The organism is Microbispora rosea (assembly GCF_900156315.1).
Classification (GTDB): Bacteria; Actinomycetota; Actinomycetes; order Streptosporangiales; family Streptosporangiaceae; genus Microbispora; species Microbispora rosea.
This window is the reverse complement of the sequence record NZ_FTNI01000027.1, coordinates 55281-111163: the sequence shown is the minus strand read 5'-3', so window position 1 is coordinate 111163 and position 55883 is coordinate 55281. Positions and strand designations below refer to the sequence as shown.

Annotated in this window: 51 protein-coding genes (1 of these 51 only partly in view); 26 read left to right on the top strand and 25 right to left on the bottom strand. The window is 70.6% G+C overall.

What is annotated here, in order from left to right; all coding sequences use genetic code 11:
• Nucleotides 1-98: 98 nt before the first annotated feature.
• On the top strand, nt 99-446 hold the full coding sequence (locus BXA11_RS31265) for a hypothetical protein (RefSeq protein ID WP_076440280.1): 348 nt from the start codon (nt 99-101) through the stop codon (nt 444-446).
• A gap of 2 nt (nt 447-448) precedes the next feature.
• Entirely contained in the window at nt 449-1219 is a 771-nt protein-coding gene (locus tag BXA11_RS31260) for an AAA family ATPase (protein WP_076440338.1), read from the top strand.
• A 66-nt stretch (nt 1220-1285) separates the two neighbouring features.
• Here BXA11_RS31260 and BXA11_RS31255 read toward each other — a convergent pair whose 3' ends face one another.
• The gene (locus tag BXA11_RS31255; protein ID WP_076440278.1) at nt 1286-1537 is read right to left on the bottom strand and encodes a hypothetical protein; all 252 of its coding nucleotides are present in this window, start codon (nt 1535-1537) and stop codon (nt 1286-1288) included.
• Between the two features lie 600 nt (nt 1538-2137).
• Nucleotides 2138-2650 (bottom strand): DUF6461 domain-containing protein, encoded by a 513-nt coding sequence (locus tag BXA11_RS31250; protein WP_076440276.1) that lies wholly within the window; start codon nt 2648-2650, stop codon nt 2138-2140.
• A gap of 447 nt (nt 2651-3097) precedes the next feature.
• Between BXA11_RS31250 and BXA11_RS31245 the strand changes: the two genes are divergently transcribed.
• Together BXA11_RS31245 and BXA11_RS31240 are read left to right on the top strand one after the other, a co-directional pair.
• Nucleotides 3098-5896, top strand: coding sequence for an AfsR/SARP family transcriptional regulator (locus tag BXA11_RS31245; protein ID WP_076440274.1), 2799 nt, complete (start codon nt 3098-3100; stop codon nt 5894-5896).
• A 229-nt stretch (nt 5897-6125) separates the two neighbouring features.
• The gene (locus BXA11_RS31240; RefSeq protein WP_030512551.1) at nt 6126-6539 is read left to right on the top strand and encodes a hypothetical protein; all 414 of its coding nucleotides are present in this window, start codon (nt 6126-6128) and stop codon (nt 6537-6539) included.
• A 128-nt stretch (nt 6540-6667) separates the two neighbouring features.
• Here the strand turns inward: BXA11_RS31240 and BXA11_RS31235 are convergent, their stop codons facing one another.
• On the bottom strand, nt 6668-10756 hold the full coding sequence (locus BXA11_RS31235) for a golvesin C-terminal-like domain-containing protein (RefSeq protein WP_076440270.1): 4089 nt from the start codon (nt 10754-10756) through the stop codon (nt 6668-6670).
• A 243-nt stretch (nt 10757-10999) separates the two neighbouring features.
• Nucleotides 11000-11176, bottom strand: a complete 177-nt coding sequence (locus tag BXA11_RS44940; RefSeq protein ID WP_244303598.1) for a tyrosine-type recombinase/integrase — start codon at nt 11174-11176, stop codon at nt 11000-11002.
• Between the two features lie 88 nt (nt 11177-11264).
• Here BXA11_RS44940 and BXA11_RS31225 point away from each other — a divergent pair, with 88 nt between their 5' ends.
• Complete coding sequence (locus BXA11_RS31225; protein ID WP_076440266.1) at nt 11265-11780, top strand: GNAT family N-acetyltransferase; 516 nt, start codon at nt 11265-11267, stop codon at nt 11778-11780.
• An 88-nt stretch (nt 11781-11868) separates the two neighbouring features.
• Here the strand turns inward: BXA11_RS31225 and BXA11_RS31220 are convergent, their stop codons facing one another.
• Entirely contained in the window at nt 11869-12381 is a 513-nt protein-coding gene (locus tag BXA11_RS31220; RefSeq protein WP_076440264.1) for a DUF6461 domain-containing protein, read from the bottom strand.
• A 171-nt stretch (nt 12382-12552) separates the two neighbouring features.
• Between BXA11_RS31220 and BXA11_RS31215 the strand changes: the two genes are divergently transcribed.
• Nucleotides 12553-13062: a VOC family protein gene (locus BXA11_RS31215; protein WP_239105040.1), complete on the top strand. Its 510-nt coding sequence runs from the start codon at nt 12553-12555 to the stop codon at nt 13060-13062.
• Between the two features lie 223 nt (nt 13063-13285).
• Here the strand turns inward: BXA11_RS31215 and BXA11_RS31210 are convergent, their stop codons facing one another.
• A complete protein-coding gene (locus BXA11_RS31210) occupies nt 13286-13717 on the bottom strand; it encodes a MerR family transcriptional regulator (protein ID WP_076440262.1) in 432 nt (143 codons plus the stop codon).
• A gap of 55 nt (nt 13718-13772) precedes the next feature.
• Here BXA11_RS31210 and BXA11_RS31205 point away from each other — a divergent pair, with 55 nt between their 5' ends.
• From BXA11_RS31205 to sigJ, 6 genes are all read left to right on the top strand, one after another.
• Complete coding sequence (locus BXA11_RS31205) at nt 13773-14702, top strand: oxidoreductase (protein ID WP_076440260.1); 930 nt, start codon at nt 13773-13775, stop codon at nt 14700-14702.
• An 83-nt stretch (nt 14703-14785) separates the two neighbouring features.
• Nucleotides 14786-16261, top strand: a complete 1476-nt coding sequence (locus tag BXA11_RS31200; RefSeq protein ID WP_076440258.1) for a glycoside hydrolase family 43 protein — start codon at nt 14786-14788, stop codon at nt 16259-16261.
• Between the two features lie 202 nt (nt 16262-16463).
• Complete coding sequence (locus tag BXA11_RS31195; RefSeq protein WP_076440256.1) at nt 16464-17348, top strand: NmrA family NAD(P)-binding protein; 885 nt, start codon at nt 16464-16466, stop codon at nt 17346-17348.
• Nucleotides 17349-17367: 19 nt separating this feature from the next.
• Nucleotides 17368-18243: an NAD(P)H-binding protein gene (locus BXA11_RS31190; protein WP_076440254.1), complete on the top strand. Its 876-nt coding sequence runs from the start codon at nt 17368-17370 to the stop codon at nt 18241-18243.
• A gap of 7 nt (nt 18244-18250) precedes the next feature.
• Nucleotides 18251-18637 carry a DoxX family protein gene (locus BXA11_RS31185; protein ID WP_076440252.1) on the top strand — a complete coding sequence of 129 codons (387 nt, stop codon included), beginning with the start codon at nt 18251-18253 and terminating at the stop codon, nt 18635-18637.
• A 32-nt stretch (nt 18638-18669) separates the two neighbouring features.
• On the top strand, nt 18670-19572 hold the full coding sequence (gene sigJ, locus BXA11_RS31180) for an RNA polymerase sigma factor SigJ (RefSeq protein ID WP_076440334.1): 903 nt from the start codon (nt 18670-18672) through the stop codon (nt 19570-19572).
• Between the two features lie 72 nt (nt 19573-19644).
• On the opposite strand, the gene BXA11_RS31175 is transcribed toward sigJ, so the two are convergent.
• From BXA11_RS31175 to BXA11_RS31150, 6 genes are all read right to left on the bottom strand, one after another.
• Complete coding sequence (locus BXA11_RS31175; RefSeq protein WP_083744703.1) at nt 19645-22704, bottom strand: LamG-like jellyroll fold domain-containing protein; 3060 nt, start codon at nt 22702-22704, stop codon at nt 19645-19647.
• A 163-nt stretch (nt 22705-22867) separates the two neighbouring features.
• On the bottom strand, nt 22868-23689 hold the full coding sequence (locus BXA11_RS31170; protein WP_076440247.1) for a carbohydrate ABC transporter permease: 822 nt from the start codon (nt 23687-23689) through the stop codon (nt 22868-22870).
• A complete protein-coding gene (locus tag BXA11_RS31165) occupies nt 23686-24702 on the bottom strand; it encodes a carbohydrate ABC transporter permease (RefSeq protein ID WP_076440245.1) in 1017 nt (338 codons plus the stop codon). The genes BXA11_RS31170 and BXA11_RS31165 overlap by 4 nt, the downstream gene beginning before the upstream one ends.
• 63 nt (nt 24703-24765) lie before the next feature.
• Nucleotides 24766-26049: a sugar ABC transporter substrate-binding protein gene (locus BXA11_RS31160; RefSeq protein WP_076440243.1), complete on the bottom strand. Its 1284-nt coding sequence runs from the start codon at nt 26047-26049 to the stop codon at nt 24766-24768.
• 104 nt (nt 26050-26153) lie between these two features.
• A complete protein-coding gene (locus BXA11_RS31155) occupies nt 26154-27863 on the bottom strand; it encodes a carbohydrate-binding protein (RefSeq protein ID WP_143734612.1) in 1710 nt (569 codons plus the stop codon).
• Nucleotides 27864-28002: 139 nt separating this feature from the next.
• Nucleotides 28003-30000, bottom strand: coding sequence for a glycoside hydrolase family 127 protein (locus tag BXA11_RS31150; protein WP_083744702.1), 1998 nt, complete (start codon nt 29998-30000; stop codon nt 28003-28005).
• A gap of 309 nt (nt 30001-30309) precedes the next feature.
• Between BXA11_RS31150 and BXA11_RS31145 the strand changes: the two genes are divergently transcribed.
• On the top strand, nt 30310-31326 hold the full coding sequence (locus BXA11_RS31145) for a LacI family DNA-binding transcriptional regulator (protein ID WP_197042749.1): 1017 nt from the start codon (nt 30310-30312) through the stop codon (nt 31324-31326).
• A gap of 104 nt (nt 31327-31430) precedes the next feature.
• Here BXA11_RS31145 and BXA11_RS31140 read toward each other — a convergent pair whose 3' ends face one another.
• On the bottom strand, nt 31431-33215 hold the full coding sequence (locus tag BXA11_RS31140; protein ID WP_244303597.1) for an ABC transporter ATP-binding protein: 1785 nt from the start codon (nt 33213-33215) through the stop codon (nt 31431-31433).
• Between the two features lie 305 nt (nt 33216-33520).
• Between BXA11_RS31140 and BXA11_RS31135 the strand changes: the two genes are divergently transcribed.
• The 3 genes from BXA11_RS31135 (at nt 33521) to BXA11_RS31125 (ending at nt 35927) form a co-directional block, all read left to right on the top strand.
• Nucleotides 33521-34399 carry a polysaccharide deacetylase family protein gene (locus BXA11_RS31135; RefSeq protein ID WP_076440239.1) on the top strand — a complete coding sequence of 293 codons (879 nt, stop codon included), beginning with the start codon at nt 33521-33523 and terminating at the stop codon, nt 34397-34399.
• A gap of 319 nt (nt 34400-34718) precedes the next feature.
• Nucleotides 34719-35405 (top strand): collagen-like domain-containing protein, encoded by a 687-nt coding sequence (locus BXA11_RS31130; RefSeq protein ID WP_076440237.1) that lies wholly within the window; start codon nt 34719-34721, stop codon nt 35403-35405.
• Complete coding sequence (locus BXA11_RS31125; protein ID WP_030509790.1) at nt 35406-35927, top strand: P-loop nucleotide/nucleoside kinase family protein; 522 nt, start codon at nt 35406-35408, stop codon at nt 35925-35927. It begins immediately after the preceding gene.
• Between the two features lie 80 nt (nt 35928-36007).
• Here the strand turns inward: BXA11_RS31125 and BXA11_RS31120 are convergent, their stop codons facing one another.
• Together BXA11_RS31120 and BXA11_RS31115 are read right to left on the bottom strand one after the other, a co-directional pair.
• Nucleotides 36008-36475, bottom strand: coding sequence for a pyridoxamine 5'-phosphate oxidase family protein (locus tag BXA11_RS31120; protein ID WP_030509789.1), 468 nt, complete (start codon nt 36473-36475; stop codon nt 36008-36010).
• 51 nt (nt 36476-36526) lie between these two features.
• Nucleotides 36527-37195, bottom strand: coding sequence for a DUF899 domain-containing protein (locus BXA11_RS31115; RefSeq protein WP_030509788.1), 669 nt, complete (start codon nt 37193-37195; stop codon nt 36527-36529).
• A 96-nt stretch (nt 37196-37291) separates the two neighbouring features.
• On the opposite strand from BXA11_RS31115, the gene BXA11_RS31110 reads away from it, so the two are divergent.
• A complete protein-coding gene (locus BXA11_RS31110) occupies nt 37292-37753 on the top strand; it encodes a winged helix-turn-helix transcriptional regulator (RefSeq protein WP_076440235.1) in 462 nt (153 codons plus the stop codon).
• Between the two features lie 45 nt (nt 37754-37798).
• Here BXA11_RS31110 and BXA11_RS31105 read toward each other — a convergent pair whose 3' ends face one another.
• Complete coding sequence (locus tag BXA11_RS31105) at nt 37799-38266, bottom strand: MarR family winged helix-turn-helix transcriptional regulator (protein WP_076440233.1); 468 nt, start codon at nt 38264-38266, stop codon at nt 37799-37801.
• A gap of 80 nt (nt 38267-38346) precedes the next feature.
• Between BXA11_RS31105 and BXA11_RS31100 the strand changes: the two genes are divergently transcribed.
• On the top strand, nt 38347-38526 hold the full coding sequence (locus tag BXA11_RS31100; protein WP_076440231.1) for a hypothetical protein: 180 nt from the start codon (nt 38347-38349) through the stop codon (nt 38524-38526).
• 129 nt (nt 38527-38655) lie between these two features.
• Here the strand turns inward: BXA11_RS31100 and BXA11_RS31095 are convergent, their stop codons facing one another.
• Both BXA11_RS31095 and BXA11_RS31090 read right to left on the bottom strand, forming a co-directional pair.
• Entirely contained in the window at nt 38656-40368 is a 1713-nt protein-coding gene (locus BXA11_RS31095; RefSeq protein ID WP_076440228.1) for a glucuronyl esterase domain-containing protein, read from the bottom strand.
• A 488-nt stretch (nt 40369-40856) separates the two neighbouring features.
• Complete coding sequence (locus BXA11_RS31090) at nt 40857-41789, bottom strand: DUF72 domain-containing protein (protein WP_204053842.1); 933 nt, start codon at nt 41787-41789, stop codon at nt 40857-40859.
• Nucleotides 41790-42021: 232 nt separating this feature from the next.
• Here BXA11_RS31090 and tatA point away from each other — a divergent pair, with 232 nt between their 5' ends.
• From tatA to BXA11_RS31070, 4 genes are all read left to right on the top strand, one after another.
• The gene (gene tatA / locus BXA11_RS31085) at nt 42022-42309 is read left to right on the top strand and encodes a Sec-independent protein translocase subunit TatA (protein WP_076440224.1); all 288 of its coding nucleotides are present in this window, start codon (nt 42022-42024) and stop codon (nt 42307-42309) included.
• A 202-nt stretch (nt 42310-42511) separates the two neighbouring features.
• Nucleotides 42512-43036: a hypothetical protein gene (locus BXA11_RS31080; RefSeq protein ID WP_076440222.1), complete on the top strand. Its 525-nt coding sequence runs from the start codon at nt 42512-42514 to the stop codon at nt 43034-43036.
• Between the two features lie 143 nt (nt 43037-43179).
• A complete protein-coding gene (locus BXA11_RS31075; RefSeq protein ID WP_143734611.1) occupies nt 43180-43860 on the top strand; it encodes a TetR/AcrR family transcriptional regulator in 681 nt (226 codons plus the stop codon).
• A gap of 16 nt (nt 43861-43876) precedes the next feature.
• Complete coding sequence (locus BXA11_RS31070; RefSeq protein ID WP_076440219.1) at nt 43877-44773, top strand: oxidoreductase; 897 nt, start codon at nt 43877-43879, stop codon at nt 44771-44773.
• Nucleotides 44774-45003: 230 nt separating this feature from the next.
• Here the strand turns inward: BXA11_RS31070 and BXA11_RS31065 are convergent, their stop codons facing one another.
• Nucleotides 45004-46377: an acyltransferase family protein gene (locus tag BXA11_RS31065; protein ID WP_083744700.1), complete on the bottom strand. Its 1374-nt coding sequence runs from the start codon at nt 46375-46377 to the stop codon at nt 45004-45006.
• 83 nt (nt 46378-46460) lie between these two features.
• Between BXA11_RS31065 and BXA11_RS31060 the strand changes: the two genes are divergently transcribed.
• Nucleotides 46461-47129: a class I SAM-dependent methyltransferase gene (locus tag BXA11_RS31060; protein WP_143734610.1), complete on the top strand. Its 669-nt coding sequence runs from the start codon at nt 46461-46463 to the stop codon at nt 47127-47129.
• Here BXA11_RS31060 and BXA11_RS31055 read toward each other — a convergent pair.
• Genes BXA11_RS31055 through BXA11_RS31045 form a run of 3 tightly spaced genes read right to left on the bottom strand, consistent with a single transcriptional unit; the run spans nt 47114 to nt 50183 of the window.
• Nucleotides 47114-48037 carry a DUF72 domain-containing protein gene (locus tag BXA11_RS31055; RefSeq protein ID WP_076440218.1) on the bottom strand — a complete coding sequence of 308 codons (924 nt, stop codon included), beginning with the start codon at nt 48035-48037 and terminating at the stop codon, nt 47114-47116. The two genes, BXA11_RS31060 and BXA11_RS31055, sit on opposite strands and share 16 nt — an antisense overlap.
• Before the next feature lie 50 nt (nt 48038-48087).
• Nucleotides 48088-49299 (bottom strand): S8 family peptidase, encoded by a 1212-nt coding sequence (locus BXA11_RS31050; RefSeq protein ID WP_076440216.1) that lies wholly within the window; start codon nt 49297-49299, stop codon nt 48088-48090.
• On the bottom strand, nt 49296-50183 hold the full coding sequence (locus BXA11_RS31045) for a hypothetical protein (RefSeq protein ID WP_083744699.1): 888 nt from the start codon (nt 50181-50183) through the stop codon (nt 49296-49298). The genes BXA11_RS31050 and BXA11_RS31045 overlap by 4 nt, the downstream gene beginning before the upstream one ends.
• Nucleotides 50184-50760: 577 nt before the next feature.
• On the opposite strand from BXA11_RS31045, the gene BXA11_RS31040 reads away from it, so the two are divergent.
• Both BXA11_RS31040 and BXA11_RS31035 read left to right on the top strand, forming a co-directional pair.
• Complete coding sequence (locus BXA11_RS31040; protein WP_143734609.1) at nt 50761-51552, top strand: hypothetical protein; 792 nt, start codon at nt 50761-50763, stop codon at nt 51550-51552.
• Nucleotides 51539-52729 (top strand): helix-turn-helix domain-containing protein, encoded by a 1191-nt coding sequence (locus tag BXA11_RS31035; protein WP_204053843.1) that lies wholly within the window; start codon nt 51539-51541, stop codon nt 52727-52729. The genes BXA11_RS31040 and BXA11_RS31035 overlap by 14 nt, the downstream gene beginning before the upstream one ends.
• A 100-nt stretch (nt 52730-52829) precedes the next feature.
• Here the strand turns inward: BXA11_RS31035 and BXA11_RS31030 are convergent, their stop codons facing one another.
• The 3 genes from BXA11_RS31030 to BXA11_RS31020 form a co-directional block, all read right to left on the bottom strand.
• Nucleotides 52830-53198 (bottom strand): group I truncated hemoglobin, encoded by a 369-nt coding sequence (locus BXA11_RS31030; RefSeq protein WP_030509771.1) that lies wholly within the window; start codon nt 53196-53198, stop codon nt 52830-52832.
• Nucleotides 53199-53381: 183 nt separating this feature from the next.
• Nucleotides 53382-53888, bottom strand: coding sequence for a hypothetical protein (locus BXA11_RS31025; protein ID WP_143734608.1), 507 nt, complete (start codon nt 53886-53888; stop codon nt 53382-53384).
• Nucleotides 53889-53975: 87 nt separating this feature from the next.
• Nucleotides 53976-54890, bottom strand: a complete 915-nt coding sequence (locus BXA11_RS31020) for a GerMN domain-containing protein (RefSeq protein ID WP_076440212.1) — start codon at nt 54888-54890, stop codon at nt 53976-53978.
• Between the two features lie 478 nt (nt 54891-55368).
• Here BXA11_RS31020 and BXA11_RS31015 point away from each other — a divergent pair, with 478 nt between their 5' ends.
• Nucleotides 55369-55883: the 5' end (the start) of a discoidin domain-containing protein gene (locus tag BXA11_RS31015; protein WP_275409730.1), read on the top strand. Its footprint extends 3742 nt past the window's final position; only the first 515 of its 4257 coding nucleotides appear in the window; it begins with the start codon at nt 55369-55371; the stop codon falls past the right edge of the window.

Genomic DNA, 55883 nt, shown 5'->3' with positions numbered 1-55883 from the left:
AGGTCACCAGCTACAAGTCCTGCGATCCGGACAAGCGGCTGTGCAACCCTGATGGCAACTGCCGGCCGAAGCCCACCTCATCGGAGGCCACACCTGTCATGACTAGCCCCGGGCAGCAGCGCGCGTTCCTGCGCCGCCTCCTGGAAAAGGGCGCGCAGCAGCTCGGCGTCGCCCGGTTCGGCAGGCATGACCGCACCGTCGGAACGGCCGCCACGACGGGTGGCGGCCGGTTCCGGGTTCGCACCGCCGAACACCACGACTGGGCCCACGGCGATGCGTGGACAGGCAACCGGGACGCAGCCGCGATCACCAAGGTGGCCACGCCCGTCCTGATCGCGTGCGTCGAGCGGGACGAACTCCCGGTCACGATCTGCGCCGAGCTCCTCAGCTACGCGCCCGACCGGCCGTGCCCGCCCGCGCTCGTGGCACGGGCCTCGCGGAGCTGACCGTGCTGATCACCCGCCTGACCGTGCCGCCGCCTCAGCCGAGGCGGTGGCCATTCACCATTCCCGCCGTCCAGCACCTCAGCGCAGGGCTCGACATCACCGCCCCCGTGACGTTCCTCGTCGGGGAGAACGGCTCAGGGAAGTCCACTCTCGTCGAGGCCGTCGCCGACGTGTGCGGCATCAACGCCGAAGGAGGCAAGGCCGGCACCCGGTACGCCTCAACCGGGGAGGCGACGCCGCTCGGCCAGGTGCTGCGCGCCGAGTTCACCACCTCGGGGCTGCGCCTGATCCGCGGCCCCCGTACCAAGCGGCGGGCGTTCTTCTTCCGCGCCGAGACGTTGTTCAACCTCGGACAGAACGTGTCCGGCCTGCACGGGTTCTGGGAGGAGGACCTGACCGAGCAGTCGCACGGCGAGGGGTTCTTCACCGTGCTGGACCGCATGGTCACCGGGCCCGGCCTGTACCTGATGGATGAGCCGGAGGCGGCCCTGTCGTTCACCTCCTGCCTGCGCCTGGTCGCGTTGATGGACCGCGTTGCCCGCGAGGGCGGGCAAATCATTTGCGCCACGCATTCGCCGGTCCTGGCCAGTCTCCCGGGGGCACAGATCCTCGAGTTGGACGACGATGGGATCCACCGTGTCGCGTGGAGGGAGCTCCACCTGGTCGACCATTGGCGGCGGTTCTTGGAGTCGCCCGACGCTTATCTGCGGCATGTGCTCGATCGCCGTGCGGCGCGCCGCCGTAGCGGGGACGAGCCGGAGCGGTTTCAGTGAAGAAGCTCCCCGGCTCTTCGGCGTGTGGCCCGGAAGACGAGGGGCGCTCAGGGCTTACGCGACGATTCAGAAACTGCTGATCCGTGTCGTCGCGTAGGGAGCGAAGCGGGCTGCCACCACGTGCTTGAAGTTGACCACGTAGGTGAATGTGCCCGGCTCGCCTTCATGGGAGATCTGGAGCGACACCACGGTGCCCTGCTCCATCCAGCTGACGAGTTTCTCGACGGCGGGCATCGTGCCGTGTACGCGGAGGATCAGTTCCTTTTCCTTGCCAACGCTCAGCACGTAGAGCAGCCCGGTGGGAGCGTCCATGGTCATACTCTGCTCCTCATCGTAAGGACGGAACCGGGTCCACGTGGGTATCCCCGCAAAGCCCGCCGCGTAGCATCCGCGGCGCCGTCGAGCATCAGGTGGGCGTGCTCGTGCGGGGTCATGGCCTGTGCGTACTCGGCGTCGGCCGGCATCCACTCCTTCTCCCATATATCCCGTGCGCTCTCGCCGTCGCGCTCGATGCCGCGTACGAATCGGCCGACCAGTCGTATCGCTCGTAGGCCGCTTCGCGCCCGTTCCGCAATGGCTCGATGACTTGACGCCGAATCCGGGGCCAGTCAAAAAATGCCGCGACCGTCCCGAACCAGGGGTGATCGGGTTGGCATTCAGGAGAGGAAGATGGCCGATAAAAGTCGTCGATGTGGACCAAGCCGACCTGAGGGAGGCGGGCGGCCATAGCACGGGGCTCTTTCCTGATCCTCCCCATCCACATCTATCAAGACAAGGCGCCTGTCGGCCTTCAGGTTGACGAGATCGTCCAGCAGGACATCGAGCGGAACGATCGCCGAACCAGTCACTTGGCCTCATCCAGGATGTACCGCGTATGAGCTGTGCAGTGATCAAGCCGTGGCAAAGGGCCGAAGCGACTCAGTAATCGAGAACGCCGTGAGCAGCCACGACGTCGCTTGAAGCGTTCGGCCGCACCTCGGTGATGCGCTCGGCCAGCAGCAGCGCAGCGGCAAGCCCGCCCTCCGACTTGTCGCCAACGAGTCCAAGCTCGACCCGGTCGGCCAGGTAGTCCTCCGGGATGCCGTCCTCGTCGCCGGGAAACAGCGGATCGAAGGACAGGACGCTGCGGCCGTCAACGTAATGCTCGAAGGACGCGACCCTGTTCACGTTGACGAAGACACTCGCCGTGACCGTCCCAGCCGACAAGGGCCGCAGCACCTCGTCCAGCGTGCCGGCGAAGCCGTTCCACTCGCTCAGAATGGTCCCGCCCTCGGCCAAGCAGGCAGAGATGAGGCCCTCGTCGATCTCGCCTTCCTCGTCATCGCCGTCGAATACCTCGATGCCAAGGCGGGCCAGCGCCTCGTGCGGGGTAAGACCGCGGACGAAGGTTGCGCAGAACGCATCGTCATCGAGCCAGTCATAACCACTCACGAGAATCCTGTTCTCTCCGGGAACAGATCATGGAGATCCTGGCATGCGAGTCCGACGAAAAGTCTGTACGCCCTTGATACGGAAATGATCTTTTATAGCCAGCTCGAGTGAGCAGGTTCGGAAGTCTCCGAACTGACGGCAACCGTTGACGGCAACGTCACCAGACGCAGGCGGACGCGGCCGGACTCACCTGGACACTCGGCCCCTGGTCACAGCACGTTTTCCCAGGACGTCGATCAGCTTCTAATCCGCGCCCGGGATGGTGGTCCGCATCGGGCCGTACGGGCCGCGTGAAGGCGCCCGGGGACAAGAGGTTCGCACGGCGCCGGGCACCGCCTTGATCATATGTCGGCGGGCACGAATAGACTGTGGGCCGCCACCGTCGCGGAACGCCGATGACCCGCCGCCGCCCCACGGGAGCGGCCGTCAGCGGGCGGGGAGGTCAGCATGGATTTCCGGCTCCTCGGCCCCGTCGAGGTATGGGACGTCGACGGACAGGTGGCACTCGGGCGGCGGGCGGAGCGGTGCCTGCTCGGGCTGCTGCTGCTCGACACCGGGCGGGTCATACCCGTCGGGCGGTTACTGGACCTTCTGTGGGAGGGCGAGCCGCCGGACAACGCGCGCGGCGTACTGCAGAGCCACGTCGCGCGACTGCGCGGCACACTGGACCCGGACCGCACCGGCGGACGCGGGTTCCGGCTGCTCCGCCGAGGCGACGGCTACCTGGCCGAGACCGACCCCGGCGCGGTGGACGTCCACCGGTTCCGGGAGGGCGTCGGACGGGGGCAACGGACGTCCGACCCGGGGGAGCGGGCCCGGCTGCTCCGGGAGGCTCTGTCCTGCTGGCGCGGTCCGCTGCTCGCCGACGTGGCGAACGAGCGGATGCGTGATCGGGTCGGCGTCGGGCTCGAGGAGCTGCGGCTGTCCGCGCTGGAATCCTGCCTGGAGGCCGAGCTGGACTGCGGCCGGCACCGGGAGCTGCTGCCCGAGCTCGCCGACCTGGTGCTGAGGCACCCTGACAGGGAGAGGCCGATCCGGGCCTACATGGTGGCGCTCTACCGCGACGGCCGTCCGCCCGAGGCGCTGGCGGTGTACCGCAGGGCGCGTGCCCACTTCAGCCGCGAGCTGGGCCTGGAACCCACCGCGGAGCTGCGCCGGCTCCACCAGATGATCCTCGCCGGAGACGCCTCGCTGCATGCCCGGACGCCGGACCCGGCCCGTACGGCCGTGGTGCAGCCCCGCCCTCCGGTGCCGGCGCAGCTCCCGCCGGACCTCCCCCACTTCGTCGGGCGGACGGCCGAGGTCGCCCGGCTCGACGCCGTCCTCGCCGGGGCCGCGTCGATGACCGTCTGCTGCCTGTCGGGGACCGCCGGGGTGGGCAAGACGACGCTGGCCGTCCACTGGGCCCACCGAGTGTGGGACCGGTTCCCGGACGGGCAGCTCTATGTGAACCTGCGCGGCTTCGATCCGGACGCCGCGCCGGTGGATCCGTTCGACGCGCTGCGCCGCTTCCTGGGCGCGTTGAACACCCCGCCCGAGCGGATCCCCCAGGACTCGGACGCGCTGGTCGGGCTGTACCGCAGTCTTCTGGCCGGACGGCGCGTGCTCGTGGTGCTCGACAACGCGCGCGACGCCGAGCAGGTCCGTCCCCTGCTGCCCGGCGGGGCGAGGTGCCTGGTCCTGGTGACCAGCCGCGATCCCCTCACCGGGCTGGTCGCGGCGGAGGGCGCGCAGCCGCTCACGATCGGCCTGCTGTCGCCCGGGGAGGCCCGGGAGATGCTGGCCGCCCGCCTCGGCGCGCCGCGGCTCGCGGCCGAGGGCGAGGCGGCCGACGATCTGGTCGCGCTGTGCGCGCGCCTGCCCCTCGCCCTCGCCGTCCTGGCGGCACGCGCGGCCACCGATCCGGACCTGCCGCTGGCGGACCTGGTGGCGCGGGTGCGCGGCGCGGGCGCCGAGCTCGACCCGTTCGGCGGCGAGGACCGGGCGACGGACGTGCGGGGGGTGTTCTCCTGGTCGTACCGCACGCTCGGCGCGCCGGCCGCGCGCCTGTTCCGCCTGCTGGCGCTGCACCCGGGGCCGGACGTCTCCACGCGGGCCGCCGCCGCCCTGGCCGGGCTTCCGCACGGGCGGGCGGGCGACCTGCTCACGGAACTGGCCCGCGCCCATCTGGTCACCGAGCACCTCCCCGGGCGGTTCGCCCTGCACGACCTGCTGCGCGCCTACGCCAGGGAGCTCGCCGACCGGGACAGCGCCGACGAGGGCCATGCCGCGCCGCTGCGGCTGCTCGACCACTACCTGCACACCGCGCACGTGGCCGCGATGGTCATCAATCCGCGCCCGGACCCACTCGGTCTCGCGCCCCCCGCCCCGGGGGCGGCCCCCCAGGAGCACCCGGACTACGACCACGCCATGACCTGGTTCGCCGAGGAACGTCCGGTGTTGCAGGCGATGGTCCCGTGGTCGGTGGCGAAGGGCTTCCCGGCGCACGCCTGGCGGCTCGCCTGGACCATGGTCGACTTTCTCGACCGGCGCGGCTTCTGGGACGAGTGGGCCAAGGCCGAGACCGTCGCGCTCGACGCGGCCCGCCGGACCGGGGACCTCGCCGGTCAGGCCCTGTGCCACCGCGACCTCGCCTCCGCGTACACGCAGATGCAGATGTTCGAGGCGGCGGAGGCGAACCTGCGCGCCGCGCTCGCGCTGTTCACCGAGCTCCAGGACGTGCGCGGCCAGGCGGGCTGCTACAACAACCTCGGCTGGCTCTACGGGGTCCAGGACCGTTACCAGGAGGCGCTGGAGAACGCCGAACAGGCGCTGCACCTGGTCAGGCTGATCGACGACACGGTGGAGGAGGCCCGGGCGCTCAATTCGGTCGGTCAGAGCCACGCCCTGCTCGACCATCCCGAGCACGCCATCCTCTACTGCAGGGAGGCGCTGACGCTGTTCGAGCGTGCCGGCGACCTGCACGGGCAGGCCGCCGCTCTCGACGGGCTCGGGCTGGGGTATCAGAAGCTGGCCGACCACGCCGAGGCGGCCTCGTGTTACGAACGCGCGGTGGGCCTGTTCAGGAAGGCCGGCGAACGCTACTTCGAGGCGGACACGCTGTCGAAGCTCGGCGACGTGCTGCGCGCAGCCGGCGACGACCGGGGCGCCCGCCTGATCTGGCGTCAGGCCCTCGACATCCTCACCGAGCTGGACCACCCTGACCTGGCGCTGGTCCACGAGCGGCTGGCCGGCACGGGCACGTGACGGCCAGCCGGCGCGACCGCGATGTGATGCGGACTTCGCGCATCTGGAATCCTCCTCGTCGGCGATCCACACGATCGGCCATCGGGAGCATCCGGCTCTCGGCTTGACATGCCCTTGACGCGACCGCCCGCGACGCCCCCTCGTCCCGCCCCCACGCCGCCGCGAGTGGCAAGCCTGTGTCAAGCCGCCCTGGCGATGCTCTCCGGGACACGAAAGAAACGGAGACATCATGAAGACCACCCGAATGCTCGCCGCCGCGGCGACCACGGCCGCCCTGAGCCTCAGCGTCCTCACCGCCTCGCCCGCCGAGGCCGGCGTCACCCGCAGCTTCAGCGAGTCGGCCTCCGATGGCAGCGCCAGCTGGGGCACGGTCACCTTCAGCAACTACTCGTGGAGCGTGGACGCGTACATCTACCGCGACTCGGGCGCCACGATCACGCTGGAGGTTTGCGGCCATCAGACCCTGAACAACGGCAGCTGGGGCCTGCTGACCTGCAAGTCGGCCAGCAACGGCGGCTCGATCGGCTCGACCCGGCACGTCACCCTCAGCGGATCCGCGGACTGGGCCAAGGTCGGCATGGTGACCACCTATCTCTACGTCAACGGCGTGTACGCCGACGGGGACTGGAACTACGCGTTCTGACCTGGCCGGACGAACGGCGACCCGGGCCGCTTCCAGCGGCCCGGGTCGCCGGCAGCGCCTCCACGGGGAGGGACGGTGAGGCGGGGCGCCTCCATACGAGGTGCCCCGCCTCACCGTTTCTCCTGTGTCTACCAGCCTGTGTAGTTCACCCCGGAGCTGCGCAGGTGGTTGCCGAGCACCGTCGCGAACTCCGTCGCCCCTCTCTTGGTGGGGTGCATGGAGCTGCGGCTCGCGCAGCGCACCCCGTCGGTGATGCAGCCGTCCCAGAGGTCACCGAAGTCGCCCGGGCCGGTCTTGGTGAACATGACGGGGTTGATCCACCTGTCGCTGTCGCACACTCCGTGCCCGGTGAACGCCGGCATGGAGTCGGCGAAGGACACCTCGAGCCCGGCGTCCCTCAGGATCCGGACGGTGTCCTTCGTCTCGTTGACCAGGTACTCGGCGACCCCATGCAGGGTCGCCCGCTCGTAGGTGTCGAAGTGCGCGCAGTTCGGCGCGCTGCCGAACACGTCCGGGTAGCCCATGAGCACGATCTTGGCCTTCTTCCCGCGTGCAGGGCTGCTGTTCTCCGTCTTCGTCTCGATCCGCTGGAGGATGTCCGCGACATTCGCCGGGTCTCCGGACACCGTCCGGTAGTTGAGCACGGCGGGGATGTCGGCCTCGAAATGACCGTCGTCGTCGTTGCAGTTGAGGGCGTAGCACTCCGCGATGACGTCGGACCACCTCGCGTCGTTGGCGCCGACCGACAGGGCGACCAGCGTCGTGTTCTTGTTCAGGAAGCCGCTGTTGAGCTGGGCTGCCTCCCGGAACCGACCGTCCGCGTTCCCCCGGTAGTCCGACCAGGATCCGATCGGCTGATCCATCCAGTCGTACTGCCCCACGGTCATGTCGCGTGTCCAGGCCCCGGAGCACGCCACGAACGCGAAGTCGAGCTTCGGGTCGAAGGAGTCGGCAAGCTGGCCGATGGTCTGGGTCTCACCCGGGAGGACCGTCTGCCTGATCCAGGCGTCCTTGCTGCGCCGGCAGGCGTTCCACCGGGGGGTCTGGTACTCGAAGTCGGTCTCGGGGTAGTAGTTGCCGACTCCTTCACCCGAGGTGATGGAGTCACCCATGGCGACGACGAAGTGCTTGGGCCGTTTCGCGAGCACCTGGAAGGCGACCGCGTCCCAGGAGATGGCAGCCGTGCCGTCGCCCTCCAGGTTCAGGTTGGTGAGCGACACCTTCGGGGTCCCGGCGAACTGGAAGACGCCCAGGTTGTACCACTCGTTCTGCTCCCGGCTCTGGTTCAGGTAGCGGGTCTCCGTGACGCCGTTGCCCAGGTCGACGGTGTACGGAGCCTGCTGCGTCTCCGCGCGCCGTTTCGGGATGTGGACGAGGACACGGGCCCACCCGTTGATGGCCTGATCCGGCTTCCAGGTGCCGGTCACCTGCATCACGCCGCCGTTCCTGGACCACGTCCGCGTGTACCCGAACCACTCATGGCCGCCGAACCCGTTGCCGAGCTGCTGGAAGTCGGCCCTGGCGGGCACCCTGCCGGCGGAGTCCTGGGCGAACTCGAAGGTCAGCGTGCCGTGGTTGGTCCACCCGGAGTTGTCGCAGCCGCCGCGGATCGCCGGGACGGTGACGTCATCGACGATCAGGACCTTCGTCGTGTCCCCGGTGACGGGTGGGAGCCCGGGCGTCAGGCAGGGCGTCCACATGTCGGTGGGTTCGACGCGTTCCGTTCCGGCCCAGGTCGAGTCGTAGCGCAGCGACGCCTCGTTACCGCATGTCGACGGGCAGGTCTTCCACGTCTTGGGCAGGTGCCACCAGCACTTGGAGTCCGCCCGCTGGCACGTGCCGGGCCTGTTGTTCGAGGGCGGCTGACATTCGTTGTTGTCGGGTCCCGCGGAGGACGGCACGCAGAAGGCGTTGACGTCCACGAACGACGTGTTGAGGACGGTGGGCACTACCTTGGTGCGGTCGCTGACGGCGGTCCACCAGGCGTAGTTGTACCCGCCCTCCGTGACGAGCTTGTTCGTGGCGGGGTCCAGGTAGGTCTTGGCGATCGGCCACGCCGCCCAGCCCAGCACCTTCTCCTGGTAGGGCCAGTCCTGCGGGTGCGCGGCGTCGGCGTAGCTGTTTCCGTCCAGGAACGGGTGCCGGTCCTGCCGGTACGCGGGGTTGGCGGGGTTGTTCAGCCAGCCCACACCCCACGCGCCGTTGTTCGGCTGGTTGTTGGCGTCCCGCCCCCACGCATCGGCCTTGACGTGCCAGCCCGAGTTGTACGCCCAGACGGCGAGATACCAGTTCTCGATCTTCGACGGGTCACCGTCGTTGATCTTCGCCATCCCGTTGGTGTCGGTCCAGATCTGGTTCCACTTGCTCGCCAGGGTGGACATCCCCGCGGCGATGTTGGTGACGTAGTCGAGGGCCACCCGCTTCTGCTTGTCGGCGTCCCACCCGGGGGCACCCTTTCTCATGTTGTCGGTCTGCTGGGAGATGCCGTACCCACAGTCGGACTGGGAGAAGTCGACCGCCCAGTCGTTGGTGGGGTCGCTGTCGTAGATGTTCACGCCGTAGTAGTTGCCGACGAGCGGGTTACCGGTCTCGCCCTCCTGCACACTCCGCTGGGCCTGCCAGAGGTTGGACTCCTGCGCGAGGATGCCGAACATGATCGACACAGGGATGCGGCCGCCTCCCTGCAGGTCCGGGGCGGGGAACTCGGTCTGCGGGTTCCACCCGGGCAGCCCCGAGCCCTTCCAGTTGTTCGGGCGCGTCACCTGCAGCCGGTTCTTGAAGACGAGCTGGTCCACCGCCCACTCCACCTGGCGCCAGTGCGGCTGGTACACCTGGATCGCCGGGTCGTTGCGCGGGACGGCGCAGGTGTAGCCCTGGTCGACGGTCCCGGTGACGGCCGCGGTCACGGCGGCGCCCGCCGTCTTGGAGGTCAGCGCCAGCCGGGGGTTGGCCACACGTCCCGAGGAGGCGTCGGGGGCGAGGTCCGCGCCGGGCTGCACCTCGAAGCCGACGTCCGCCTTCGTCGCGACGACCCGCGCGGTGATGTCGACGGGCTCCCCGTCCGGCATGTCAGGGCTGACGCCGCGCTTGTCGTCGCCCTGGGAGGCGGCGGGGTCCGGCCGCCCGGCGGGTGGGGCGCCGGGTCCGGCGCGCAGTCCTCGCCGCGCCGCCGCCGTGATCGCCAGACCGCCCTCCGAGGACACGTCGGCCGTCGCCGGCGCGTCCAGCACCGACACGGCCTGGGGCAGGGCACCGCGCCGCTCGGTCTTGCCCACGAGGAAGACGCGGCCGTTCGTGCCGGCGTGCACTGCCAGCTCGCCCAGGGGACCCGACGCCAGCTCCCGGGTCTCCCCGCGCAGGTACTGCCGGATCGTCACGGTCGCGCCGTCGCGCGCCGCGAAGGCCACGCCGCCGTCGGCGGTCGCGCGGAGGTCGAAGGGCACCGAGCCCGTGTCCGCGAGCTGCTTCAGCTCGCCGCCGGTCCGCACCTCCACGAGCCGCGGCCCGTGCGCCGCCACCAGCGTGTCTCCCACGGGGACGGCCGAGGTGACCTGGCCGGAGGCCACGACGGCCCGGGTCACGCGCTTGGTGGCGGTGTCCACCATGAGCAGGCGCGTGGTGTCGCGCTGCTCGCTGACGCCCTGTGTGAGCGCGACCGTGTCACCGGCGCCGCAGCCCGGGTTGAAGTAGGCGAGAGTCACCTGGTCCTTGAGCTTGGTGACCGCGCCGGTCTCGGCGTCGATGATCGCGGCGAACGCGCCCCGGCTGAACAGCCAGGACCGGTTGGTGAAGTGGCGCGGCGCGTAGACGGCCACGATCTTCTTGCCGGATCCGGTCAGGCAGGCGTTGCCGATCCACTGGTCGGTGTCCATGCCGGGCTCGCTGAGCGTGGCGACGGTCCGCCACTGGTAGCCCGTTCCGGCCGTCGCCGTGAGCACGTGGAACCCGGTCGCGTCGCCGGCCGTGGTGACGGCGACATCAGTGGACTTCTGCCAGTTCGCGCCGAGCACGCGGTCACGCTGGGCCGGCTGGACGGACGATCGGTCGAGGTGTTCCGGCCGGTCCGCGGGCGGCTGGGCGGACCCCGGGGCGGCGGAGGCGGCCGGGGCGGTGGGCGCGGGGGCGGCCAGTGCGATGTTCGCGGGGGTGGTCAGTACGGACAGACAGGCGGCGATCGTGGCGCCGAGAAGCGGCAGCCGTCGCCGGTGGTGTCTCATAACGCTCCAGGGGTCGGTATGACGGGGAGACAAGGGGAGAGGAGAACCGAAGGCCGAAACCGGGCGACGCCGACCTATAAGGTCTCCGACAGCATCGCGAGACCGGCTTGACACGGGCTTGCCATTCGCGGCCGTGCGCGCGCCTCACCAGGCCCGCACGGCCGGGGCGTGCGGCCCTCGGGGCCAGGGGCGTCAAGGTCCCGTCAAGCGAGCCCTTTCTCCCACCGCACCGTCGAGATGGGTTCACTCGTCCCACAGCGCCCGGCCTATCCGCGCCATGGCGTCGCCGGCCAGGTTCTCGGTGACGTGGGTGTAGCGCTTCGTCGTGGTGAGCTGGGAGTGGCCGAGGATCACCTGAACGACCCGCATGTCGATCCCCTGCTCCAAGAGCAGCGTCGCCGCCGCGATGCTGCCTGACAAACGCCTCGCAGCACGCGCATGAGCGGCGTCTTCGATGCCGAGGTATGCGAAAGTATGCGCCCGACGATTCCCCCTGCCGGAGGCATCCATGAGCATGTCCGACGTCATGTTGACCGGGTACGACGTCTTGCTGCGGCACTGGACCGAGCATGATGCGCCGGCGATGGTGGAACTTTTCGACACCCCGGACATCGCCTATCGCACCCCGCTTCCCTCTCCCTTCGACTTGGCCGCCGCACAGGAGTACTTGCGGATGATCCAAAGAACCCAGGCCGGCGGCCGGCGCCTTCACTTCGCTATCACCGTCGATGGACGACAGCCGCGAGGCGAGGTCTTGCTGAACTTGGAGACAAGCAGTCTTGGGTACGGCCTCGGCGCCGCCTACCGGGGACAGGGCTTGGCCGCTCGCGCAGTCCGGCTGATAACTGAGCACGCCCATCGAACGCTGGCTATGCCTCGCCTGTACGCACAGATCGAGCCCGACAACCACGCCAGCATCGCGGTAGCCCAAAGAGTCGGTTTCCAGCTCACGGACGAAGCACCTGACCGGGTAACCGACAAGGGACGCACCTACGAACTTCTCACCTGGGTGCACGCCGCCTGACGAGCCCGCCTGGCCACCGCCGACGGCGCCTGGCTCGAACAAGCTTCAGGGGCTGCACTGTCGAGCTGTGGAAAGGGGCCGAAGCGGCTCAATAATCGAGAACGCCGTGGGCAGCCACGACGTCGCTTGAAGCGTTCGGCCGCACCTCGGTGATGCGCTCGGCCAGCAGCATCGCAGCGGCGAGCCCGCCCTCCGACTTGTCGCCGACCAGCCCGAGCTCGACCCGGTCGGCCAGGTAGTCCTCCGGGATGCCGTCCTCGTGGCCGGGAAACAGCGGATCGAAGGACAGAACGCTGCGGCCGTCAACGTAGTGCTCGAAGGACGCGACCCTGTTCACGTTGACGAAGACACTGGCCGTGACCGTCCCGGCCGACAAGGGCCGCAGCACCTCGTCCAGCGTGCCGGCGAAGCCGTTCCACTCGCTCAGAATGGTGCCGCCCTCGGCCCAGCGGGCAGAGATGAGGCCCTCCTCGATCTCGCCCTCTTCGTCATCGCCGTCGAATACCTCGATGCCAAGGCGGGCCAGCGCCTCGTGCGGGGTAAGGCCGCGGACGAAGGTTGCGCAGAACGCATCGTCATCGAGCCAGTCGTAGTCGCTCATGAGAATCCTGCTCTCTCCGGGACAGATCATGGTGACTCTGGCATGCGAGTCCGACAAAGAAGCTGTACGGCAAGGAAGCCGACTGCCCTTCCAAATCCGATGGATGGGCGACCGCCCCGAGATCCGCCTGCTACCGGCCGACCCCCACCTCCGACGTGAGGACCTTGGCGAGTGGATCCCCCCGAGAACAGCCTCGCCGCCTCGGAGGGGCGCTGCGGCTCCGAAGTGATCACCAAGGCCTCGCTCATAGGCAAGGCTCCCTCGATCTTGTGGAAAGATCGCGGGATGCTGCGACTCACCGATTTCATCATCGACTGCCCGGACACGATGAAGCTGGCAGCCTTCTACTCCGAGGTGACGGGCCGCCCGATCAAGGAAGGCAGCCACGAGAACTGGGCCGGCATCAAGTTCGGCGAGATCGAGCTGGCCTTCATCCGGGTGGACGACTACCGCGCTCCGCAGTGGCCGGACAGCGAGCACCCCAAGCAGTTCCACCTCGACTTCGAAGTAGACGAGATCGAGTCCGAGCAGCGCCGCGTCCTCGACCTAGGCGCGACGCTGCAGCAGGACTTCGTGGGCCCCAACGGCTACGGCTGGCGGGTTTACACCGACCCGATCGGCCACCCCTTCTGCCTGTGCCGCAACAAGGGCTTCAACTGGACCGACCAGGGCCTGATCTGATCGAAACGCGACGAGGACCTGTCTCGAAGCCATCTGCCCTACTGCGCGACGCCACGGCCGTTCCGCCACTTTTCTTCCCGTTCGGGAGTCGATCCCCGCGATTGCGCAGGCCGCGGCCCTTCGTGTGCTTCCCGTCGCGGCTCCCTGAGCACCACGGCCGCCACCGCGTGCCTGAAGTCGACCACTCCTCAGCGGGCGGCCTGCCTCCGCTGCGTGTGCGGGATCAGGGAGCCGGGGTCACGGCGTCCGGCATCGGCTGCTGCCAGGGCTCTCCGGTGCCATCGGCGGCGAGGTGTCGTTCGTACGCCGCCACTTTGCCGTCGATGAGGTCGAGGCAGTCCTGCAGCTGCGCGAGTTGCGCGATGACGTGGCGCCGGTGCTCGCGCAGCACCTCGAGCCGTTCCGCTTCGTTGCCGCTGCCCTCGCGGACGAGCCGGGCCAGCCGGCTGATCGTCGCCAGCGGCATGCCGGAGGCACGGAACTTCACGCAGTTGCCCAGCCACTCGACGTCCCAGGTGCTGTACACCCGCCGGCCGGTCTCATCGCGCCGCACCTCGCCCGCGAGTAGCCCCGCACGCTCGTACAGCCGCAGCGCGTGCACGCTCAACCCGGTGCGCCTGGCCACCTCGCCGATATGCAGAACTTCAGCCCTCATCGGCCGATCTTAGCCAGTTGACCTAGACCTCGGTCTAGCACCTAGCGTCTGCCGCATGACCAGCGACACGACCAGCGGCACAGGGTCAAGCGCATTCGGCACGGGCCGCACCGCCGGCGAGGTCCTCGACGGGGGCGACCTCACCGGCAGGACCGCGGTTGTCACCGGCGGCTATTCCGGCCTGGGCCTCGCGGCCACCCGTGCGCTCGCCGACGCCGGCGCACGAGTCATCGTCCCGGCTCGCCGGCCCGAGTCGGCACACCAGGCACTGGCCGGCACCCAAGGGGTCGAGATCGACCGGCTCGACCTCGCCGACCTGGATTCCGTACGAGCGTTCGCCGAGCGGTTCCTGCGCAGGCAGGCCACCCTCGACATCCTGATCGCCGGCGCCGGGATCATGGCCTGCCCCGAAACCCGGGTGGGGCCCGGCTGGGAGGCGCAGTTCGCCACCAACCATCTCGGCCACTACGCGCTGACGCAGCTGCTGTGGCCCGCCCTCACCGCCGCCGGTGCGGCCCGCGTCGTCTCGGTCTCCTCGGGCTACAGCGCGGACTGGCGCATCCGGTGGGACGACCTTCAGTTCACCCGTGGCTATGACAAGTGGGCCGCGTACGCGCAGTCCAAGCTCGCGAACATCCTGTTCGCCCGCCACCTGGACCGACTGGGCGCGCCGTACGGGGTCCGCGCCTTCTCGGTCAACCCCGGCTGGATCCTCACTCCGCTGCAGCGGCACCTCACGATCGACGAGATGGTCGCCGCCGGCTGGATCGACGCTGCGGGCAATGCGGCGCCCGGCCTGTTCAGGACACCCGAACAGGGCGCGGCGACACTGGTCTGGGCCGCCACATCGCGCGAGCTCGACGGGCGCGGCGGCGACTACTGCGCCGACTGCCGCATCGCCGACGGCGGCCCGGGAGACGACGGCGAGGCAGCCCGTCTCTGGGCGCTCTCGGCCGACATGACGGGCCTCGACCTCGTCCGCTGAGCCCCGGCCTCCGGCCGGACGCGCAGCAGTTGCCGCCCGATTGCTTCCACCCGAGAATCGCCTAGGACAGAGAGGACATCGCGATGGTCGTCAACCCGGTGATCCCGGGGTTCCATCCCGACCCGAGCGTGTGCCAGGTCGGCGACGACTACTACCTGGCCTGCTCCAGCTTCGAGTACTACCCGGGCGTACCGATCTTCCACAGCCGCGACCTGACGGCATGGACCCAGATCGGCAACGCGCTCGACCGGCCGTCCCAGTTGCGCCTGGTCACCGCGCCGTCCTCCGGCGGGATCTACGCGCCCACCCTGCGCCACCACGACGGCCTGTTTCTGCTGATGACGACCAACGTCTCCGACCGGGGCCACTTCATCGTGACGGCCCGAGATCCGGCCGGCCCCTGGTCGGACCCGATCGTGGTCGACGACCTGCCCGGTGTCGATCCGGACCTCGCCTGGGATGAGACCGGGACCTGCTGGTGCACCTACGCCACCTTCGGCGCCGAGGCAGGCACGATCATGCAGGTGCCCATAGACCCGCTGCGGGGAAAGATCCTCGACGCGCCCCGTCCCCTGTGGTCCGGCACCGGCCTCGCCGCACCGGAAGCGCCACACCTCTACCGGATCGACGGGAACTGGTATCTGCTGATCGCCGAGGGCGGCACCGCGCGTGGTCACGCGGTCTCGGTGGCCCGGGCGCCGACGGCCACCGGTCCGTTCCAGGGCTGCCCGGCCAACCCGGTCCTCAGCCACCGCAGCACCAGCTCACCGATCCAGAACACCGGCCATGGTGACCTGGTCCGGGCGCCGGACGGGTCGTGGCAGATGCTGCTGCTCGGCGTCCGTCCTCGCGGCGTCACGCCCGGCTACCACGTCCTGGGTCGCGAGACCTTCCTCACTCCGGTCCGGTGGGTGGACGGCTGGCCGCAGCCCGCGCCCGTGTCTCCGGGTGGTCCAGCCGTCGGCGTCCATGAACGGGATCACTTCGACGGCACGACCCTCGGGCCGCAATGGCTCTCGATCCGTCACCGGCCCCCGCACGCCTACTCCCTGGACGCCCGGCCGAGCTGGCTGACACTGCACGCCGGCGCCGGTTCACTGGACGATCCGCTTCCGACGTTCGCCGGCCGACGCCAGCAGCACACCACCTGCCGCGTGCGGGTCCGCATGGACCCGGGCAGCGGCTGCGGCGGCCTGGCGGTGCGACTCGACGAGCACCACCACTACCGAATCGAGGCCACCGCGGACAACGTCCGGTGCCTGGCCAGGATCGGTCCGCTCGCTCAGCCGGTCGCGACCCGCCCGGTCGACGCCGACGGTCCGATCGTGCTCGGCATCGACATCGTCCCCGGACCGGCGTCGGACGCGGTCGGCACACCACCCGACGTGGTTCGGCTGGGCGTCGAGGAAGACGGCCGCTTCACACCGTTCGCCGAGCTCGACGGACGCTACCTGTCGACTGAGGTGGCGGGTGGCTACACCGGGCGGGTCATCGGCGTGTACGCGGCGGAGGGCGTCGTCGCCTTCGACTGGTACGAATACACCGGGACGGCAGACTAGGTCGCCGTCGGACGCCCGCGATCAGGGCCGTGGTCACCCTGGCTCACCCTGCCCTGACCGGGACCTCTCCTGACAGTCGAGTGCTGTCGCCGTCCGCGATGTCACACTTCGTTCCCCGCCGGTCCTCTTAGGAGGCGTGGCCGTTCCCGCACGCGCACAGCGGGCGGGACGGCGTCACCCACGTCGACAAGGAGCACTCGGCATGACCATTCTCGTCACCGGAGCCACCGGCACCGTCGGCCGGCAGGTCGTCCGCCATCTGCTGGAGCGCGGCGCGAAGGTGCGGGCGCTGACCCGGGACCCCGGCCGCGCCGTCCTGCCGTACGGCGTCGAGGCTGTGGGCGGTGACCTCACCGACGCCGCCGGCCTGGAGGGGGCCTTCGACGGCGTCACCGCCGTCCACCTGATCAATTTCGGCGTCGGCTACCGGCCTCTCGCCAACGGACGCGACATCGTCGCGCTCGCGGAGCGGGCCGGGGTCGCCAAGGCCACCGTCCTGGGCGGCTGGCAGGAGGGCACGCTGGAGCCGGCCGTCACGGCGAGCGGCCTGGAGTGGACCCTCCTGCGGCCGACGCAGTTCATGGCCAACTTCCTGAACGACTGGGGCGAGTCGCTGCGGACCACCGGGCGGGTGCGTGAGCCGTACGGCGATCGGCAGAGCCCGCCGGTCGACGAGTACGACATCGGCGCCGTCGCGGCGGCGGTGCTGACGCAGGACGGTCACGGCGGCAGGTCCTACCACCTCACCGGCCCCGAGGTGCTGACCGCACGGCGGATGGTCGCGATCATCGCCGAGGCGACCGGCCGCGATCTGCGGTTCGAGGAGCTCACCCCCGACGAGGTGCGCCGCGAGTGGAGCGTGCCGGACCGGCGTCCGCAGCTGGCCCTCTTCCGCGCGTTCGCGGAGATCGAGGGAGCCGACGAGACGGACCTGGTGGAGAGCCTGCTGCGGGTCTACGGCACGCCCAGCGAGTTCGCCACCAGGCTCACCGGCGATGTCGAGCAGGTCGTCGGCCGGCCGCCGCGCACGTTCGCCCAATGGGCCGCCGACAACGCCCGTCACTTCCTGCCCACCGGCCCGCGCTGACCTCACGAAGGCGAAACCCATGATCCTCGTCACCGGAGCGACCGGCGCGGTCGGTCGTCTCATCGTCCAGCGACTCCTCGCCGAAGGCGCCCGCGTGCGCGCCGTGAGCCGATCTCCGCGCGACGCGGCCCTGCCGTACGGCGTGGAGGTCGTCCAGGGCGATCCGGCCCGGCCCGGCACGATGGCCGGGCACTTCGCCGGCATCGAGGCGGTCTTCCTGCACCCGCGCACCTTCGGCGACTCCGCCGACGGGCTCCTGGCCCTGGCCGCCGAGCGGGGCGTGCGCAGAGTGGTGGCCCTGTCGGCGTTGAACATCGACGACCCGTTCGACCTGCAGCCGTCTCGTTGGCGGGGCGACCGGAACAAGGAGGCCGAGGAAGCGGCCGTCGCCAGCGGCCTGGCCTGGACCAGCCTGCGCGCCAGCGCCTTCGCCGGCAACACCCTCCAGGCGTGGGGCGCCCAGATCCGGGCCGGAGACGTCGTGCGCTACGTGCACGCGGGCTTCCGGGAGTCCGTGCTCGACGAGCGGGATCTGGCCGAGGTCGCGGCCCGCGCGCTGCTCACCGACGACCTGCTCCCCGACGCACTGGCGGGCCGCCGGTTGGAGCTCACCGGGCCGGAGTCGCTGTCGCACGAGGAAATGGTGGCGGTGCTCGCCGCCGCGCTCGGCAGGCCCCTGCGCTTCGAGGATGTCCCGTCGCGGGCCGTCGCCGCGCACCTGATCGGCGTGGGGCTGCCCGAGCCGTTCGTGCGTACGCTGATGGCCCGGTATGACCACTACGCCGGCCGCGACCAGCACCCCCCGACGGGTGAGCTCGACAAGGTCCTCGGCCGTCCGGCACGGACGTACGCCGACTGGGTGGCCGACCACGTCGCCGCCTTCCGGAACGGATGAGCCTCCGATGCCGACCGCCTACGTCGTCGCCGCTGTGGTGACCATCGCATTCGACACGTTCTCCGGATTCGCGGCCATGACCCGGTTCGCGCCGATCATGCGTACCCTCGGCCCCGCGCTCGCCCGAGCCGGCGTGCCGGAGTCGTGGCTGGTCTGGCCGATCGGCGCGCTGAAGGCCCTGGGCGCGCTGGGACTCGCGCTGGGGCTGCTCGGCGTGCCCCTCGTCGGCACGGCCGCCGCCGCGGGCCTCGTCCTCTATTTCGTCTGCGCCCTGTACACCCATCTGCGCATCGGCGACTTCTCGCCCCAGTTCTACCTGGCGATCGTGTTCCTCGGCCTGGCGGTCGCCACGCTGGCGCTCGATCCCGCCCTGGTGCTGCACGCGACGCGCTGATCCGGTATCCGTTAGCGGTAAGGAGTCCCATGATGCGTGAAAGTCCCCCGGCCGACGCCTCCGAGGTGTTCGCCGGCCACCGCGAGCTGTTGTTCTCCATCGTCTACACCATGCTCGGCACGGTCGGCGACACCGAGGACGTGCTCCAGGAGACGTGGCTCGCGTGGACGGCACGGGATGTGGCCGGCATCGACAATCCCCGCGCCTACCTGGTGCGTGTCGCGGTCAACCAGGCCCTCGCCCATCAGAGCGCGTTGCGCAGGCGCAAGGAGACCTACCTGGGCCCGTGGCTGCCGGAACCGCTGGTCACGGGGCCCGACGCCGCGGAGCCCGCCGTACGCGGGGAGTCGGTGTCGATCGCGCTGCTGGTGATCCTGGAGACGCTCACCCCGCTGGAGCGGGCCGTGTTCGTCCTGCACGAGGTGTTCGCCTACCAGCACACCGAGATCGCCGACATGCTGGACCGCAGCCCGGCCGCGATCCGGCAGGTCGCCCACCGGGCCCGCGAACACGTGCAGGCGCGGCGCCCCCGCGCCCGGGTCGACCGGCGTACGCACCGGGAGGTGACCGAGCGCTTCATCGAGGCGGCGTTCGGCGGTGACCTGCCCGCGCTGATGGAGATGCTCGCGCCGGACGTCGTCCTGTGGCCCGACGGCGGAGGCAAGTCGGCGGCGGGCGGGCCGCGTCCGATCCGTGGCCGCGACAACGTCGCCCGTGTGGTCGTGGCCAACGCGCGCGGCGGCGTGGACGTCCGCTACCGCCAGGTCAACGGTGACCCCTCCGTGGTCGTCTTCGAGGAGGACGCGCCCCTCGCGGTGATGGTGCTCGATCTCGACGCGGGCGGGGAGCAGGTGTGCGACATCTACGTGGTCAGCAACCCCGACAAGCTCGGCACCATCTCCGGAGACGGTGCCGAGACCCCGGGACCCGCATGACACGACACGGTGAAGGGCCGGGCGCCCGCACCTGCTTCAACCAGGACGCCCGGCCCACGACATCGGCCGGTTTTATCCGATGCGCGACCAGGGACCGTTCGGGTCGCCCGGCTTCTGGTTGCGGGTCCACCACTTCGCCTCGTAGGCGACGCCCTGGTATTCCGCCCGGTCGCCGGCGAGGAAGATCCGTGACGGGGTCCAGACGGCGGTGCCGTCCGACGTGGACACGATCTCCTGCCACGGGCCGTACGGGTCGCCGGGGGCCTGGTTCTTCGTCCACCACGAGGCGCGCCAGACCGAGCCCTTGTAGGACACCTGGTCGTCGGTGTCGTAGACCGAGGTGGCGGCCCAGGCCGGAGGGTTGCCGATGACGATGGGGACGATCCGCTCGGTGGTCAGCCCGTTCGCGCCGACCGCGTCGATCTTGAGCTGGTAGGTGCCGTTCGGGTAGGCGGTGGTGTCGACGACGAGGTCGGGGTGGAGCCCGTCGTTGTGGCTGCCGGGCGCCTTGGTGTTGTCGGTCAGCCAGACACCGTCGCGGTTGAGTTCGATGTAGGTGTAGGACACGTCCGACGCGGCGCCGCCGAGGTCGACGGTGAAGGTCGGCGTGCCGGAGACGGTGGCGCCGTCGGCCACCGAGACGCCCTTGATCGTCAGGTAGGGCGCGAGGGTCCAGAAGTGGTCGGGGACGGCGGCGGCGCCGGTCGCGGGCGCCGGGCTGGCGACGAGGGTCGCGTTGCGTCCGTTGCCCGACGAGTCGGCGACGGCCGTTCCGGCGCTCTCGTCGAACGTGTAGCGCAGGACGTCGCCCGATCCGGCCTGCCCGGTCGCGAGGGTGGACACCTCGGACGCGGTCAGCGCGCGGCTGTAGACGTTGAAGTCGTCCACCGCGGCGGCCAGGTAGGGGTCCCCCGAATACTGCGAGCGGCCGATCCAGTTCTGGGTGGTGTTGCCGAGACTGGACGGGTGCAGGGTGAGGTTGGCGTTGGTGCCTGCGACCTTGTCGTTGACGTAGAGGGTGCCGGTGGTGCCGGACACGGTCACCGTCACCAGCGACCAGGTGTTGAGCGGGAGCGACGTGGTGGAGCTGATCAGTTGCTCCCCGCCGGCGCCGCTGGTCGTGATGGCGAACCGGAGCCCGGCGCCATTGGTGAGCGTCAGGAACATGTAGTTCGACGCGCCGGTGCCGAAGTCGAACACGCGCGACCATGTGGAGTTCTTCGTGGGGTTGACCCACGTCGAGACCGTGAAGTCGCCCGTGACGCCGCTCACCGCGCCGCGCGGCACGTTGACATACTGGTTGGCTCCGGACAGCGCGACGGCCTTGCCGAGCTTGCCGGTCACCCGGGTGCCGCCGATGCCGGAGGACGTGACGGTGGTGTCACTCCACTGCACGACCTGGGCGCCCGAGTCCTTGCTCATGCCGTCGACGGCGAGCACCATGCCCGTGTCGTAGTTCACGAGCTGGTTGTGGCCCTTCCCGTCGGGCACGACCTGCCAGAGCTGGGTGTTGCCGCCGGTGTCGGTCTCCACGACGGCGGTCGCGCCGTTGCCTGACGAGGCGTCCTTCACCCCGAGCACCAGCCCGCTGGCCGCGTTGACCACCTTGTGGAGGCCGGAGCCGGTGGAGACCAGCTTCCACCGCTGCGTGGCGCCGCCCGCGACGGTGGCCTGGTTGACGAGGGTCCCGGCCGACGTCCCCGCATCGTGGGTGTCGAGCGCGAGCCCGCTGTTGAGGTTGGTGATCCGATAGGTGCTCTCGAGGTCGGTCGCCTCACCGTCGCCGCTGACCACCAGGTGGTAGGCGTCGGCGGAGCTCATCGCCACCGGCACGGTGATGGAGCCGTCGGTCACCTGGTAGAGGGTGTCGGAGATGGTGATCGGGCCGGCGACGGGGTTGGTGCGCCCGTACGACGGGGTGTACTCGAGCTTCGCGTGGACGGTGCCGCCCAGGGCGAGCTTGTCCAGTCCGTCGACCTTGACGGCGGTGGCGCCGCTGCCGCCGCCGAAGACCACGCTCACCTGCTTCTTGTCGGCGGGCACGGCGGCTGCGCCGTCGAGGCCGGTCGTGGCGTTGGGCGGGGTGGTGGTGACCATGTCCCCGCTCATGTCGGCGTACCACTTGTAGAGCCAGTAGGCGCCGTTCGGCTTCCCGCCGGTCCCGGTCAGCAGGTCGCCGAGCGCGCCGTAGCCGTTCCAGAACGCGAGCTCCGCGTCGTGGATGCCGTATCGCTCGAACTTCGCGATGTATCCCACCAGGGAGCCCGGAATGCCGACCTCGGACGGCGCCGCGTACTCCTCGATCGAGATCGGGCGGGGGCTGATGCCGAGGTCCTTCATGATGGCGTCGACCTTGGCGAGGTCACCAACGATCTTGCCCGAGTTGATCAGTTCGTGCCAGGAGATGATGTCCGGAACCGTGTCGGTCTCGACCGCGTTCCGCAGGAAGTTCTCCATGTCGTTGATGTTGTCGGAGAAGCTCGGGCCCTGGATCGGCGTGGTCGGGTCGAGCGACCGCACCTGGCGGAAGGTCTTCGTCCAGAAGTCCTCGTAGGTGCCGTTGGACGCGAGCCAGGTGTTGTCCGACTCGTTCCACAGCTCCCAGGCCACCATGTTCGTCGCTCCGGACGCCTGGACGGCCTTGACCTGCTGCTCCACGACGCCTGGCCAGGTGTCCCAGCTGAACCTGTACGGCCAGCCCGCGTAGTAGTCCGACAGGCGGTTGACGACCTTCGCGCCCGCTCTGGCCGCCTTGCCGGCGACCACCAGCACGTCGCCCTTCGCCTGCTGCTTGCCGCCCACGGCCATCTGGACGAACGTGTTCGGCTTGATGGCCTTGACCAGGTCGTCGGAGGGCGTCGCGTCGTCGGCGAGGCCGTACAGGGAGCCCGTCGCGACATGCGTGACCGGGCGGAACGGCTGGTCGGCCTTCACCACGAGCGTGGCCGCGGGGGCCGGCGCGGTGGTCGGCGCCGTGGCCGCGGACGCGGGCGTGGCGGAGAGGGCGGCTCCGGCGGCCACACTCGCGAGCGCGGCCGCCAGGGCCGCCGCGCGGCGGGACGCGCTCCGGAAGCGACTGCGGCCGAGGCGCGGGGCTGAAGCACTCCCCGGGGGAAATGCCGATCGGGACATGGGTGGTACTCCTTTGTGTTGCGTGAACGAGGGGACGTTCACCTTTCTGCGCGCCGTCTCACCAGAACTCCCGGCGCTGCGGAGCTCCCCGCCTCGAAGTGTTAGCGCTAACATTTCGGGCGAGCGGTGGACGACGACGTTCTTGTGGGTGCGGAACGCTTCCTCAGTCCTTGACGGCGCCGGCCGTGACCCCGGCGGCGACGTAGCGCTGGGCGATGACGAGGAGCACGGTGGCCGGGATGGACGCGACGACCGCGGTCGCCATGATGGCGTTCCACTGCTGGTTGTTGTTGCCGATGTAGTGGTAGATGCCGAGCGTGATCGGCTGGTGGCCGCCGCCCTGGTCGAGGGTGGAGGCGAAGACGAAGTCGGACCAGGCCCACAGGAACGTGAACAGCGACACCGTGATGACCGAGTTGCGGCTGACCGGCAGCACGACCGACCAGAACGTGCGCAGCGCGCCCGCGCCGTCCACCCGGGCCGCGTGCATCAGCTCCTCGGGGATGCCGGACATGAACGCGGTGAGGATCAGCACGGCGAACGGCACCGCCAGCGTGGAGTCGGCCACGATCAGCCCCGGCACGGTGTTCAGCACCCCGGTGCTCAGGTAGATCGCGTAGAACCCCATGGCCATGATCACGCCGGGGATCATCTGCGCGATCAGCAGCACGAAGCTCAGCACGCCGCCGCCGCGCGGGCGCAGCTTGGCCAGTGAGTACGCCGCCGGGGCCGCGATCATCAGCGTCAGGGCCACGGTGCCCAGGCCCACCACGAGGCTGGTGGCGAGGTAGGGCCCCTGCTGCTCCAGCACCGCGCGGTAGCCCTCAAGCGTCCCGTGCACGGGGAACCAGTACGGCGGCGACTTGCGCATGTCCTGGTCGCGCGTGAACGAGACGTTGATCATCCAGTAGACCGGGAACAGCATGAGCACGGTGAACACCAGGCCCAGGCCGGTCCGCCACCAGGTGCGCCGGGTCGCCGTCATGCCGCCCCCTGCCTTCGCTGCGTACGGATGTAGACGAGGCCGAAGACCAGCGCGATCACGATCAGCAGGTTGCCGACCGCCGCGCCCGGGCCGAAGGAGGGCAGCATGTTGCCGAAGCCCAGCCGGTAGGACCAGGTGGCGAGCGTCGTTGACGCGTCGCTCGGGCCGCCCTTCGTCATGATCCAGATGATGTCGAACACCTTCAGCGTGTAGACCAGCCCGAGCAGCAGCGTGATCGCCGAGACCGGCCGCAGCAGGGGGAACGTCACCCGCCAGAACCGCTGCCAGGGGGTGGCGCCGTCGAGGGCCGCCGCCTCGTAGATGTGGGTGGGGATCGCCTGGAGTCCGCTGTAGAGCACGACCAGGTTGAACGGGATCCCGATCCAGATGTTGGCGATGGTCACCGACCACAGTGACCAGTCCGGCGACGTCAGCCAGTTGACCGGGTCGGTGCCGACCGCGGTGAGGGCGGCGTTGACCACGCCGGATTCGCTGTTGAGCATCCACGACCATGTTGAGGAGGACACGATCAGAGGCAGCAGCCACGGCACCAGGAACAGCGCTCGCAGCGTCGCCGACAGCCGGAAGTTCCGGCTGAAGAACACCGCCAGCGCGAGCCCGATGGTGAACTGGAAGGCCAGCGACACCACCGTGAACACGATGGTGTGCCACAGCGCCGGGGCGAAGGTGGCGTCGGCGAACACCTTGGCGTAGTTGGCGAACCCGGTGAACGGCGCGTCCCCCTGCACGAACGAGCGCACCGTGTAGTTCCGCAGGCTGAGGTCGACGTTGCGATACAGCGGATAGACGTAGAACGCGAGCAGGTAGACCACCACCGGCACGAGGAACGCCCATGCCGCCCACTGCCCTGTTGCCCACCGCCCTGTTGCCCACTGCCCCGGGCCGCCCCGCCGCGCGGGTGCGCGGTGCGCGCTCCCGGCCCGCGACGCCGTGGCCCCCTCCCGCCAGCCGCCCTCGGTCGGCGGGGCCGGCGTCTGAGTTGCGTGTTTCATGCTTTCCTTCGTCTGGACGACCGGCGGCGGGCCCGGGGCCGGTCGCCCCGGACCCGCGCGACGCTACTGGATGGCGCTCGCCGCCGTGGCCTGGGCCGCGGTCAGCGCCTCCTGCGGCGGCTGCGACCCGCTCAGCGCGGCCTGCATCGCCTTCCACATCGGCTCGGAGATCTTCGGGTACTTCGTGCCGAGGTTGTCGCTGGTGCGGCCCTTGGCCGCCTTGACCGCCTCCACCCACACCTTCAGCTCGGCGTTCTGCTCGACCTGCTTGGTCTGCACGTCCTCCGTCGGCGCGATGTACGACAGCGTCGTGGTGGTGGTCAGGGAGTTGCCGGTGCTGGTCAGGCACGTCACCAGCTTCTGCGACGCGACGTAGCGGGCGGCGTCCTTCTGCACGGGCATGGTGACGAACTCGCCGCCGGTCGGGGCGGGAGCGGTGCCGCCGTCCTTCGCGGGGATCGGGATGATGCCGTAGTCGAAGCCGGTCTTCTTGGCGTTGGCGAGCTGCCAGGTGCCGTTCTCGCTGAAGGCGAAGTCCCCGGTCGCGAACTCCTGCCAGCTCGTGGTCTGGGTGTTGTTGATGACCGAGGTGGGCGCGTAGCCCTTCTTCACCCAGTCGGCCCACAGCGACAGCGCCGCGACGCCCTCGGGCGAGTCGAGCTTCGTGAGGTTCGCACCCGAGCCCCAGAACCAGGGCAGGAACTGGAAGCTGCCCTCCTCGGTGCCGATGCCCGAGAACGTGATGCCCTTCTTGCCCGCCGCCTTCACCTTCTCCAGCGCCGCGGTCAGCGACGCCCAGTCCTTGACCGAGTCGGCGTCCACCCCGGCCTTCTTCAGCACCTCCTTGTTGTAGTAGAGGGCGAGGGTGTTGGCCCCGATCGGGATGCCGTACGTCTTGCTGCCGAGCTGGCCGGCGGCGAGCAGGTTCGGCGAGACGGCCGAGGTGTCGATCTTCGTCTCGTCGGTCGTCGTCAGCACGCCGGCCTCGGCCAGCGTCGAGACGACCGGGTTGTCCACGATCAGCACGTCCGGCGAGTTGCCCTGCTGTGCGGCCAGCAGCGCCTTGTTGGTCAGGTCGGTGGTGTCGTAGCCGGTCCGCTTGACGGTCACCCCGGCCTGGGTGCCGCACTGCGTGAGCAGCTTCACCCAGTCGGAGGAGTCGTCGAACTGCGGGTAGGGGTCCCAGATCGTGTAGGTCCCGCCCCCGGCGGCCTGGTCCGTGCCCGCCGAGGCAACGGCACCGGCGTCGCTCCCGGACGACCCTGAGCACGCGGTGAGACCACCCGCGACGACGAGGACCACCAGGCCCAGGCCGGCGGCACGCCGGCCTTTGTCGAGGCTCTTCATATCGTTCTTCCTTTCGACGGCCGGCGTCCGGCCGCTGTCATCTCGTTCACCGGAGCGGGTCCGCGCGGTCAGGGTGCGAACCCGCGCTGCGGCTCGGGCGCTGCTCAGGTGAGCTGGATGTAGTCCAGCTCGGCAAAGCCGGTCCCGCCGCCGAAGGAGGGGGACCCCTTGGCCAGGCGGATCACGTTGTAGCCCGCCCGCAGGTTCACCGTGGTGCTGACCGTCGCGCCGAACTGGCCCCAGGCGGCCGTGGGTGGATAGCTGACCGTCGTCCAGGCGCCGCCGTTGTACGCCAGCCCCTGCGTGGCGGTCGCGCCGGTCGCGTTGGCGTAGCCGATGGTCATCGTGTACGCCCGGGCCGTGGGCACGTTCACCACGAAGTCGACGTAGCTGTCCGTGGCGTGATCGCCGTTGTTGTTGTCGATGCGCCCCACGTAGCCTCCCTCGGACGCGCTCGAGCTCGTCAGCCGCTGGGCGCGGAAGACGGCCGCGTTCTCCGCCTCGTAGCGCTGCTGATAGGACGGCACCCCGCTGACCGGCTCGATCACCAGGTTGTAGGCGCTCGTCGCCGACATGTTCGGCACCGAGACGCTGATCTGCCCGTTGCTCACGGTGTAGGTGCTCGTCGAGATGGTCGTCGGCGCGGTCACGGCGGTGAACCGGCCGTTCGCGGGGGTCGACTGCAGGGTCGCCCGGACCGAGGAGCCCAGCGCGCCGATGCCCGTGACGCGCACCGTGTTGGTGCCCGACTCGTTGCCGAAGACCACGTTGACGATCTTGCGGGTGGAGTCGTAGGAGGCGAAGCCGTCCAGCCCGGTCTGGGTGGCCGGGGTGGTGGTGACCATACGGCCGGCCATGTCGCCGTACCACTTGTACAGCCACCACGTGCCGGTGGGCTGGCTGTTGTTGACGACAAGCCCGTTCATGGTGCCGTATTCGTACCAGAACGCCCTGTGTGCCGTCTCGACGCCAGCGCGCTCGAACTTGGCAACGTAACTGGCGATCCGGCCGGGGACGTCGACCTCGCCCGGCGCGGCGTACTCGTTGATCGCGATGCGGCGGGGGCTAATGCCGAGCGAGCTTTCCAGCGCGCGGTAGTCGGCGATGTGCCCGGCGATGCCGCTGGGATCGCCGCCCAGCTCGTGCCAGCAGATGACGTCGGGCAGCGTGCCCGCGGCCTTGGCGCTGCTCAGGAACGACGACAACCAGGAGCGGTTGTAGTAGGAGGTGCTCGGGCCGACGATCGGCGTCGTCGTGTCCAGCGCCCGCACGGCCCGGTAGGTGCGCGTCCACCCGTCGTTGAAGGACCCGGCGGCGGAGGTGTTCCAGGTCCCGTCGGGCTCGTTCCACAGCTCCCAGCCGATGACGTTGGTCACCGAGGTCGCGTTGCGACGGGCGGCGACCATCGTGTTCACCTTGGCCAGCCAGTCGTTCCAGCTCACCCACTGGTAGGGGAAGTTCGGGTAGATGTCCGGCATCCGGATGTACTCCCCGGCCCCCACCCGGGTGGCCTGCGGGGCCACGAGCAGCGCGTCGCCGCCGGGCGGCTGGCCGTTGGGCCGCTGCCCCACGCCCGGGGCGGGCTGCGTCAGCGAGTTGACCTTCAGCGGCAGCAGCGCGGAGTCGGCCGGTCTGCTGTTCTCCGCCAGGCCGTACAGGCCGCCGGCGGCGACGTGGGTGACGGGCCGGAAGGGCTGGGCCGCGTTCACCGTCAGGGTGGCGCCCGCCGCCTCGGCGGGCGCCAGCGGGACGAGCGCCCCGGCCAGTGACACGGACAGCGCGGGTAACAGGGTCGTGCGTCGGGGTCTGCGCATATACCTACCTCGCTCTTTCTAATGCTCAGGTGGGGGGTGGAGAGGAGGTGGAGCCGGGAACCGCCCGCCCCGAATTCGGCGGCGTGCGCCGCGGGCGGTTCCCTCTTCCGGCGCGGGCCGCACGACGCGGCCCGCGAGGTCATTCCGTGGCGACCGGAATCCAGACCCGCATCGGGCCCTCACTCCGGTTGCCCCAGAGGAAGTACGGCACCGCCGTGAGCGTGAGCGGCGTGCCCGGCCGCTCCCGCCTTCTCCCGGTGGCGTACAGCGAGTCGCCGGCCTGGGTGACCAGCCCGCCGATGTTGATCATGACCGGGATGTCCGCCGGGCCCTCCCCGCGGTCCGATGCGGCCGAAGCGGCGGTGACCGCAGGCGCGGCGGGGTCCAGCCGCACGTCCTCCAGGACCGTTCCGGGCGGCAGGTCCGCCTGCTCCAGGCAGTACACGAGCGGGCCGCGTGCCAGGGCGACGCAGCCCCGCACCGCGTCCACGCGCGGGTGCGCGGTCACCTGCCGGACGGGCATGTCGAGGTCGAGGACGACCGTCGTACCCGGCGCCCAGACTCGGGTGAGCCGGATGTAGCCGTCCCGCGCGGGGGCCATCACCGGGCCGCCGTCGATCCTGACCGTGTACGCGTCGCACCAGGCCGGCACGCGCAGCGCGAGCGTCCAGGGGACGGCGGTCCCGGCGGTCACGGTCAGCTCGATCCGCCCCTGCCAGGGGTATTCGGTGCGCATGTCCACCTGTACGGCGGCGCCCGCGACCTCGGCGTTCACGGTGCCCGAGGCGTACAGGTGGATCTGCAGGCCGTCGTCGTGGGCGGTGGCCAGATAGCCGTGCAGCGAGGCCATCAGCCGGGCGATGTTGGGCGGGCAGCAGGCGCACGAATACCAGGGCAGCCGGCGCGCCGCCTCCTCCTCCCCCGAGCTCGCGTGTCCCGTGCGCAGCTGCAGGGGGTTGGAGTAGAAGAAGCGCCTGCCGTCGGACGACACGGCGGGGGCGACCGCGTTGTACAGCGCCCGCTCCATCTCGTCGGCGTAGCGGGCCCGGCCGGTGGCCAGCAGCAGCCGCCAGTTCACGTGGACGCTCGCGATCGCCGCGCAGGTCTCGGCGTAGGCCCGGTCGGCCGGCAGCTCGTACGGGCCGCCGTACGCCTCGTCGCGGTGGCGCGAGCCGTGCGCGCCGGTCACGTAGGTGCGCCGGTGGACGGCGTCCTCCCACAGCCGCTCGGCCGCGTCCAGCAGCACGTGGTCGCCCGCCTCCACGCCCACGTCGACCATCCCGGCCAGCAGGTAGAGCTGGCGTACGGCGTGGCCGGTGACCTCGCGGGCCTCGCGTACGGGCACGTGGTCCTGGTAGTAGGCGGGCCCGAACCGCCCGTGCCCGAGCAGACCCCGTCCGCGCAGGTCGAGGAACCGGCGCGCCAGGTCCAGATAGGGCCGGTGGCCGGTCAGCCGGTAGAGCTCGGCGAGCGCGGTCTCGATCTCCGGATGCCCGCAGACCTCTTCGACACCGTCAGGCCCGAACCGCTCCACCAGCAGGTCGGCGAACCGGCGGGCCACGGCCACCAGCGCGGGGCTCACGCCGGTGCGCGCGGCGGCCACCGCCGCCTGGAAGAGATGGCCGGCGCAGTACAGCTCGTGGCTCCAGTCCGGCTTGCGCCACCGCTCGTCCGGCGCGACGACGGTGAAGTAGGAGTTGAGGTAGCCGTCCGCCTGCTGGGCGCGGGCGAGCAACGCGACCGTGTCCTCCACGAACGACCGCAGCGCCCCGTCGCCGGGCGAGGTGCCCAGCTCCCAAGCCGCGGCCTCCAGCGTCTTGTGGACGTCGGAGTCGGCGAACCACATGCCGGCGAACGCCGCGTCCGACTCGCCCGCGGCGGCTCGGAGGTTGCCGATGTTCCCGGCGCGGTGCAGGTTGTCCACGCAGTGCGGCAGCGTGTCCTCGGCGTTGCGCCGCTGCCACTGCCCCAGCAGACCCCCCGGGTCGAGACGGGCCTGGTCCGGGCTCAGCGGCCACAGCGCGGCGGTCGCCCCGGGCCCCGGGGCCACCGGCCCCGCCGAACCACGCAGCGCCGCCGGCTCCGCCGAACCGCGGAGGTCGACCGGGGAGGTGTCTGACAACTTCTGCTCAGTCATGCCTCATCTTTCGTGGAGCAGGGGTCGTCCTTCACGCCACCGAGGAGTCTCCTGCTCACGGAGGAGTCTCCTGCTCACGGCGAGGGACGCGGGAAGTCCGCCGAGGCGGACCGCCCTGGTGCCTGCGAAGCGACAAGCCAGAGGGCAGGTCGCCCGCAGTAGGAAACTAGGAAAACGATTGCCGTCACGGTATCCAACCGGCTTCCAGACCGTCAATAGCCTGTTTCCGCGTTGTTACGAGGGCTTCGTAGTCGCACGTACGGCCTATAGAGTGGGGCTCAGGCAACCCCCTAGGAAAGTGGAGGAAAAGTGGGAAAGCTGGAGCGTCATGCCACGATCGCCGACGTCGCGGCGTTGGCCGGGGTGTCGGTGGGCACGGCCTCCAAGGCGCTCAACGGACGCGGATCGCTGCGGGAGGAGACCCGCATGCGCGTCAGGGAGGCGGCCCGGCAGCTCAGCTTCGAGGCGAACGCGGGCGCCCGAAGCCTGCACTCGGGCCGCACCTACACGGTCGGCATGATCACCACCGACACGATCGGGCGGTTCAGCATCCCCGTGCTGATGGGCGCGGAGGACGCGCTGGGCGCCGGAGAGATGTCGGTCTTCCTCTGCGACGGGCGCGACGATCCCATCCGCGAGCAGTACTACGTCAAGACCCTCCTCAGTCGCCGGGTCGACGGCATGATCGTCACCGGCCGGCGCACCGAGGCGCGGGCGCCCATCGGCGCCAACCTGCCCGTGCCCGTCGTCTACGCCTTCATCAGCTCGGCCGACCCCGGCGACTGCTCGGTGGTCCCTGACGAGGCGGGCGGCGCCCGCAAGGCGGTCGAGCACCTGCTGGCCGTCGGGCGCACCCGGATCGCCCACGTCACGGGGCCCGAGCACCACAACTCCGCCCGGGTGCGCGCGGCCGCGGCCTCCGAGCGCCTCGCCGAGGACGGGCTGTCCCTGGTCGCTCCCCCGCTGTTCGGCGGATGGAGCGAGGTGTGGGGCCGTCAGGCCGTCGGCATCCTCCTCGCCGGCCGGGCCGAGTTCGACGCCGTCTTCTGCGGCAGCGACCAGATCGCCCGGGGCGTCTGCGACGCGCTGCGGGCCGCCGGCCGCCGGGTCCCCCAGGACGTCGCCCTCATCGGCTTCGACAACTGGGACGTCATGACCGAAGCCTGCCAGCCGCCGCTGACCAGCATCGATCTGGACCTCGAAGGGCTCGGCCGGTCGGCGGCGGAGATGCTCCTGGCCGCCATCAACGGCTCCCCCTCCCCCGGCCGGCACGCCCACCCCTGCCGCCTCGTGGTCCGGGAGTCGACCACCGTGCCGCTCACGTGACCGTGTCCGTACGGCGCCTCGCGACGTGGGTCGCCCGGGTCATGACACGGTCGCGCTCATGACCCGGGCCCGGTCAGCAGTGGAGCTCAGCAGTGGAGCGCCGCTCAGCGGTGGAGCACGTCCGGGGTGTCGTCCTCGATGAGGAAACCCCCGGACTGGTGGTGCCAGAGCCGGGCGTAGGGGCCTTCGGCCTGGAGCAGTTCGCCGTGGGTGCCCTGCTCCACGATGTGCCCCCGGTTGAGCACGACGAGCCGGTCCATGCGGACCACGGTGCTCAGGCGGTGCGCGACCACGAGTGCCGTACGGTCCTGCATCAACTGCCACAGGGCTTCCTGCACGAGGATCTCGCTCTCGGAGTCCAGCGCGCTGGTCGCCTCGTCCAGCAGCAGGATCGGGGCGTCGCGCAGGATGGCGCGCGCGAGCGCGATGCGCTGCCGCTGGCCGCCGGAGAGCTTGACGCCGCGCTCGCCGACCAGGGTGTCGAACCCGTCCGGCAGGGACTCGACGAACTCCGTGACGTGCGCCGCCCGCGCGGCCCGGAGGATCTCGGCCTCGGTGGCGCCCGGCCGGGCGAACGCGAGGTTGTCGCGCACGGACCGGTGGAACATGGCGGGCTCCTGCGGCACGTAGGCGATCAGGCTGCGCAGGTCGGCCTGGCGCAGCCGGGCGATGTCCTGGCCGCCGATCAGGATGCGGCCCCCGTCTATGTCCATGAGCCGGAGCAACAGCCGGGTGAGCGTGGTCTTGCCGCCGCCGGACTGGCCGACCAGCCCGATCTTGGCGCCGCTGGGGATGTCCAGGTCCAGGCCGTCGAACAGGAGCGGGCCGCCGCCGTGCGCGAACCGCACCCGTTCGAAGCGGATGCTCGCGTCGACCCGGCGCAGCGGCTGCGGATCGACCGGGTCCACCACGGTCGGCGGCACGAGAAGCAGCTCGGTGAACTGGGCCGCCTCGGTGAGCACGCTCTCGATGCGCCGGTAGATCTGGTTGAACTCGAACATGATGCCGATCGCGTTCGTGTAGTAGGTGAACGTCACCACGATGGCCTCCACGCCGAGACCTCCGCGCAGCGCCACGGCGAGGAGCAGGCCCACGGAGCTGGTGAGCACCGACAGCGGGGCGACGACGGTGTCCACCTTGAGGTTGCCGTAATCCCACGAGAGCAGGGACAACCTGCGCTGCTCGGCGATCCTCGCCCGATATTCGGCGGCCTCGCGCTCCTCGGCGGCGAACGAGCGGACCGTGTCCATGTTGGCCAGCACGTCGGCGACGTGACCCGACACCAGCACTCTGGCGGCCTCGCGCCGGTCCACCAGCGCCCGGCGGCGGCGGATGAGCGGGGCGACGAGAAACCCGGTGACGATGATGAGGCCCACCAGAACGAGGACCAGCAGCGGGTGGTATCGCCACAGCACCACCGAGGCGAAGGCCAGGGGCACCACCTTGGCCACGATCGAGAACGTGAGCGTGTCGGCGAACTCCTCGAACCTGGAGGAGAAGCCGATCACCCGCTTGGTCAGGGAGCCGGCGAAGTTGTCGTGGAAGAACGCGGCGTCCTTGGCCAGCAGCTCGTCCATGCCCACCACGCCGAGCCGCTCGATGCCCCGGGCGTCGGTGCGGTTCAGGAAGTGCAGCCCCACCCGCCACAGCACCTCACCGGTCAGCAGCATCGCGCCGAACCCGAGCACGTACGGCAGGAGCGCACCGACGGTGCCGTCCCCGCCGCCGGACAGATGCCCCACGAGCCCGGCCACCGCCAGCGGCGCCAGGTAGAACAGGCAGATGTTCCCCAGGGCCGGCAACGTCAGCGCGGGCACCGCGACCCGCCGTTGGCGCCTCAGCTCGCCGCAGTAGTAGCGCAGCACCAGCAGAAGCGCTGTTCTACGCACGGATGGGCCGTTATCAGCGTCCTCAAGTGATCCGAGCGCAGCCATCAGCCCTCCCCGCCGCCGAACCCGCCGTGGTCATGGTCTCGCAGTGCGTGAGGGAAGAGCGAACGATTTTCCGTCGCCCGGGCGGGCGTGGGCGAGCCGCGATGTCGGGCTACGTGGGTGAGTCGTTCCCTGCGCACGCACGGGGAACGGGAGCCATGTGGCGCACGTCATGGCGCCGCTGGGCGGCATCGCCCCCGGTCACGCGGCAGACCCTCGCCGCCCACGTCCGGCCCGTCGACACCAGGAAGAGAGGACGCGCTGTGGCCAAGGAAATCTTCGTAGCGTTCGGGATCGACGTCGACGCGGTCGGCGGCTGGCTCGGCTCCTACGGCGGTGAGGACTCCCCGGACGACATCTCGCGCGGTCTTTTCGCGGGCGAGGTGGGCGTGCCGCGGCTCAACGCCCTGATGAAGAAGTACGGCCTGCCGTCGACCTGGTTCTGGCCCGGTCACTCCATCGAGACCTTTCCCGAGCAGTTCGAGCAGGTCGTGGCCGCCGGACACGAGATCGGCGTGCACGGCTACAGCCACGAGAACCCGATCGCGATGACCCGCGAGCAGGAGTCGGCCGTCCTCGACTACTGCATCGACCTCATCGAGACGCGCACCGGCCGGCGTCCCAGCGGGTACGTCGCGCCGTGGTGGGAGTTCTCGCCGGTCACCAACGAGCTGCTGCTCGAACGCGGCATCAAGTACGACCACTCGCTCATGCACCGCGACTTCGAGCCGTACTACGTGCGCGTGTGCGACACCTGGTCGAAGATCGACTACGGCAAGGACGCCCGCGAGTGGATGAAGCCGCTCGTGCGCGGGGAGGAGACCGAACTCGTCGAGATCCCGGGGAGCTGGTACCTCGACGACCTGCCGCCCATGATGTTCATCAAGACCAGCCCGAACAGCCACGGCTTCGTGAACCCGCGGCACGTCGAGGAGATGTGGCGCGACCAGTTCGACTGGGTCTACCGCGAGTCGGACTACGCCGTCTTCACCATGACGATCCACCCGGACGTCTCGGGCCGCCCGCAGGTCCTGCTCATGCTGGAACGCCTCATCGAGCACATCAACAAGCACGAGGGCGTCCGGTGGTCCACGTTCGACGCCATCGCGGACGACTTCACGGCCCGCCGCCCCCGGGCGTGAGCGTTCCGGTCCCGAGCGGCTCCGTTCCTGCTCCTGACGGAGGTGGCTGACACAGAGCGGTGATGCGCATACGTGATCTACGGGAAGACAACCGCCGCTTCCGCTCGGACGTGTACCACACGCGCTTCCTGCGCATCAGTCGCCCCTTATGCCGCAGAGAGGGAAATCCGTGGCTATCAAGTTGCCGGGCGGCCGGAGCATCGGCCTCGTTACGGCCGGCGCCCTGGTCGGGTCTGTCCTGGTTCTGGGTGGCGCGGCCACCGCTTCGTCGGCGAGTGACGCGCCGTTGTACGCATGTGTGAACAAGAGCACGCGGTATATGCGTCTGGTGAATGCCACGGCGACGTGTAAGGCGACCGAGACGAAGGTGTCGTGGAACAGGACCGGTCCGCAGGGTCCGGTGGGGATCGGCGGCACCGGCCCGAAGGGCGACACCGGAGCCCAGGGCCCGCGCGGTCTGCGTGGTCCCCAGGGTCTGCGCGGTCCGGCCGGCCCGCAGGGCCCGAAGGGGGACACCGGAGCCGCCGGAGCCAAGGGCGAGCCCGGCAAGGACGGCGCTCCCGGCAAGGACGGCGACCGCGGCCTCACCGGTCCGCAGGGCCCGAAGGGGGACAAGGGCGAGACCGGCGCCCAGGGTCCGAAGGGTGACAGGGGCGAGCGCGGCCTCACCGGTCCGCAGGGCCCGAAGGGTGAGAAGGGCGAGACGGGCGCGCGTGGTCCCGCGGGTCCGGCCGGACCCGCGGGCCCCGCAGGCTCCGGGGGTGGATCCGCCAACGTCATCACCAAAGCGGACGCCCTCTACCTGCCGGCCAACGGCGGCAGCGACGAGATCATGTGCCCGGACAACATGGTCGCCACGGGTGGCGGCTTCATCTCCGGCAGCACCCCGAGCGCGCCCTACATCACCATGAACGCGCCGTACCTCGTCAACGGCAAGGCGGTCGGCTGGAGGCTCTGGGGCAAGAGCATCACCGGCACCATCTACGTGATCTGCATGGGGAGCTGAGTGCACACAGGGCGTCCCGCCGCTCGGCTTCAGGACGAGATCGAGCGGCGGGTCGTGATGATGTGCGGCGTCGCGGGCGCGGGCAAGACGACGTACGCGCAGGAGTTGGAGCAGCGCGGCTACGTCCGGCTGTCCATCGACGAGGCCGTCTGGGCACTGATCGGGCGCGACGGCGGCCAACTCGACCAGGAGGAGTACGAGGATCACAAGGCCCGTGCCGAGGAGGCCTTGTGGCAGGAGCTGGAGCGCCTGATGCGCGCAGGCCGGAGCGTGGTCCTGGACTACAGCTTCTGGCGGCGCGCGACGCGTGACCGGTACAAGTCGCTGATCGAGAGTCACGGGTATCGGTGGGAGCTCGTCTACCTGAAAGCGAACCCGGAGACCCTGCGCCGGCGGCTCGCGGCGCGCAACGCCCTGACTGGGCCGAACCGCGTCACGGTGTCCGAGGAACTTCTACGGTCATACCTGGCAGGCTTCGAGGAGCCTGTGGGCGAAGGAGAGCGGGTCATCCCGCAGGAATGAGCCCACCGGGTGCGGTTCCAGGGGTTGACGAGAGTGTGGGCGGAGGCATGGATCCGGCGTTCCGCCGGAGCACCTGCGTCTCAGTCTCCGGCCGAGGCGGGCGCGTCATCAGCGAAGTCGAAGCTCAGCCACCGGTCGGGACGCGCGGTGAACAGCACGAAGGTGCCGGCGGGGTGGGCAGTCTCGGCCTCGGCGAAGGCGCGGGCGAGGTGGGGCGGTAGGTAGCGAGAGGTGATGGCCGTCACCTCCTCGGCCGAAGGCGTCCAGTCCTCCTCCAGCACCGTGCACTCGACCGTGACGTACTTGTAGGGGAACTCGGTCTGCTGCACGCAGAAGCTCAAGGCTCCCGACCGCTGGAGCAGCCGGGTTTTGCGCGCGACCCGGCCTTGACTGCCGGTGAAGAAGTTCAGGTTTCCGCCGGGCGTGTAGGCGTACCAGACGGGCACGGTGAGCGGGGGACGGCCGTCGTCCGCGGCGACGCTGAGGACGCCGACGTGCGGCAGGGCGAGGAAGTGCTCGCGCTCGGGGGCGGTGAGGGTTCGTGCCACGGCTGCCTCCTGGACAAGCGGTCGGGGACTGCGGAAATCGAGGGCGGGCGGTCACGGTCGCGGCGGGCCAGGGTATTGATCGCGCGGCCGGAGCCAGCTCATCGTCGGGTCCTGTGGCCAGCCCTCCGGGGAGTTCTCCCACTCCTCCTGACGTCCGTAGGGCGTGAGGTCGAGCAGGTTGAAGTCGAGCCGGAGCCGGTCGACCCCTCGCCCGCTGGTGTAGTAGGTGCGGAAGACCTCCGCGCCGTCGCGTAGCAGGACGCTCAGCCCGAAACCGTCGCCGAGCCCAAGGTCGTCGTAGAAGTCGGCGCCGGCTGAGTACCAGGGCACGGTCCAGCCCATCCGCCGCCGTACGACGTCGATCTCGTCCTGAGGTGCGCGGGACATCAGGATCAGCCGGGTGTGCCGGGCGTTGAGGTGAGACTGGTCTGCGATGTTGTCGGTGAAGGTGGCGCAGCCGGTGCACAGCCAGTCCTGCCCCGGGGCCTGCATGAAGTGGTAGATCACCAACTGGCGGTGGCCCTCGAACAGGCCGGGCAGATCGACCGTCGAGCGGTCCGGCGCGGTGTAGCGGTAGCCGTCGGCGAGGCGGACCATCGGCAGCCTGCGCCGTTCCGCGGCCAGCGCGTCCAGTGCTCGGGTGTGCTCCTTCTCCTTGACCAGAAGCGCCTCGCGCGCGGCCTGCCATTCCTGTGCCGACACGACCGGGGGACGATGCATGGCGGACTCCTCTGTGCGTCTCTTGAGGAAACTAACGTGGCCGACGCTAGCAGAGGTACGTCTCTTCAAGGAACCCTTTCGGCTATCATCGAGCCCATGCAGCGAACCCGGTTCGGTGACATGGCCTGCTCGATCGCCCGCACATTGGACGTGATCGGCGAGTCATGGTCGCCGTTGATCCTGCGCAACGTCCTGGTGGGGATCGGCCGCTTCGACCAGCTCCAGCAGAGCCTGGGCATCTCCCGGAAGGTGCTGACCGAGCGGCTCAAATGGCTCGTGGACAACGACGTGCTGGAACGGCGGCGGTATTCGGAGCGGCCGCCCCGATACGAGTACGCGCTCACCGCCAAGGGGACGGAGTTGTGCGACCTGCTGATGGTGATGGTGCGATGGGGCGACCGCTGGACGGCGGGCGAGGCCGGGCCACCGGTGCTCTACCGGCACCATGCCTGCGGGGAGATCGGCCACGTCGAGCTGCACTGTTCCGTGTGCGACCGTCCCATGGACGTCACCTGCATCGACATCCTGCCGGGTCCGGGAGCCGCCGTCACCGCCTGACCCGTCCCCCGTCACCCCGCTGATCGCCGGGCCGGCAGCGGGCCGTCAGGGCTGTGCGGCGAGGTGGGCGCCGTTGGCCGCGGCGATCACCCGGGTCAGCGCCTGGTGGAGGCTCTGCAGCTCGGTCAGCCCCATCCCCAGCCGCTCGACGATCGCCACCGGGATTTTCTCGGCCTGCCGGCGCAGTGCGCGTCCCTCGGCGGTCAGCACGATCGCCAGGGAACGCTCGTCGTCGCTGGCGCGGCGGCGCTCGACGAGGCCGGCCGCCTCCAGGCGCTTGAGCAGCGGCGACAGCGTGGCCGGCTCCAGCTGCAGCAGCCGGCTGAGGTCCTTCACCGACAACGGCGCGAACTGCCACAGGGCCAGCATCACCAGGTATTGCGGGTGGGTCAGCCCCATCGGTTCGAGCAGGGGCCGATAGAGACCGATGACCGACCGAGAGGCGACCGCCAGGGCGAAGCAGACCTGGTTCTCCAGGGCCAGCGGGTCGGCGATGTCGCCAATGTCACTCATGTGCACCTCCACCGCCATGCTACTTGATTAGTACACTAACTGTTAGTGCACTAACCAGCGCCGAGAACACAGGAAGTGTCATGGCCCGTAGGAAGAGTCTCGAAGAGCGCATCGCCGACCGCGTCGCCAAGCGCCCGCCGATGAAGGAGAGCAAGCACTTCGAGCACGGCCCCGCCAAGTGGATCTTCGCCAGCGTCCTGGTGTTCGCGGTGCTCATCCACTTCGCCATCGTCGGCCTGGTCATGCTCTTCGGCCACTGACGGAGACGGAGTCCCGCCGGCCGAAAGCCGGCGGCGGGCTCGTGAGCATCGCATCCGGGCACGGACATGCCGAGGGCCCGCGGCGCGGCCGCCGCGGGCCCCGATCGTCAGGGTCGGATCAGCCATGGATCACGGACTGGTGCAGGTGGCCGCCGGGGTGGCCGAGGACCCTCCGGCGATGAAGCCGAAGGTCGTGCTCCCGTTGGCCGCGACCGAGCCGTTCCACGACTCGTTGCGCACCGTCACGTTCGAGCCGGAGCCCGACCGCACGCCTCCCCATATCTGGGTGATGCTCTGCGAACCGGGCCAGGTCCAGTTCACGGTCCAGCCGTTGATCGAGGAGTTCCCCGCGCGCACCGTGACCTCACCCTGCCAGCCGCCCGACCAGGAGTTGATCACTCGGAGCGTCGCCGAGCATGCGCCGCTCCCCCCGCCGGACGGCGAGGGGCTCGGACTGGGTGACGGGCTCGGGCTGGTGCCCGGGCTCCCGCTGGGCGAGGGGCTGGGGGACGGGCTGGGGCTGGCTGACGGGCTGGGGCTGGGCGAGCGGGTCGGGCTCGGGCTGGGAGACGGGCTGGAGTCGGTCAGGACCGGGGTCGTCCAGTCTCTCCACTGCGACAGGTTGCCGGACTTCCTGGACGAGATCCGGAACACGGCGGAGGCGTTGCCCGTCTTGAGCAGGAACTTCTGGATGTTCTGCTGCAGCGGGGTGCGCCATTCGGACCGGGTGGCGCAGTGCGTGCCGTCCTGTACGTCGGACCAGTAGCTGATGTTGTCTCCCGCGCCGAGCGCCTTGTAGATCTCGGCTCCGGCCAGCGCGGCCACGCTGCCCGACTGGGCGCCCAGCCAGTCGACGTGCGGGTTCTCCATGATGAACAGGCCACGCGGGGCGATCATGCCCACCATCTCGTGCGTGTCGACGGGGAGCTGGCCCGGGTTGCCGGTGAAGGAGCTGAACGCGTCCCCCAGCCACGGCTGCTCGGAGTAGGCGCTGCTCAGCGGCTGGGCGCCGCTCTCCTGGGCGACGCCGCGCAGGATGGGAACACCGGCGCTGCCCGACTCGATCGGCATGGTCAGCGCGATGCGCTGGTCGAACACGCCGGCCACGAAGGCGCCCTTGCCGTACCGGGAGCAGCCGGTGACGCCGGTCGCGTCCGCCTTGAGGATGCTCCCGCCCGACTGCTCGATGACGTCGATGATGCGGCTGACGCCCCAGGCCCAGGCGGCGAGCAGCCCGGTGCTGCTGGAGGAGCCGTAGACGCTGTAGAAGGCACCCTGCTTGTTGGTGCGTGGCGTGCCTTCCTTGCCGACCGCGAACGGGTCGTAGCTGATGACGGCGGCACCGCTCGCCTTGATGGTGGCGGTGTCAGCGCCGAATCCTCCGTACACGATGACGGCTGGGAACGGCCCGGTGCCGCTCGGCAGGTCCACCGACGCGGAGAAACTGGAGCTCCTGCCGTTGGCGGACACGTTCACGGTGATGCCGGTCCGCGAGACCGTGCCCGTGACACTCGCCGGCTTGCCGGGCTTCTCGCCGTAGACGTAGCGCTCGGCCTGCTTCTTGATCTCCTCGCGACGGCACCGCCACTCCGACTTGGAGGTGATGCGCTGCCCGTTGATCTTCTTGAAGGGATCGGGAAGCCGGGAGTTGGACGTCGGCGACCCCAGGTCGGGCACGGGGCAGTCGGCGCCCTCGTCCTCGACGCCGGTGGCGGCGGCGGCCGCCTGCGCCGTCCATGGCGCGACGAGTGCGCCCACACCGGCGTTGCCACCGGGGATCTCGATCACCGCGAGACCCAGCGAAAGCGCCGCCACGGCGCCGACGACGAGCGCACGGCGCACGCCCCGGGTACGGCTCCTGCCGCCAGAAGACAGGGTGCGGCCCCTGCCGCCAGAAGACAGGGCACGGCTCCTGCCGCCGGAAGTGATGTCGCCGATCATCGCCCGCCCCCGTGGGAGGGCCGACCGGCATCGATGAAGAGTGCGGCAGCCTGTGCCACTGCTGCTGCCGAGACCTTGAGGCCTTTCACGACAGTGCGTCCTTCCTTCTGAGGGCCTCGGACCCGTCACCGGTCCGAAGAGAACCGCTGACACGAGCGCGAGCTGAATGTTTTCGCAGCATCACCGAAACGTTGCAGCCCAGCAAGACCCAAATCGGAGGGGGTGCCAGCCGTGTTCGTGTAGAGGAGAACAGCGCTGTTCGCGGCGCGATTACCGCTACTACCGCACCGACTTTTCCGAAACACCAACGAAAGTTTCATCCCTGCGGCTGGTGAGACACGCCGAGCCCGGCGCCCCCGTTTGCGCGGGCCATGGGCTCCGGCGGCGTCTCAGGGTCCTCCGGCGGACGGCCCGACGACGTCGGCGCCCCGCTCTTCGAGCAGTTCGGCCAGGCGTGCGGCGTTGCGCTGGGAGTTGTCCGCGCAGCAGTTGTTCGTGAGCACGTGCGTGGTCACCGTACGGCCGGCCAGGTCAGCGATCCGGCCCGCCCAGTGCCGGAGCTCCTCCTCGGAGTAGAGGTAGCCGAACCGCTCCTCGATGACGCGACTCGTCCACTTCTCCGAATGACCGTGCAGGCGGACGACGGCGAGGTCGGAGGTGGCCGCGAGCACCGGCGGGACCGACGAGGGGTGCCCCTGCGGCATGTCCACTCCGACGTACGGCACGTCGCTGGCGGCCAGGAAGTCGAGGGTGTCCCGCCGGGCGGCCTCGTCCATCCAGGCCGCGTTGCGGAACTCGACGCACACGCGCATGGGCAGGCAGCGGTCGCGGCATTCGAGGATGTAGCGGCGGTTCGCGCCGCCCGGCGGAAACCACTGCGGAAACTGGAACAGCACCGCGCCGAGTTTCCCCGACTCGTGCAACGGCTCCAGGGCGGCGAGGAACCGGCGCCACACCTCCTCGACGACCTCCGGAGGCAGGTCGCGCCGGTAGAGCGCACGCCCGGGCTCCCCCAGCACGGCCCGCAGGTCCCTGTAGAGCGCGGCAGGCCTGGTCGGATGCCCGGTGAGCAGGGAGAACGCCTTCACGTTGAAGGTGAAGTCCTTCGGCGTACGGTCGCGCCACAGCTCGGCCGTACGCCGGGACGGCGGGTTGTAGTAGGTGGCGTCCACCTCCACCAGGGGAAACCGGCTCGCGTAGTAGCCGAGCCTGGTCTCGGGGGTGGACGCCTCGGGGGGATACCAGCCCGAGGCGAGCAGCGACCTGTCCGTCCAGGAGGCCGTACCGACCAGGATCTTGCCCATCACACTCGCACGGCCCATCGCCGTCGCCGTAACAGGGGATCAACCGCTTCGGCAGGCGGACGGTCCCGCGCTTCCTCCCTTCGAGGATTTCTTGATCCCCAGTGCCAGTCCCCAGTGCCCCGAGTGACGCGTGTGACGCGGATCCGCGGACGGAACCCGCCTCACTGACGCCGGGCGCCCGCGCCGTCGGCCCCCGCACCCGATGACATAGCCTGTGAGCAGGCAAAACGACGACCAGAGGAGCTTCGCCATGGGTTCGCTCAGCCCTGTTCACTGGATGATCGTGCTCGTGGTGCTCGTGCTGCTCTTCGGTGCGAAGAAGCTTCCGGACACCGCGAAGGCCCTCGGGCAGTCGCTGCGGGTCCTCAAGAGGGAGACCAGCAGGCTCGGCGACGAGGACGACGCCCCGGCCGCCCAGGCCCGTACGGCACCCGCCGCTCCGGACGCCGAGGAGCGGCTGCGCGCGCTCGAAGAGGAGAACGCCCGGCTCAGGGCCGCCGCGGACGCCGCGCGGCGGGACGAGCCCGAGGCCCGCTGAGGCCTCTCCCGCGCCCTGGCGATGGCCGCCCATCAGGCGAGCGCCGCTGAGCGCCAGGGCGATCGGCGCGACCCTCCTGGGGTCCCGCGCGGTCCAGGCGGAGTGCGCGCGGGGCTGCGTACGGGGGTGCGATGCGAGGGTGCGATGCGGAAATCCGGCCGATCACGCGAACCTTCCCACGGGGCCCGGACTCCAACAGAACATGAAGCACGCCCTCTCGCTCCGCGTCGTCGTCCCCGCCGCCACGGCGGCCGCGTTGATCTGCGCGGCGGCGCTCCCTGCCGGCGCCGCCGCCGTGCCGAAGTTCGCCACGCCCAAGCCCTATGGCACGTCGTTCCAGAGCGACCCCCGCCATGACTTCACGAAGCACATCTCACCCCGGCACGACGGCATCCTGCGGGGCTGGGTCACCTATTACCGGTCCGGCGTGGCGGAATACGCGCCGATCAGGTGGGCGAAGGACAAGACCGGCCACACGGAGGGGCACTTCGAGGGCCCGCCCGAGGGTGACGTGACGGCGTACGCCTCGCCTGTGGCGAAGAACGTGGTGTTCTACAGCGCCACAGGGTGCAAGGGCACCACCGTGACGGTGAAGAGCGGCGGCCTGGGGGCGAAGCGGTGCTCCCGCAGTGTGCTGATCTCCCGCATGAAGGCCAAGCATCATCCGGCGCTCATCACCGTCTATCGCGGCGCGATCGTCAAGGTGCAGGAGATCTACACCCCGTGAGCGACTGCGGCCGGCCCTGACGCCGCCGACCTGAGCCTGGCCCCAGGCGCGACCGTGCACCCGCCCCGCCGGGTCGTGGCCGAACGGCGGACATCGACGACCAGCAGGAGACGTCGATGAGAGCCACTCACCATACTGAGAGGATGTCAACGCCGCGGCAGCGCTACCGGGACCAGGTCCGTTCGGAGATCAAGCAGATCGCCCTCGTGCAGATCGGCGCGGGCGGGGCGGCGGCACTGAGCCTGAACGCGGTGGCGAAACAGCTCGGCGTCACGGGCCCGGCGCTGTACAAGTACTTCCGCAGCCGCGACGACCTGCTGACCGAGCTGATCCTGGAGGCCTTCGACGACGTCGCCGGGGCCGTACGGGCCGCCGCCGGCGGGGGCCCGCCGCGGGAGCGGCTGCACGCGCTGGCCCGGGCCTTCCACGGGTGGGCGGTGGCCAATCCGCACCTGTTCCAGTTGCTGGCCGGGACGCCCTCGCCCGGCTACGAGGCTCCCCCGGAGAGCATGCTGCGGGCCCGGAGCGTGCTCGGGCCCTTCCTGCCGGTGTTCGCCGGAGGGCACTGCCGACCGGGGACAGAACCGCTGCGGGAGCAGATGCGGCGGTGGGTGGAGGAGACCCCGGCGGTCGCCGAGTGGGTGCGCACGTTCGCCCCGGAGGGGGATCCGGCGACCGCCCTGGCCGGAACCGTGATGGCCTGGGCCCAGCTCCAGGGTGTGGTGAGCCTGGATGTTCAGGGGCAGTTCGCCGGCCTGGGTCACAGCGGTGCCACCCTGCTCGACGCCGTCATCGACGCGCTCGCCGACAGCATGGGCCTATAACGGGCATCCTGGAACGATGAGTACAGAAGCGATCAACGCAGCGGCCGCAGGGACCTGGCGGCTCGGCGACCTCACGGTCAACAGGATGGGGTTCGGCGCGATGCGCCTGACGGGCAGCGCCGCCTTCGACCTCGGCACGCCGAGCGACCGCGAACGATCGATCGCGGTGCTGCGGCGCGCCGTCGACCTCGGCGTGAACCACATCGACACGGCGGCGTTCTACTTCTCGCGGCTGCGCTCGGCCAACGAGCTGATCAACCGGGCGCTCGCGCCGTATCCGGACGACCTGGTCATCGCGACCAAGGTGGGCCCGGGACGGGACCCGTCCGGCGAGTGGCTGCCGTTCGCCCGGCCCGACCAGTTGCGCGGCCAGGTCGAGGAGAACCTGCGCCAGCTCGGCCGCGACCACCTCGACCTGGTCTACCTGCGCCAGCCGGGGCTCGACTCGATCGCCGAGCACTTCGGGGCGCTCGCCGAGCTGCGCGAGGCCGGTCTCATCCGGCACCTCGGGATCTCCAACATCCGGCCCGGGCATCTCGCGCAGGCCCAGGCGATCGCGCCGGTGGTGAGCGTGCAGAACCGGTACGGCATCGGCGCCGTGCGCAGCCAGGAGCTGCTGCGCACCTGCGGCGAGCAGGGCATCGCCTTCGTGCCGTTCTTCGCGATCGCGGGCGAGGGCCGCGAGCTGGGGGCGAGCGACACGGACCAGGAGGAGGTGCGCGCCGTGGCCCGCGCGCACGGCGCGACCCCCGCGCAGGTGCGACTGGCCTGGACGCTCCAGCAGGGGCCGCACGTGCTGGCCATCCCGGGCACCGGCAATCCCGATCACCTGACCGAGAACGTCACCGCCGCCACGCTGCGCCTCACGGACGAGGAGATGGCCCGTCTGGACGCGCTCTCCGACGCCGGCTGACCGAACACGCGGCCGAACGGCACGCCTCAGCACGGCGATCGACTGCCCGCGATCGACTGCCCGCGATCAGGGGATCACGATTTGCAGCACGCGATGCACGGCACGCGATCGACGGCTCGCTGTCGGTCGGCAGCCGGGCTGCCCGCAGCGGATCCGTACGAAGGCCGCCGGTTTCCCCTTCGGAGCCGGCGGCCCGTTCATGCGACGATCGTGCGGCGGCCGTGCGGCGGTCACTGGTCGCTCTCGGCCTCCGCCTTGGCCGACTGCGTGTCCTCGCCCTTGCCCACCCTGGCCAGCGCCTCACGAAGCTGCTCGGCGGTCATCTTGGAGCTGCCCTCGACGTTGGCCTCATGGCCCTGGCGGCGGTGGAGGTCCTGGTCCTCGCTCATGAACCGTCCCCTCCTCCGCACCGGTATCAGAGCCGCTGGTCCCCCGCGAACGCGCCGCCCACACGGCCACAGGCCGGGCTTGACGCGATTTTTCCGCGGCCGGCGGAGGTACGCGTTCAGGCGGCGGCCGAGGCGCTGTCCGGGGACCTCCACGAGCCGGTACGCCACGTGACCGAGCACCAGCAGGACGAGGAAGAACACCGGGAGGTTCGGGACGACCCGCAGCAGGAGCGGATGCAGCAGATACAGGGAGAAGCTGATCACTCCGAGGTGGGCGAGCCACCGGGGGAACGACCGGTGCCGCAGCCGGAACGCGAGCGCGAAGAAGCCCGCCGCCAGCAGCACCGCCGCGGCCCAGGCGGGCTCGTCGGCCACCAGGACGCCGCAGACGAGGACCGTCAGCAGCGCGGTGACGGCCCAGACCGGCCGGAGCGTGCCCTGCTCGGCGCGCCACACGGCGGTCCCGGCGAACATCACGGCCGCGATGACCAGGCCCTGTCCCGCCCCGATCCGGCTGCCGAGGATCACCAGCGCCAGGCCGAGCAGGCCGCCGGTCACCGCGGCGGCCGTCCTGAGGCGGCCGTTCGCGGTCACGGTCACGACGATGACCAGGATCACCGCGACGGCCATGAGCACGGCGGCCGGGCCCGCGCCGCCGTTGATCGTCGCGCCGGGCATGAGCAGGCCGAGCGGCACGGCCGCCACCGCCAGGACCACGGCGATCGGCGCCGACCTGTGCGCCTGCCGTACGGCGAACAGCCCGGCCGTCATCAGGTAGAACGCCATCTCGTAGGAGAGCGTCCACATCACGTTGATCACCGAGGGGACGCCGATGAGTTCCTGCAGCATCGTGAGGTTCGCCAGCGCGACGAGCGGCGGCGGCCGGCGGTCGAGGCCGGGCGAGGTCTCGAACACCCCGGCGTACGCGAGGAGCAGCGCGAGGGCGAGCGCGGCGAGCAGCAGCGGGAGAAGCCGGAAGGCCCGGCCGGTCCAGAAGGCCCGCAGGTCGCCCCGCCGTTCCAGCGAGGCCGGAATGATGTATCCGCTGACCAGGAAGAACACGAAGACGCCCCAGGTGCCGACGTCGACCCTGCGGTCCACCTCCCCCCATACCGCCGGGACGAAGGTCCAGGCCGAGTGGTGCAGCGCCACGGCCGGAGCGGCGATCCCGCGTAAGACGTCCAGCCATGCCAGCCGGGAGGGGTTTGCTGCCATTCAGGTGACTTTAGGCGAAATATGGCATCGGCAGCATCGCGCCTGGTACGCCGCGGACCTCGCAGGAATGCTAGGAAACGGGGATGGACCATCGTGATCTCCGGCTCCTGGACGACGACGCACTGGAGCGGTCCCCGGTCGTGGCCAACAGCGACATGAACCGCGAACGCCGGCTCCCGGCCTACCGGCGCGAACTCGGCGTCGACGTCCTCGCCCTCCTGCGCGACACCGATCGGGTCGTCCGATGGCTCGACCTGTGCTGCGGCACGGCGAACGCGCTGTTCGAGGCCGCACACGCGCGGGGAGACCGGGCGGAGATCGTCGGTGTGGACCTGGTCGGCTACTTCGCCGGGCCGCCCCGGCCGCCGCGGCTGCGGCTGGTCACGGCGTCGGTGACCTCGTGGACTCCCGATGCGGCGTTCGACCTGATCACCTGCGTCCACGGGCTGCACTACGTCGGCGACAAGCTGGGCGTCATCGCCCGGGCCGCCTCCTGGCTGACCGACGACGGCCTGTTCGCCGCCAACCTCGACGTACGGAGCGTACGGCGTGCGGACGGGACGCCCGCCGGACGGCGGCTGACGGCCGATCTGCGGGCGAGCGGCCTCGTCTACGACGCCAGGAACAAGCGGGTGAGCTGCCGTGGCCGCAGGGAGATCGACCTGCCCTGGTCCTATCTCGGCGCCGACGACCGCGCGGGCCCCAATTACACCGGCCAGGCGGCTGTGGAGTCCTACTACGCGGTCGGCTGAGGGCCGTCGCCGGGGCGGGGGCGTACGTCGCAGTCCGGCAGGCCCGCGAGCACGCCGGCGAGCTGGCGGGCGTTGGTCTGCGCGTAGTCGCGGTAGCAGTTGTTCATCAGCACGTGGATCGTGGACGCCTGTCCGCCGAGTTCGCGCAGCCGCGGCGCCCACCGTTTCAGCTCGTCGATGGAGTAGCGGTAGCCGAAGCGCTCGTGGATGTCGTGGCTGGTCCACTTGTCGCTGTGCCCGTGGAACCGCACGACCTCCAGGTCGGACGTGGCGGCGACGACCGGCGGGATCGAGTCCGGATAGCCCTGCGGCATGTCCACGCACACGTACGGAATGGCGTACGAGCGGAGGAAGTCGAGAGTCTCGGCCTGGTTCTCCTCGCTCATCCACGTGTGGTTGCGGAACTCCACGGAGATTCGCAACGGCTCGCAGCGCCGCTTGCACTCCAGGATGTAGTGCTTGTTCGCCCGGCCGATCGGGAACCACCGGGGGAACTGGAAGAGCACCGCCCCGAGCTTGCCCGCCTCGCGCAGCGGCGACAGTGCGCCGAGGAACCGCTCCCAGACCTGGTCCACGACCTTCGCGTCGAGGTCGCGGGCGTACAGGTTCTTGCCGCCGCCGCTCGGACGCAGGTCCTTCGGCAGCGCGCCCGGCCGGGTCGGATGCCGTGTGAGCAGCGAGAACGCCTTGACGTCGAAGACGAACTCCGCGGGCGTCCGCTCGGCCCACAGCCGCACGGTGGCCTCGGCGGGCGGCGCGTAGTAGGTGGAGTCGACCTCCACCAGCGGAAACATGCCCGCGTAGTGGCGCAGGCGTTCCTCCGGCGTCGTGACGCCGGGCGGATACCACCCCGACTCCAGCAGCGTCTTGTCGGTCCACGACGCCGTGCCGACCAGGATCTCCCCCATACCTCACGATAAGGAGCCCGGCCCGCCCCGGCCGTCGCCGGGGCTCAGTATCAAGACGGCGGGGGCGGTCCTTCCGGCGGCGGGACTGGGGCCTTGGGACGGCGGAGGAAGAGGAAGGCGACGAGCAGGAACAGAAGGCCGACCGCTCCCGCGCCCCCGCCGATGGCCAGATAACCGGTGTCGATGGGCGGGTGGGTCATGGGCGCGTCGGTGGGGCCGTCGCCGAAGTACTTCTTCCCCTTGTACGGCACGGCCCGGACCGCGGGCTTCCCCGGAGAGCCGGCCGCCGCGACCACGGCGGCCGCGTCCACCTGGCCGAAGCCGACGAACGGGTTGTATCCGCCCGCCGGATGCCGGGCGGTCCTGGTCAGGATGCCCCGGATCTGTCCCGGTGTGAGCTTCGGGTTGCGGGACAGCGCCAGCGCGACCACCCCTGCGGCGATGGCGCAGGCCGGGGAGGTGCCGGAGACCGATGCGTAGCCGCCGAGATTCCTGGCGCTGTGGATGCCGACGCCGGGGGCCGCGATCGTGGTGTAGGTGTGCACCTGGGAGAAGTCCGCCCGGCGGCCGTCGGGCCCGAGCGCCGCCACCCCGATGACCCCGGGATAGGCGGCCGGGTAGGACACGCTGTTGTTGGCGTCCTTCTCCAGCGGGTCGGTCGAGCCGCCGTTGCCGGAACTGGCCAGGATCGTGACACCCTTGCTCACCGCGTAGTCCACCGCGGCGACCGTGTCCTCCTCGTAGCCCGAGAGGATCGCCCACTCGTCGGTGCCGAGCGACATCGAGATGACCTTCGCCCCCTTGCCGACGGCATACCTGATGCCGTTGGCCAGGGCGTGCGCGGCCTTCTCGGCCTGCGCGTCCTGCTTCATCTTCAGCGCCCGCCGCCGCGCGGGGTCGTCGTCGTCCCAGATGACCCGCACCGACAGGATGCGGGCCTTCGGCGCCACCTTGAGCACGTCGGACGCCATCGCGGTGCCGTGCTCGCCCCAGTAGGACTGGCCCAGCCTGGCGCCGCCCCCGATGAAGTCGCGGCCGGTCGTCACCCGGCCGCCCAGCGCGGGATGCCTGGCCACCACACCGGTGTCGAGCACGGCGACCAGAACGCCGTCCCCCTGGGCCGTCCGGTGCGCCTCGGGCAGCCGCAGGGCCGAGACCTCCCAGTCCCTGGGCGCGTCCGCCCGCGCCGGAACCGCCGTACCCGCCGCCGCGAGAACCGCCGCGGCGACGGCAAGGGCGGCGCGGAGCCCGCGCCCGGTCACGCCTTCCCCTGCGGAATCAGATCCGTCAGCCGCCAGGCGAGGGACTCGGCCAGGCCTTCCGCCACCGCGTTCCACGGCTCGCGGTCCATGCGCTGTTGGTAGCTTCGCCTGCCCCAGGGCTGCGGGAGCCGGCCCGCCTTCCTGCCGTCCGCCGGTCCCGCCGAGGCGACCACCGCGCACGGCGCGTAGACGTCCAGCACCTTGTCGCCCCCACTGCCCGCCCGTACGGCGTCGCTCCAGGCGATCCCCGGGGCGGCGAGGGCGTGCACGGCCTGGTCGGGCCGGTCGGCGTCCCCCTTGTCGTGAACGAGGTCGCCCAGATCGAGGGCGACCTTCGGGTCGCGGAACACGACGATGGCGATGGTCGCGGCGGTGCCGCCCGTGTCGTCCACATACGTGGCGCGCAGGGCCGCGACGCAGCCGCGTCGGGCGGCCTCCTTCGCCACGGCCCCGCTCAGCGCCTTCGCGCAGGAGGTCTCCGGGGAGATCGCGACTCTGGTCCAGCCGCGCTCGGTGTTCGGGTCGCCCTGTCTCTTCTCCGGGTCCTGCAGGCCGAGCGCCGCGGGAAAAAGCGCCTCGGCGGGCTCGTTGCGCCACAGGTTGCGCGCGTATTCGGTGTTGCGGATCTCCTGGTGGCTGTTCGACACGGCCTTCGCCACGACGGCGCCCCCACCGAGCAGGAGCACCAGGCCGAGCCCCCCGCACAGGACCCCGCCGAAGACCCGCCCGGCTCCCCGCCGCGGCCTGCCGTCGTCTTCCGGCTCGTACGGGCCGCCCGGCTCGTACGGACCGCCCGGCTCGTACGGACCGCCGGGCGCGGGCCACGGACCCGGCTGCGGCGATTGCTGCTGCGGTGGTTGCGGGTGCGGCCATGGCTGCGGCATCGGCCCGGGAGCCTGCGCCGGTTGCCGCTGCCACGGCTGCCCGCCGGGCTGGGGGTGCGGACCCGGTGGCCACCCTTGTGGCGGTTGGTTCGGGGGCGGTTGGTTCGGTGGCGGTTGATTGAGCGGCGGTTGGTTTGGCGGCGGATAGCCCGGCCACGGCTGGTGCGGCCCTGCGGGCGGCTGCCCCGGACCATGCGGCCCGGATCCGTAGGGATTGGCGGGAGGCCCGCCCGGATATGGGCCGGAAGGTGGGGGGTGTGCCATGGCTCTCCCGTTGTGCGTGCCGTACGCGGGCACGCGCCGGGCGGCCGCCGTACGGCCGGGGAGTGCGGCGGCGCACACGCCCGCCACACTCCCCTCCCCGATCACGACATTTGGCACTATAGCCATCTCTGCGGCCATTCCCGGGCGGCTCTCACGGCCGGAAGAGCCGTGACGCACGGGACACGTGAAGCACTCGCGGGCCTATGATGTTGGAAAATAAAGTGCCTCCGGCGTCCGGCGGTCACTGGAGATCACCGGGGTCGCTGGAAGGCAAGCGAAACCCAGCACTGCGCGGAACGCACCGGAGGTGGCGATGCTGTCGACCTGGGCTCTGGAGACGTTCGGCCCGCGCGCCGAGCAGATCCGCCAGGGGGTGACCGAGGCGCTGACGCTCGCCCTGGAGAACGCCCAGGACGCCCAGAAGACGGCGCGGACGGAGCTCCTCCACCCGTTCGGCTTCACGCTCATGTCCCGCAAGTTCGAGGCCCTGGCCGGCGCGTTCGCGGACATGCCCGACGTCGTGACCGTCAAGCCGCCGGGCTCCCAGCACGAGCTCGTCGTGCTCGGCGGCAACCTGCTGTTCCCGTTCCGCTACGCGAAGGACCGCTCGGTCAGCGTGGTCAACGCCAGGATCGGCGACGGCAGGCCGTCCGGGCTGGTGCAGGCGCTGTTCACCAGGTTCGGCCCGCGGCCCTGGGCCGAGCAGCTCACGCTCGGCGGCGTCGAGGCCGCCCTGCCGGAGCCCGCGACTCCGGCCGCCCGCGCGCTCACCCGGCTGCCCGAGGGCACCCGCCTCGTGCTCATCGCGTACGCCTGCAACGCCAGGGCCGGTCTGCTCGACGTGTGGTGGGGCGAGGCCGAGCTGCTCGACCGCACCGGCAGCCTGCGGTGGCACCACTGCGAGCCGATTCCGCTCGCCGGGCAGGCGCCGGCGGCCGAGCTGCCCGGGGTGGTGGCCTCCGCAGGAGAGGCGTCCGCGTTCGCCCGGGGCGCGATGCCGGCTCCGGCCCTGAATCCGCGCCCGTCCTACGAGCGCGCGACCGACCTGCCTCCGATGAGCGAGGCGCCGTACGCACCGGACGCCGCCGCCGATGAAGGACGATGACCGGCTGCGCCTGGTCGAGGAGACCGTTCCCCCCGAATCCGGCACCACAGCGCCCAGCCCGCAGGCCGTGGCGGACGCCTTCGACGGCACCCGCCTCACCCAGGCGCGACGCCTGGCGGCGCTGACGAAGAAGGAGGTGGCCGAGCGCATCGGGGTGTCACCCGCCGCGGTCGGCCAGTACGAGGCAGGGGTCACCCGGCCGCGTCCCGATCTGGTTCCGCTCCTCGCCGAGGTGCTCGCGGTGCCCGCGGCCTTCTTCCTGCCGGGCCGCCCGCACGGCAAGCTGGACGGCTCGATGGCGCACTTCCGCAGCCTGCGCTCCACCCGGGCCTACCAGCGCGCCAAGGCGGTGGCCTTCGTCGAGCAGGTCTGGGAGCTGACGTACGCGCTGGAGAAACGGGTGCGGCTCCCCTTCGTGGACCTGCCCGGCTTCGCCGGGGGCGAGGTGCACTCGGGCAGCGCCCTGCCCCGCGATCCCATGGGCGCGGCCCGCGCGCTGCGGGCCCACTGGGAGCTCGGCACCGGGCCGATCAGCCACCTGGTGCGGCACATGGAGTCCCGGGGGATCGTCGTCGTCTTCCCCCAGGCCGACGAGGACGCGGTCACCGTGGACGCCTTCTCCACGTCCAGCCTGCCGCGGCCCATCGTCGTCCTGACGCCCAACCGCTTCGACGACGTCTACCGGCACCGCTTCACCGCCGCCCACGAGCTGGGGCACCTGGTGCTGCATGGAGACGCGGCCGCCGGGGACAGCCAGCAGGAGCGCGAGGCCGACTCCTTCGCCGCGGAGTTCCTCACCCCGCGCGACAGCATCCTGCCCAGCCTGCCCGCCCGGGCGGACCTGCGGCGGCTGGCGGAGCTGCGCCGCGTCTGGGGCGTGTCGGTCGACTCCCTGCTGTACCGGTGCCGGGAGGTCGGCCTGCTGTCCGACTCCGCGGCCGGGCGCGCCTACCAGCGGCTCGCCGCGCTGCGCGGGCAGCCGGGCTTCGCCACCGAGCCGGTGTCCGGTTACCCCGGCGAGCAGCCGGTCCTGCTCGCCCAGGCCTTCGAGATGGCGGCGGCCGAGACCGGGCTGACCGTGCCCGCGCTGGCCCGCGAGCTCGCCTGGCCCATGGCGCGCGTACGCGAGCTGATCGGCCTGCCCGCCCATCGCCCCCAGCTGAGACTCGTCCCCTGAGGCCACGCGCAGCCTCGGGCGGCGCGGTCAGACGAGCGGGGTGGGGGCAGGGTCAAGGGCCGTCGCACCCGGCGGACGGGGCAGCCCCGCCGGGGACCGTTCAGGCCGCGACGGCGCTCTGCACGACCTGCTCCTTCAGCGGTGCGAGGGCCCCGGCGATGGAGCCGATCGTCTCGGCGTCGACGCCGCACGACTCCAGCGCCCCGGCCAGGTGGAAGACCACCTGGTCGAACTCCTCCGCCGTGATGCCGAGCCCGGCGTGCGCCTCGTCCATCGACTTGCCCCGGTATTCCTGCGGACCGCCGAGCGCGGCGGCGACGAAGCTGCGCTGGTGCGCCTTGAGCTTGGCCATGTCGACGTCCGCGAAGTAGCCCCGCAGCATCGGGTCCGCGACGACCCGCGTGTAGAACTCCTCGACCACGGCCGCGACCGCGTCAGAACCGCCGATCCGATCGAAGATGGACGCCATGGCGCTTTCCTCCCGGGTGTGCGTGACCTCGTCCCCACGATGATCGCCACGCTTCGTTACGGACCGATTACCGGCCGGGAATACGTACGTGGCCGGGTGCTCACGCGGTCGACACGACAGAAAAGGCCACAGGCGGAAAACGGGACGGTGCCCGGACAACGACCGTCACCCTGCCCGAAGATTTCAGCGAGTGAGGCCGTAAAGGGACACTCGGCTGTCGACCTCCGCGTCGTACCGCTCCCGGGTGAGGAACAGGTCGCGGCGCGCAGGCAGGGTGGCGACGTACGTCGTCCACTCCTCGTAGTGCCAGCAGGGCGCGCAGGCACATCCGGTGAAGCGGAAGTTCGCGAGGTACCTGCCCACCTGGCCCGGGCCGAGCGTGAACAGGTGCGCGCGGTGCCGCGGCACGGGGTAGGCGGCGTGCGAGGGCAGCCGCTCGACTTTCAGGCCGCCGTCCGTCTCGATCAGTCGCAGGCGCACGCCCTCCGCCTCGGCCGCCGTCCGCTCCTCGATGCGAACGCCCCCCTCGGTGTCGATGAGCACGTCGTGGACGAGCGGCGTCCCCGGCGGCGCCGCGGGCAGCGGGAAAGCACGGTTGAGCGAAGCGCGCCGCGCGGCCTCGCGGGCGCCTCGGTCCTCCTTCGACCACCGGACGCGCACTCGCTGCACCACCACCGCCGTCACCGTCATGTCCGTCATGGTCTCAACCGGCGGTCGCGGGACACCATCAGATGGCGCCAGGGGCCGGGCTCACGAACGGGCCCGGCCCTCGCGCTGTCACGGTTCGAGGCTCTCAGGAACGGAGTCGGAGTGCCCCTTCGGGCGTTCGGTGCGGCCGCCGGCGTCGTAGATCTTCACCCAGCGGATGCCGGGAAGCCGCTTGAGCGTGGGCGTTATCTCGTCGGCGACGGTGAACGCCGACCCGCCGCTGCGCAGGGACCCGGTGAGCCGCACGTGGGCGACCCCGTCGCGGACGACGACCGAACGGACGCCGGTGGCCCCCGAGGCGACGAACCGCAGCCCCTTGGCGTACTCCGCCTGCGTCGGCCCGGCGAACAGCCGCTGGAGCGCGCCGCGCACGGCGGACGGCGGCGTCACCGGCCGCGACACCGCCACCGTGTACGGCCGCCGCCCCGCCGCGTACGCCCGGGAGTCGAGGAAGTACGTGCGCACCGGCACCGTCCGGTAGGGCGTCTTGATGTCCACGACCACGCGGCTCGGACGCGTGAGGGTGTAGACGCGGTAGGACGATTTCCGGGTCAGGCCGATGCCGAACGTGAGCTCCGCCTCGAAGTCGCCCGAGTTGACGACCTGGATCACGCCGGGCAGCGCGAAGGTCTCACGGGCGGGCCCGTAGGTGGGGCGCCCGCCGTTGTCGTGGCCGGTCGCGCCGCCAAAGCCCAGCCTGAGGATCGCGTCGCCGGCCACCGGGACCGTGCGGCCCGAGCCGTCGGCGATCAGCCGGGACACGTAGCCGGCACCCCGCCGCGCCGGGAGCGGCCCGCGGAACTCGAAGACGACCCGGTCGAGTCCGGGCTGATGTGCGGCGCGCACGTCGACCAGGGTCGCCACGCGCGGGGCCGCGTGAACGGCCGCGTTCGACGAGGCGGGTGTCGCGGCGGCCGGGGCCGCCGACAGGCTCACCAGCGGCACGGCCAACGCCGCGAGCGAGCGCTTGGGGGGCAGAAACATGAGGGCTCCTCTGCCGGGTTCCTTTCGCGAGTTGGGGGACCCGCGGGCGGGCGCAGGACCGGTTCCCGACCGGCGCCCACTTGAAGTATCCCCAGGTAGGCCCGGCTCGGGGACGGGACAGACCTGTCACCTTCTCTCCGGCTTTTCCGACCCATTGACGGCACGGTGGGCCCTATGTAACATCTGGGCAATCTAAAGTAAAAAATTTGCAGTTCTAAATCGAGACTTTGCGGTTCTCCGCAAGTTCCGGCAGGAAGCACTGCGTCCGTGCGCCCCGCCACCGTCACCTTTCGCGCGAAAGGACATGAGGTGATGTCGGCCACGGCAGTGGGCAACCGGTCGCCGCCGCGACCCCAGCGACCCCCGATCTCCGAAATCCCCCCACGACCGCGGGATCGGATGACCCGCCGGTCGGTTCCTGCCGGACAGAGGAACGCAAATGTCGAAAACGCATGTCCCGTTATTGCGCTTGATCGCTGTGGTGGCCGCGGCCTGCCTGCTCGCCGTGGCCGCGCCCCTCTCCCCCGCCTCCGCCGCCGGTGGCCCCAACCTCGCCGCCGGTCGCACCGTGACCGCGAGCAGCGGCAACAGCCCGTACGTCCCGGGCAACCTCAACGACGGCAACCAGGGCACCTACTGGGAGAGCGCCAACAACGCCTTCCCCCAATGGGCGCAGGTCGACCTCGGCGGCGCGACGAGCATCGACCAGGTCGTGCTCAAGCTGCCGGCGTCGTGGGAGACCCGCACCCAGACGCTGGCCGTGCAGGGCAGCACCGACGGGTCCTCCTTCAGCACGATCGTTGGCTCCGCCGGCCGCTCCTTCGCCCCCGGCTCGGGCAACACGGTGACGATCGGCTTCACCGCGACCACGACCCGGTACGTCCGGATCACCATCACCGCCAACACGGGCTGGCCCGCGGCGCAGCTGTCCGAGATCGAGGTCTACGGCGCCGCCACCGCGTCCGGCAACCTCACCCTCGGCAAGACCATGAA

Excerpts from the sequence above, each read along its gene's own strand:
- BXA11_RS31100 (WP_076440231.1), top strand. The coding sequence starts at position 38,347 with ATGGCCCGTAGGAAGAGTCTCGAAGAGCGCATCGCCGACCGCGTCGCC.
- BXA11_RS31220 (WP_076440264.1), bottom strand. The coding sequence starts at position 12,381 with ATGAGCGACTACGACTGGCTCGATGACGATGCGTTCTGCGCAACCTTC.
- BXA11_RS31185 (WP_076440252.1), top strand. The coding sequence starts at position 18,251 with ATGCCGACCGCCTACGTCGTCGCCGCTGTGGTGACCATCGCATTCGAC.
- BXA11_RS31035 (WP_204053843.1), top strand. The coding sequence starts at position 51,539 with ATGAAGGACGATGACCGGCTGCGCCTGGTCGAGGAGACCGTTCCCCCC.
- BXA11_RS31190 (WP_076440254.1), top strand. The coding sequence starts at position 17,368 with ATGATCCTCGTCACCGGAGCGACCGGCGCGGTCGGTCGTCTCATCGTC.
- BXA11_RS31240 (WP_030512551.1), top strand. The coding sequence starts at position 6,126 with ATGAAGACCACCCGAATGCTCGCCGCCGCGGCGACCACGGCCGCCCTG.
- BXA11_RS31155 (WP_143734612.1), bottom strand. The coding sequence starts at position 27,863 with ATGCGCAGACCCCGACGCACGACCCTGTTACCCGCGCTGTCCGTGTCA.
- BXA11_RS31080 (WP_076440222.1), top strand. The coding sequence starts at position 42,512 with ATGAAGCACGCCCTCTCGCTCCGCGTCGTCGTCCCCGCCGCCACGGCG.
- BXA11_RS31175 (WP_083744703.1), bottom strand. The coding sequence starts at position 22,704 with ATGTCCCGATCGGCATTTCCCCCGGGGAGTGCTTCAGCCCCGCGCCTC.
- BXA11_RS31210 (WP_076440262.1), bottom strand. The coding sequence starts at position 13,717 with ATGAGGGCTGAAGTTCTGCATATCGGCGAGGTGGCCAGGCGCACCGGG.
- BXA11_RS31110 (WP_076440235.1), top strand. The coding sequence starts at position 37,292 with ATGCAGCGAACCCGGTTCGGTGACATGGCCTGCTCGATCGCCCGCACA.
- BXA11_RS31150 (WP_083744702.1), bottom strand. The coding sequence starts at position 30,000 with ATGACTGAGCAGAAGTTGTCAGACACCTCCCCGGTCGACCTCCGCGGT.
- BXA11_RS31040 (WP_143734609.1), top strand. The coding sequence starts at position 50,761 with ATGCTGTCGACCTGGGCTCTGGAGACGTTCGGCCCGCGCGCCGAGCAG.
- BXA11_RS31205 (WP_076440260.1), top strand. The coding sequence starts at position 13,773 with ATGACCAGCGACACGACCAGCGGCACAGGGTCAAGCGCATTCGGCACG.
- BXA11_RS31070 (WP_076440219.1), top strand. The coding sequence starts at position 43,877 with ATGAGTACAGAAGCGATCAACGCAGCGGCCGCAGGGACCTGGCGGCTC.
- sigJ (WP_076440334.1), top strand. The coding sequence starts at position 18,670 with ATGCGTGAAAGTCCCCCGGCCGACGCCTCCGAGGTGTTCGCCGGCCAC.
- BXA11_RS31130 (WP_076440237.1), top strand. The coding sequence starts at position 34,719 with ATGCGTCTGGTGAATGCCACGGCGACGTGTAAGGCGACCGAGACGAAG.
- BXA11_RS31115 (WP_030509788.1), bottom strand. The coding sequence starts at position 37,195 with ATGCATCGTCCCCCGGTCGTGTCGGCACAGGAATGGCAGGCCGCGCGC.
- BXA11_RS31255 (WP_076440278.1), bottom strand. The coding sequence starts at position 1,537 with ATGACCATGGACGCTCCCACCGGGCTGCTCTACGTGCTGAGCGTTGGC.
- BXA11_RS31105 (WP_076440233.1), bottom strand. The coding sequence starts at position 38,266 with ATGAGTGACATTGGCGACATCGCCGACCCGCTGGCCCTGGAGAACCAG.
- BXA11_RS31195 (WP_076440256.1), top strand. The coding sequence starts at position 16,464 with ATGACCATTCTCGTCACCGGAGCCACCGGCACCGTCGGCCGGCAGGTC.
- BXA11_RS31200 (WP_076440258.1), top strand. The coding sequence starts at position 14,786 with ATGGTCGTCAACCCGGTGATCCCGGGGTTCCATCCCGACCCGAGCGTG.
- BXA11_RS31265 (WP_076440280.1), top strand. The coding sequence starts at position 99 with ATGACTAGCCCCGGGCAGCAGCGCGCGTTCCTGCGCCGCCTCCTGGAA.
- BXA11_RS31160 (WP_076440243.1), bottom strand. The coding sequence starts at position 26,049 with ATGAAGAGCCTCGACAAAGGCCGGCGTGCCGCCGGCCTGGGCCTGGTG.
- BXA11_RS31170 (WP_076440247.1), bottom strand. The coding sequence starts at position 23,689 with ATGACGGCGACCCGGCGCACCTGGTGGCGGACCGGCCTGGGCCTGGTG.
- BXA11_RS31065 (WP_083744700.1), bottom strand. The coding sequence starts at position 46,377 with ATGGCAGCAAACCCCTCCCGGCTGGCATGGCTGGACGTCTTACGCGGG.
- BXA11_RS31245 (WP_076440274.1), top strand. The coding sequence starts at position 3,098 with ATGGATTTCCGGCTCCTCGGCCCCGTCGAGGTATGGGACGTCGACGGA.
- BXA11_RS31090 (WP_204053842.1), bottom strand. The coding sequence starts at position 41,789 with ATGGGCCGTGCGAGTGTGATGGGCAAGATCCTGGTCGGTACGGCCTCC.
- BXA11_RS31075 (WP_143734611.1), top strand. The coding sequence starts at position 43,180 with ATGTCAACGCCGCGGCAGCGCTACCGGGACCAGGTCCGTTCGGAGATC.
- BXA11_RS31030 (WP_030509771.1), bottom strand. The coding sequence starts at position 53,198 with ATGGCGTCCATCTTCGATCGGATCGGCGGTTCTGACGCGGTCGCGGCC.
- BXA11_RS31235 (WP_076440270.1), bottom strand. The coding sequence starts at position 10,756 with ATGAGACACCACCGGCGACGGCTGCCGCTTCTCGGCGCCACGATCGCC.
- BXA11_RS31055 (WP_076440218.1), bottom strand. The coding sequence starts at position 48,037 with ATGGGGGAGATCCTGGTCGGCACGGCGTCGTGGACCGACAAGACGCTG.
- BXA11_RS31045 (WP_083744699.1), bottom strand. The coding sequence starts at position 50,183 with ATGCCGCAGCCATGGCCGCACCCGCAACCACCGCAGCAGCAATCGCCG.
- BXA11_RS31225 (WP_076440266.1), top strand. The coding sequence starts at position 11,265 with ATGAGCATGTCCGACGTCATGTTGACCGGGTACGACGTCTTGCTGCGG.
- BXA11_RS31165 (WP_076440245.1), bottom strand. The coding sequence starts at position 24,702 with ATGAAACACGCAACTCAGACGCCGGCCCCGCCGACCGAGGGCGGCTGG.
- BXA11_RS31020 (WP_076440212.1), bottom strand. The coding sequence starts at position 54,890 with ATGTTTCTGCCCCCCAAGCGCTCGCTCGCGGCGTTGGCCGTGCCGCTG.
- BXA11_RS31025 (WP_143734608.1), bottom strand. The coding sequence starts at position 53,888 with ATGACGGTGACGGCGGTGGTGGTGCAGCGAGTGCGCGTCCGGTGGTCG.
- BXA11_RS31060 (WP_143734610.1), top strand. The coding sequence starts at position 46,461 with ATGGACCATCGTGATCTCCGGCTCCTGGACGACGACGCACTGGAGCGG.
- tatA (WP_076440224.1), top strand. The coding sequence starts at position 42,022 with ATGGGTTCGCTCAGCCCTGTTCACTGGATGATCGTGCTCGTGGTGCTC.